Below are 57,671 nucleotides of genomic sequence, written 5' to 3'. Positions count from 1 at the left end.
GCTGGATGGCTCAGTATTTTACACCTATTTCACCAACCGGATTATTCCAGACTATGAGACAAATCCAAATCAGATCATTTATTCCAATCTGGATGGCTCAGCAGTTTCGAAGGGAGTTTCTCTAAATCTTGATATAGCCTGGCCAAATGGTTTGAATATAACCGCTGGTGGAACACTCATGGATGTGAGTATAGAAGAGGAGGGAATCAAAACCCGCCAGTTGCTCACAGAGAAGTTTTCAGGAGTTTGGTCTGTAGGCTATGACTTTTTCCGCTTGGGTTTGACGGTGGATTACACAGGGAATGTCTATAGCCCGATGCGTTTACCGCTACTCGGCACATTGGACGACAGACCTGCTTATTCGCCGTGGTTTAGCATTCAGAATATACAGCTGACAAAGAAGCTGGGGGAGAAATGGGAAGTTTTTGGAGGCGTGAAAAATCTACTGAATTTCACGCCTGCGGCAAATTCTATCGCTAGATCCTTTGACCCATTTGATAAAAATGTAGTGTTTGCCACTGACGGTTCAGTGATTCCTACGCCAGGCAATCCAAATGGGTTGACGTTTGATCCGACTTATGTCTATGCCCCAAATCAGGGTGCTAGGGGATTCCTGGGTGTGAGGTTTACGGTTTCGGATTGAGTATTTTTATATACCCACACAGCACACAAAGAAAGCGTGAAGGGAAGAGTTGGCTCCTTGATCATTGAATTTGAAAATAGCTCATTGACTATTCTTTTATCCATAAAAAAGGGTAGGAGCGAAAGATTTTTCGCCCCTACTTCGTGGTTTTTAATATTAAATCTTCTCAGTCACAGATCCACATTTCAGCATTTTATCTCCGAAATAGGGATTTCTGATTTCTTCCGATAGACTCAACCAATTTGCGCCTTTATTGTCATTCGCCATCGGGCAACGTTGTAGAAACAAGGTCCCTGAAGTCAGCTCACTGTTTTAGGCAAGCTCTGTCATTTGTTCAGAAAGACTGACAAATGATTCTCTCTGAATCGTAGGATCTGTGCTTTCTGAGATCTTCTGCACATCTACTTTTATTGAATTATATTTTTCATTGGCTAGCAGAGATTCCAACTTCTTAGCTTCCTCATTTGCTTTTGTGCCATCAGTTTCCACCAATGCGTCCTTCAAAGCTAAATATGCATTGAAAATCTGTGTGGTTGATTCTTCTTTGAAAACAATTGTTTTAGACGATTCAGTAATTGATTCATTGTCTGTAGCTTCATGCATTTCATGATTATCCGCATTTTCCATTTGGGAGTGATCTTCAGTTGATTTGCTAGAGCAAGCAAGGGAAAGAGCAACTACTAGGGAAAGGGCAAAAGGTGTTCTTAGATTTTTCATTTTTGATAAGTATTTATTTTTTCGTTTTTATATTTTTCTTTCTTGACATAAAGAATAGGGTAAATCCTGAGGCTACTGCTGCTAATCCTGCCAGGGAAAATATGCGTAGTAAAAGGTTATTGAAATTGTCCCTTCCTGCATAATCCATGGTGTGAAACATCCATAGGAAATCAAACCAGCGCCAGGCTCTATGTCTGACTTTGGTGAATTGCCCGCTCTTGGCATCGACATAGGCTACGAGATTTTCAGGATGATCAAAATGAACAGCCCAAGCGGGAAGGGCAGTTCCCCTGTATTCATGGTGAGCCCCGGTTTCAGTCAAGTATTCCATTTTACTGATTTGGAGATCGTCTTTGATATAAATTTGGGCGATATCCTTGGCTTCTACTTCAGAAATCTCAGGATGCAGACTACCAGTTTGAGCATCGAATAATTTACTTTCATTCACCCAGTAGTAGGGTTTGTGGTTGACAAACCTGAGCTCGAGCGTAGCTATCATGAGCGTAGAATCCAGCTTATTGAGATCAATCAATTCACCTGCATTCTCATGCATCATATGATCAGTACGGAAATGATCCCCGTGGATTTCATCGATATCTGTCCAGCTAAAGTACAGGCCACTAATTGTCCAAAATATGAATTGAATCCCTATAAAAACGCCTAGAAATCGATGGATTCTCCGGGCGTAGTATTGATTATTCTTCCTCATTTTTCGGCATTGACTACGTCAAAGGATATCTTCGTTTTATCCCATGAAAAAGCTATAGTGGTTGTTTTGGCATCTTTTTCTTTTACTTCGAAAGTTAAAGCTTCTACCGTTTCTGACAACTGGTTCGGTTTTACCATAAAGCGAAAGAAGTCTTTGCTTTGATCATAATCGTCTGCGAGATGCATGTCCCAAACTTGATTGAGGATTACTGTCCACTCACTTTCACCAGGAATGGTAAAGAAACCATATTTTCCAGCTTTTATGCGTTTACCGCTAATGGTCACAGGTTGGTCGAACTGGATCGAAGTTGCCTTGTGAGCACCAGTTACCCAAACTTCATCGTGAGCAACTAGCCCTCCGAAAATCTGTCTGCCTCTTGCACTTGGGGCACTGTAATCAATATGAATATGGTTGCCACCTGTCATTGCCATGGCCGATGTTCTAGGGCTTTTTGGAGCTTCGGCGGGTTTTTCTTCATGCATTTCATGGGATTCTGATTCCATTTGATCCATGTCATGACCTTCATGGTCACTGGACTTTTCGGATGAGCAGGCTACAGCTGCCAGGATACTGAGTGATAAGAGGCACTTTCTCATAAAGAAATGGAATATTGAATCATGTTTTACAAATTGATTTATCATTTTAATTCTTGATTTGTCTTTTTAACAATTGAGCATTTAGGGCCACAATGACAGTACTTAGGCTCATAAGAACAGCACCAATTGCTGGACTTAGAATAATGCCAACACCTGCTAAAACACCTGCTGCCAAGGGAACAGCCACAATATTGTAGCCTGCTGCCCACCATAGGTTCTGCATCATCTTTTTATAGGTAGCTGTACCAAACAGGATAAGCTTTGCAATATCTTTTGGATTGCTATTGACCAACACGATATCAGCTGTTTCCGCGGCTACATCTGTTCCCGAACCTACGGCAATTCCTACATCGGCCTGAGCAAGAGCAGGTGCATCATTGACGCCATCGCCCGTCATCGCCACGAATTCACCTTTTGCTTGGAGATCTTTGATGATCTTCTGTTTGTCTTCGGGTAATACTTCAGCGAAATAGCCATCCAACTCAAGTGTATCACTTACCGCTTTTCCGACCTGTTCATTGTCTCCGGTAGCCATCAGGACTTTAATCCCCTGCTTTTTCAGAGTTTGTATGGCTTCTGCCGACTCTTTCCTGATTTCGTCGGCAAGAGCTATATATCCGATGAGCTTTCCTTCAGATAGCACAAATACAACTGTTTCGTCATCTGTTTTGAATGCTTCTTTAGGAGACTCTATTTCTTCTTCTTTTAACATACCAGGACTTACAATTTTAATCTCTTTACCTTTTAAGGTGGCCTTTATGCCTTTTCCGGTGATGTTTTGAAAGTTTTGGGGTTCATCTAAGGTTAAATTTTCTGATTTTGCCTTTTTAACGATTCCTGCTGCAATCGGATGTTCGGAACTGTTTTCAATGGAAGCGGCAATTTGCAATAATTCATTATCTGAAAGAGATTCAGAAACGCTTTTGAAACGGGCAACACCAAAATCACCTTTGGTTAATGTGCCTGTCTTGTCAAAAATGATAGCTGTGATTTTTCGTGCATTTTCAAAGGCAGTTCTATTTCGAATCAACAATCCATTTTTTGCTGAAACGGATGTGGAAATTGCGACAACCAGAGGAACTGCTAGTCCCAATGCATGAGGACAAGAAATGATCATGACTGTGACCATTCGCTCCAAAGCATATTCAAAATCTTTACCCAAGCTCAACCAAACCACTAGGGTTGTAATACCTGCTCCCAAGGCAATATAGAATAACCATGCAGCTGCCTTATCTGCCAGATTTTGGGTTTTTGATTTGGTTTCCTGAGCTTCTTTAACCATCGCAATCACTTTGGACAAGTAAGAATCTTCTCCAATGTGCTTTACCTTGATTTTTAAGGTGCCATTGTCATTGATTGAACCACCGATTACTTGGTCATCTTTATGCTTAGATGCAGGTTTTGATTCACCGGTAAGCATGGATTCATTGACATGGCTTTCACCTTCGATCACAGTACCATCGGCAGGGACTTTCTCTCCCGGCCTCACCAGAATGATGTCGTCGCTCTTCAGATCAGTAATAGGTACGTCTTCATGATCCCCATTTTCTTTGATTCTTCGAGCTGTGGAAGGCATCATTTTGGCCAGTTCCTGTAAAGCGTTGGAAGCTCCCATCACAGACTTCATCTCTATCCAATGCCCTAATAGCATAATGACTATTAAGCTGGCCAGTTCCCAAAAGAAGATCTTACCTCCGAGTCCAAAGACCACTGCCGAACTGTAGAAATAGGCGACTGATATCGCTAATGCAATTAAAGTCATCATGGCAGGAGCTTTCTTTTTCAATTCATCTACCAATCCTTTTAGAAATGGCCAACCGCCATAAAAGAAGATGACGGAAGAAAGTGCAAACTGAAAGTACCTATCACCATTAAAGCGAAGTTCATAGCCCAACAGGTCTTGAATCATCGGGGCTAGCACTACAATAGGAAGGGTAATGACTAATGAAACCCAGAACCGTTTCTTAAAATCGGCAATCATGTGTTCATGATGATGCGCATGAGACTCATGATGACTCTTTTGATCGCTGTGGTTATGATGTCCCTTATCTTGATTATGGTCCTTATGATCAATGTTATGATGTTCCATGATTACTTTAAGTTAAGTTCACTAGTTATCTCTTGCTAAAAACCATTTTTCTCCTGCGAAAACAAGAATCATCACGACTCCTGCTACTATGAGTACCAATAGGTCTGATTTTGCCTTTATCCATAAAAAAGCTACAAGCACGACAAAGTCCAATAAAAGGGCTGTGATCACAATGATGCCATTTGCTTTAACTTCTTTTCTCAAATACTTAAAAACTCCCCAATGAATAATCATATCCATTACCAAGTAGAATATAGCCCCCAAAGAAGCTATTCTTGAAAGATCGAAGAAGATGGTCAAGACTATGGCAATACTGACCACGTACACTAACATGTGTTTTTGAATACTGCCTGACATACCTAAATGACTGTGAGGTATAAGGTCCATATCCGTGAGCATGGCTGTCATCCGGGAAACTGCAAAAACACTTGCAATTACACCTGAAACCGTAGCAATTAGCGCAATCCCGACGGTGAAATATAATCCATAATCCCCAAAGGCAGGCTTTGCTGCTTCAGCGAGCGAATAGTCTTTTGCAGCTATAATTTCTGTTACTGAAAGACTTGAATTAACCGCAATGGCTACCAAAAAGTAAACAACCGTGCAGATTAGCAAAGACCAAATTATTGCTTTACCAACATTTTTCTTCGGATTCACGACTTCGCCTCCACTGTTGGTGATGGTAGTAAAGCCTTTATAGGCTAAAATGGAAAGTGCCAGCGCGCCAATGTAACTGCTTGCAGAATATTCTGAATTTTCGGCAGGTGCAGGTATCAAGTCTTCGTAAGAAAAGCCCGCTGCCCACAATCCTGCAACTGCAAAAACCACAATCCCCATAATTTTAAGAAAGGCCATGACTTGAGAAGATTTTCCCAAAAGCTTATTGCCCGATATGTTAACGACAAAGGCAACAATTAATAACAATACCCCGAGTACGGGAACCCAAAAGTCTGGACTATCGGCAGCAAATAGCTGCATCGTATAGGTGCCAAAAGTTCGAGCGACCAAACTTTCACTGATGATCATAGATAAGGCCATCAACAATGATGCAAAAGCTGTTATCGTGGTTTTGCCATATGCTTTCTTCAGTATCATCGCAATACCACCCGCTGATGGATAGGTATTGGAAACTTTTATGTAGGAATACGCACTAAATCCAGAAATAATTGCGCCCAATAAAAAGATATAAGGAAACCATGTACCGGATAGCTCGGCTACTTGTCCCAATAGTGCAAAAATACCTGCACCGATCATAACTCCGGTTCCTAATGAGATCGTATCAGTTAGTGAGAGACTTCCGGCATTATAATCCTTATCATTACTTGTATCCATAATTATTTGGGTTTGACGGGATTTCTAATCTTTTGAAAATCGCCTCCATCTAATCTATTTTTTTTTAGGTGTTTCAATTTCATCTATCGCCAGTTCGATTGGTTCGGAGTCGTTGAAAGGAGCTTTTTGACTGAACTTAATTGTAGAAGATTGGTGCGAGATCATTGCTGTCATCTAATTAAGAATTATATACATGTTGATGGTAAGAGGAGTCATGATCCATACTAAGGTTTATTGATTTGTGAAAAATTATCCATTAAAACCGAACCGTCAATCCTCCACCGGCTCCAAAGCGATTGTCATAGCTACCCATGACGGAGAAATTTCTCGTGAAGATGTAACTGACCCCGGCAGACCAGGTGGTTTCTCCCTTGTAGTCAGCATTTTCACCAATTTCAGGTAATGTATTGGTCAAGCCGAAATCCATTTGATATTCATATACTCCGAAGATTGAGGTGCGTGGGAAAATCATGATTTCCCGATCAATTCTAATTTCCGGTCTGAGTTTGTGATCCAGTCTCACATCAAGGTTGAAGAGGTAAGGAGTCAGAAAGCGAATACCAACGATGGCGGTGGTGCTGATTTCATCCAGACTTTCCGGGATTTCATTTTCCACATTCACTCCGGCAAAAACCCTGAAATAATCATACAAATATCGCTCATAAGTAAACTCTGCCTCCATATTCTGATTGTAGCCATATTCCATATTCAGATTGAATTGATTCCGAATATTCGAGGACATAATGTTGATCTCAGTCATGTGGGAGGCGACCTCGGCAGTTCCCCAATTGTAAAAATGATTTCCTTCTTGGAGCAACTTATTCAATGGGAATGGTTTTAATCTTGGATCTCTCGGTGTATCGTAGGAGAACACCCGAGCCATACCACCCATCATGTGATATAATACATGGCAGTGAAAAAACCAGTCACCGTATTCTGTTCCTTCAAACTCGATGGTGATTTTTTGCATCGGGGGAACATTGACGGTGTGTTTCAGTGGGGAATATTCTCCTTTATCATTGATCACTCGGAAAAAATGGCCGTGCAAGTGCATCGGGTGGTGCATCATGGTGAGATTGTTCAAGGTGATTCGGGTAACTTCTCCACCTTTGATTTTAATCTGATCAGCTTCGGAGAGAGGCACACCGTTCATGCTCCAGATGTATCGCCACATATTTCCAGTGAGATTAAGCAGTACTTCATTGACCGGGATATCTTCATCGAAGTCGGTTTTCTCGACGGCTTTCAAGTAATCGTAATTATATTCTGCAAACATGTCCATTCCTGGCATTTGTCCCATCGAATCATTCATTCCCATCTTCTGATCGTTCGACATGGTCTTTTCCTTGGATTCATTAGGTTTCATTTTGGAGTGGTCCATGCCTGAGTGATCCATCTGCATCATGCTACTGTCCTTATCGGACATTTTCATTGCAGGCTTGGACTCTGGTTCCTTTTTCATTTTGGAGTGGTCCATGCCTGAGTGATCCATCTGCATCATGCTACTGTCCTTATCGGACATTTTCATTGCAGGCTTGGTCTCTGGTTCCTTTTTCATTTTGGAATGGCCCATTCCTGAATGATCCATTTTCATCCCTTTCATCTTGCCGTCCATTTGCATGCCCCAGGTTTCCATCATTTCCTGTGGTTTTTCCTCGGAAGGATTAAATTTCATAGCCGGTGCGCCCATTCGCATATCCATTTCCGCCATTTTCATCATCATCCCGATCTTATCAGGACGTGGTAACACTGGTGCTAAGATGGCATTGCCACTTCCAAGGAACGCTGAGGTTGTTCCTGAACCATCTTGTGCCATGGCTCGGATTTCTATTTTTCCAGCTGGGGGAATGGTCACGATAAAATCGTAGGTCTCAGCTATGGCGATAAAAGTTTTGTTTCGGGAAATCGGGGCTACATTCAAGCCATCTGCAGAAACCAAAAGGGGATCTTTTCCTCCAAATGTCAACCAAAATTGAGAGGAAGCCGAACCGTTGATCATTCGAACCCGAACTTTATCTCCCGGTTTAAATTCGGGATATTCGGTGGTGATCTGGCCATTATTTAAAAATGCATCGTAATAAATATCAGCGATGTCGGCTCCTTCCATCCGCTGCTTCCAGAAGTTGAGCTGGGCTCCAAACCCGCCTCTGCCAATCACCATGCTTAATGGAGTGGCCGTTCCTTTTTTGATATTATACCATTCATTTCCCCGCTTTAGATTTCGCAAGACGTTCATTGGTTTCTGTTCAGTCCAGTCGGAAAGCAGGATCACCAGATCCGAATCGTATTCCAAAGTTTTTTCTTTGGGCTCAATTATTATAGATCCATAGACTCCACTTTGCTCTTGCAGCATCGTGTGCGAATGATACCAATAGGTACCGGATTGAATCAAAGGAAATTCATATTTCTGAGTCTCTCCCGGCATAATAGGAGGAGTGGTGAGGTAGGGAACCCCATCAAAGAAATTTGGAAGCAAGATCCCGTGCCAGTGCACAGAGGTCTCTACGTCCATCTCGTTTTTGACATAGATGACTGCATAGCCGCCTTCCTGAAAAGTGAGCGTAGGACCCGGAATACCATCGTTTACTGTCATTGCAGCAACTGGTTTTCCAGTTTTGGAGACCATTTCCTGCTTAAGAGTAAGTGTGTAAACAGCGGTATCGGTCGGGACCTGTTCGGCTATTGCGATCGCTTGTACAAAGCACAACGATATAAGCAGCGCAACATTTTTAAGGAATTTGTCTGTCTTATTGGTCATGATTTTTAGTCTTGATTCTGTAATCTTTGTATCATCGCTTCCATTTGAGCGATTTCTTTTTTCTGCGCTTCGATTATATCCTGAGCCAACTTTTGTGCTTCCGGATCTTGTAAGTGAGCTTTTTGACTGACCATAATCGCCGAGGAATGATGTGGGATCATCGCTTTCATCCATTGTACATCAGCAATCAAAGTTTGATTTCTAAGCATGGTCAAGGTGGCCAGGAAAATCACCAAAGCCGAAGCGATGATGATGTAATTGGCTTTCTTATTCTCATACATTCCCCACATAAAAAACATCATCGAAATCGCCATAGGAGCGATCATCAAAATGGTCATGTAAGTTCTGGTCGTGCTAAGCATGACATGATCGAAAATGTCAGCATTTAAAAACATCACGCCATACATGATGACAAAAGAAACTGCCATCATCAATGCGAATTTTTGATAGGATTTGTTTTTCATGGTTTGGGTTGGTTTAAGTTAATGTTTTGTGTCAGGTGCTGGATGACCGATGCTAGATGACCGATGTCCGATGCTAAATGACCGATGCTTGATGACCGATGTTAGGTGACCGATGCTAAATGTCCGATGATCGATGCCCGGTGCCCAATGTTAGGTGACCGATGCTAAATGACCGATGATCGATGCCCGGTGCCCAATGTTAGGTGACCGATGCTACATGACCGATGACCGATGATCGATGCCTGAAGTCCGTTTTCTCCCAACTGCCCACTGCTTTCTGCAAACTGATCCCGAAAGCAATCGGGACTGCCGCCTGCCCACTGCTTTCTGCAAACTGAAGACTGCCGACTGCCCACTGAAGACTGCCCACTGCCCACTGATGACTGCCCACTGAAGACTGCCCACTGCCCACTGATGACTGCCCACTGAAGACTGCCCACTGATGACTGAAGACTGCCCACTGCCCACTGCCCACTGCCCACTGCAAACTGCCGACTGCAAACTGCCGACTGCCCACTGCAAACTGCCGACTGCCGACTGCAAACTGCCGACTGCAAACTGCCCACTGCCCACTGAAGACTGCCTACTGCAAACTGCCCACTGCCGACTGCCCCCTGCCCCCTGCCCACTGCCTAATGCCTATGCTCCCCCGAACTAGGTACAGCATTGGTGCCAGTAAAATCCATCACCGGCTGACCTTTCAGATAAGTCGCTTTCACCTCACCACATGTAAGCATTGCTTTCCCATAATAAGGGTTGCGGATCTGTTCTGATTCACTTAGCCAAAAGGCTCCTTTATTGTCAAAAGCCATCGGGCAAAACTCCTTATAAACCTTGTCTTTAGTAAGTCCAAAAGTCTCTGTTAAATCCAGAAAAGCTTGGGAAAGCGGAGCAAAGTGCGTTCGTTGTTTTTCGATATCGGTTTCTTTTGACATCATTCCAGCAGCTTTTTCGACCTCACTTCGGATCGACATCCATAGCTCATGAGCTGGGCCTTTGACCAAATTCATATCCACTTTTGAAAGACTGGTTTGTATTGCAGCAGCGGCTTTCTGAGTCGCCGGTGCGTCGTCATTGACCAAACTGTTCTTTACCTTGAAATACTCCTCGGTCAGTTGAGTCAATTGGGATTGAAAAGCCGAAGAAACTTCCATCGTCTTTGTTTCCGGTCGATTCATCATACTATAGCCTCCAGCCAATTGCGAAGCAGCATCAATTGCAAAAGCACCATTGGTCACGATCTCTTCACCAATCTCCAAACCTGCCTCCACAGCATACATATCGCCTATTTTTGAACCGATGGTAATCTCCCGCATTTCATAAGCAGGATATTCGGAATTAGGGACTTTGACATAAACTATGGAACGCTTGCCCGACCAAAGTAAAGCCGTACGAGGGATCGCAATCCCCGCATTTTGAGACTTCGAATTGGTTTTCACTTTTGCTGAGACAAACATCTCAGGCAGCAGCTTTCCTCCGGGATTATTCAGTTCTGCGCGAAGCGATGCCGCTCGAGTCGCCGGGTTCAAAATCGGATCGATGTAAGTGACTTTCGCTTGATAGGTTTGACCGGGAATCCCCGCAGCAGTGAATGAAATCGGATTACCCACAGCTACCATCGGTAAATCCGATTCATACGCATCCAGCATCACCCAGATTTTATCCAGATCCACAATGTTGAAAAGAACTGTACCTGTGTTTACATAATCACCTACGGCAATATTTCGCTGAGTCACCACACCGCTATGTTCGGCCAAGACTTCAAACTCAGTCTTTGGCGTTCCGGTATTTTCGATAGTTGTAATTTGCGCCTCTGATAATTTCCAAAGCCTTAATTTTTCGCGAGCTGCTTGGTACAATTCGGGGAAAACTGACCTCGTTTTCGCAGCTTCCAAAAGCTCTTTTTGAGCAGTAACCAACTCAGGCGAATAGATCGAGGCAAGACGTTGACCGACTTTCACCTTTTCTCCCGTAAAACTCACAAATAGCTTTTCTATTCGACCGGGAAATTTTGCCGTAACGGAAGCATTCTGTCGTTCATCAGCTTGAATTTTCCCAGTCAGGCTGATTTCGCCATCGCTGTTCATTCCACCTACGATGGAGGTTTGAACATTGGCCATGGCAATTGCCTCCGCTGTCATCTCATGCACCATCGGGTTAGTAGATCCAGAAGATTTCGCGGTAGCGACAGGAATCAAATCCATTCCACAAATGGGACAATCGCCCGGTTCATTCAATTTTATTTGTGGATGCATGGAGCAAGTCCAGATTTGATCGGCCAAGGCTTCTACGCCGTGGTTGTGTTCTGCATCGACAGTTTCAGGTGCAGAAGGACTGATCAGCCAGCCGATCGTGATCCCGAGGATAAGCAATAAACCACCAAATAGGTATAACTTTCTAGTTTTAGTTTCCATGTGATTAATTAGAATAAGGTTGAACCCCAGTAGCTGAAAGCATGTCCAGCATGGCTAGGGAAGTATATTGTCTGGTGATGGCACCGATCTTCGAAAACTCATAGTCCAGTATCAGTTGCTGGGCTCTGAGGACTTCTTCGAAATCTTGCCCATTGGTAGCGTAAGCAGTCAGCAGAAGGCTGAGGTTTTGATTAGCCAAGTCCAGCTGCGACTCATATAGTGCTACTTTTCGATTAGCATCCTCCAAATCACGAATTGCTTTTGACCAACCGATTTCCAGTTGGTTGAGCGTATTTCCTTTCTTGAACCGAACCGCTTCCTGACGGAGTTCAGCTTCTTTGATTTTAGCAGTGGTTTTCTTTCTGTAAATAGGCAAGGTCATCGTCACCATGGGCATAATCATATCATTGCCACCCATGGACATGCCGTCCTCAATTCTGGCCTGAAATGGCATATAATTCACTCCGGCACCAAACATCGGTCTTCCGTCCAGTTTGGCCATGCGCTTTTGAGATTCCAGTGCCAAAAGCTCCGCATCGTACATCGCTAACATGGGGTTATTGGTAGTGATACTATCTAGGATAGCCTGTTTTTCCAGATTCATAGCAAATGAAATCAAAGGTTCCGGAGTAGAAATCTGAGCTTCCCTAGGGGAATTCATCAGTTTATTTAATTCCACCTGAAGCGGAAGCTTATTAGCGTTCAGCAATTCCAGATCATTTTCCAACGTATTGATTTGAAGACGAATTCTCAGCACATCGGTCATGCCCGGGCCAGTGGATCCCATAGCCGCGGGTGAAGCCATTGCGGAAGATTTCGCTTGACTGAACATGCCCTGAGTTTGATTTCCCATGGTATTCACTCCACCTGAACCTGTGGAAAAACTAGCACTTGGCGAAGAAGCCATAGGCGTGGAGCTTGGGCTTGAAGACGAAGTCGCTGCACTTTCGAAGCGGATCAATGCCATTCGCTCGTATTTGCGAAGGATTTCGAGATTTTCTTCGGCGATTCGGATTTCCTGCTCCAATTCTGCCAATGCATACCAAGAGGTTTTGAATTGGTAAAACAGGTTGTTTTTGGCATCCAAGAAAAGCTGGTAGCGCGCTAAAGCCATTTGATCAGCTTCGGACTCTTGCGCTTTCAGCATACCGAACCAAGGAAACATCTGCATTAGGCGAATATCTGCTTGCTGATTTCCCATAAATCGCTCCATGGGTCGAAAGAAGACACCTACCTGAAGTTCAGGATCGGGAAGACTGACTTGATTGCCAATCTCCGACGCGGCCAAGTATTCGTTGTAGTAGGCTTTTAGCTCGGGATTATTTTCCGCCGCCTTGACCAAGTACTCATCCAAGCTTTGTGCTGAAGCAAACTGCACAAGACTACATAAGAGAAGAAGTGAAATTAAATGTCTCATAGTTTCTTATTTTTTAGTTTTCGCTCAGCCCACCAGCTATATAGAACTGGGACTAGGAATAAGGTGATCAAGGCAATCGTCATTCCTCCAAAAGAAGGAATCGCCATCGGTATCATGATGTCAGAACCTCTTCCCGAGGAGGAAAGCACCGGAATCAATGCCAGCAGTGTAGTAGCAGTGGTCATCAGACAAGGCAATATTCTCCTGCTTCCTGCCTCCAAAACTGCGGCTCTAATTTCGGTCACTGTCTGTGGATTATTCGATGCAAAGCTTTGCTTGAGGTAAGAGGCTACTACCACTCCGTCATCTGTTGCTATTCCGAACAAGGCGATAAAACCCACCCAAACTGCCACGGAGAGATTGTAGCTTTTCATTTGAAATAAGTCCCGCATCTCTGTTCCGAAAAAGGAGAAGTTCAGAAACCAATCCTGTCCATAAAACCAAAGCATCAGGAATCCACCGGAAAAGGCCATTGCAATGCCCGAGAATACAAATAGGGTGGTGGATACAGATTTGAATTGGAAGTATAAAATCAAGAAAATCGCAATCAGACAGAGTGGAACCACAATCGCTAAGCGCTGCTCGGCTCGGAGCTGATTTTCGTAGGAACCCGAGAACACATATCGAATTCCAGCCGGAACGACCAATTCGCCTGAGTCGATTTTACTTTTTAGGTAGCGTTGCGCATCTTCGACGACCGTTACCTCTGCAAAACCAGGCATTTTGTCCAAAAGCACATAGCCTACCAAGAAGCTGTTTTCTGCCCGAATCATATCCGGACCAGCTCGATAGGTGATATTTGCCAATTGTCCCAAGGGAATATAATTGCCCATTGGAGTAGGGACTTGGATGTTTTCGATGGCCGCTGGGTCATCACGGAATTCCCGAGCATAGCGAACCCGGATTGGGAATCGCTCTCTACCTTCGACGGTCGTGCTGACTTTCATACCGCCAATCGCCGTCTCAATAAAGTCTTGCACATCGACTACATTCATTCCATAGCGGGAGATTTGTTCTCTGTCGATGTCTAATTCCAAGTAAGGTTTGCCTACGATTCGATCTGCAAAGACCGCTTCTTTCTTTACGGAAGGTACTTCCTTGAGGTATCGCTCCAGCTTCATTCCAAACTCTTCGATGGTTTGAAGATCAGGCCCATATACTTTGATACCCATTGGAGCACGCATCCCAGTTTGAAGCATCACCAGTCGAGTCTCTATAGGTTGAAGCTTTGGAGAGGAGGTCACTCCGGGAATATTGATGACACTTATAATTTCATTCCAGATGTCATCAGGAGACTTGATTTTAGTTCGCCATTGACGGAAGTATTCACCATCCTCGTCGGGAATCATAGTTGAAGGATTGACTTTACTTGGAGTATCTAGGCTAGGATCGTAAAACTCTCCCGACTGCAATTCATAAAATCCATCATCATTTGTCTTAAAACGAAGGCGATTTCCATCCGCATCCGTTGCATATTCCGATTTGTAGTTGATCGTATTCTCAAACATTGAAATAGGCGCAGGGTCGATGGCTGTTTCTGCCCGGCCTGCCTTTCCCACTACCATATCCACTTCAGGAATCGCCGTCACCAGCATATCCAATTGGGCAAGCACTTCTTTATTCTCAGTGAGACCAGAATGTGGCATAGTGGTAGGCATTAGTAGAAAAGAACCTTCATTCAAGGATGGCATAAATTCTTTTCCCAAGCCTGGAAAGCTGTGGGTCATGCTCGACCAGAATCCCGTTGCCCGAAGATTCCATCCGACTCGGTCGGCAGTATTGGAGAAAACCCCAAAAACCCGGTCGAAACCCAACCAGACATTCATACCCAAGAGAAAAATAACGATAGGCAAGATTAGAAATTTGCCTTTATTATTCAGACACCAAAGGAGAATCCTCGGATAGTAGTGAAGAAAAATCGAGAAGGTACCCAATACCAAACCGATAATCAAAGCGATGAATATGAAATTTGTCAACAGGCTATTGGCGACACCAAGCGGAAGCCATTTGATCGTCAGCAACCAAGAAATGGCAACTACAGTGATGCCAACACGGATGTAATCTTGGTATTTTCCAACTCGCTCTGGATAATAGTGGATTAGTAAGTTTGCAATTCCAAAAGCAAATAAGACCCAACCAGCCCAAGACCAAATGGTGAAAGCTACGATTGGTCCTAAAACAATCAGTGCGATATTTAGGTAAAGCCCCCTTTGTTTGCTAGCGCTTTTCAAGGAAAAAATCCAATGGGAAAAGGCCGGCATAATCAAAAGCGTAAAAATCAATGCTGAAATCAGTGCAAAGGATTTGGTGTAAGCCAAAGGTCCAAAGAGCTTACCTTCCGCTGCCTGTAGCGTAAATACTGGGAGAAAGCTGACGATCGTCGTACTCACTGCGGTGAGAATGGCAGAGGCTACTTCAGTAGTAGCCAAGTACACCGTCTTCATTTTGGACTGACCTTCGGGCGCATCTTCAAGATGGCGCAGCACATTCTCATTGAGAATAATCCCCAAATCCACCATGGTCCCAATCGCTATGGCAATTCCTGATAGCGCTACGATATTGGCATCTACTCCGAAATATTTCATAAAAATGAAGCACATCAGTACCGCCAAAGGCAGTAGTGCAGAAATCAGGAATGAGGCTCGCAGATTAGAGACCATCACCACGATCACGATAATCGTGATCAAAATCTGAAGCGAAATAGCCTCGTAGAGTGTTCCAAGTGTCTCGAAAATCAACCCAGATCGATCGTAAAAAGGAACTATGGTGACTTTTGAGATCCTTCCATCAGCCAGCGTTTTGGATGGTAAGCCTTCGGAAAGCTTCTCGATTTCAGCTTTTACACCTTGAATGACTGCCAATGGATTGTCTCCATATCGGGCGATGACTACGCCACCGACAGCTTCGGACCCAGACTTATCCAAGATCCCACCCATATTTCGGACTTGGGGGCCAATATTAACTTTGGCGACATCCTTGATCCGAATCGGAACATTATCAGTGACTTTTACTACAGCCTGATCCAAATCGGAAAGTTCTTCTACATAGCCCAAACCTCGGACGAAATAGTCCACTTTATTGACTTCAATAGTATTGGCGCTGACATCGAGATTGCTTTTTCGGACGGCCTGCATCACATCCATCAGCGTGACACCGTAGGCTTTTAGCGCCGTTGGATCTACATCCACCTGATATTCCTTCACATAGCCACCCACCGAAGCGACTTCAGAAACTCCCTCGACAGCGGTCAGGGAATATCGGACGTAATAATCCTGAATAGTTCTGAGTTCGTGAAGATCCCAGCCACCGGCTGGATTACCATCCGCATCTCGCCCTTCAAGAGTGTACCAGTATACCTGACCCAAAGCTGTGGCATCCGGTCCCAACTTGGGCTGAACGTCATCAGGTAATAGTCCAGCAGGTAGGGAGTTGAGTTTCTCTAAAACTCTGGAGCGACTCCAGTAGAATTCTGTATCCTCATCGAAAATGATGTAGATACTGGAAAAGCCAAAAGCAGAGCTACTTCGGACGCTTTTCACGCCAGGTAATCCCAACAATGAAGTAGTAAGCGGATAAGTGATTTGGTCTTCCACATCCTGAGGCGATCGCCCCATCCATTCCGTGAATACGATTTGTTGATTTTCCCCAATATCAGGAATGGCATCCACCGGTACAGGATCTCTTGGAAGAAATCCAGTGTCCCAGTTGAACGGGGCGGTCACAACTCCCCAAGCAATGATCAGCAGGAGCAGGAGTACGGTGACTAGTTTGTTTTCAAGAAAAAACTTGATAATTGTATTTAGCATAATCGAATCCGGTAAAAGAAATAGAAAGAATCAATTGCCTAAACAGGCAACAGCTTATTCTCCCAATTCAGAGGAATTGGGCTACCGGAATGATTAAATTAAGAAGGACTGATGAAGGACTTGAAAGTCTTGCCTTAGAACTGGAGGAGGGTAATCGGTGTAATTTTCGTTGGTCTCGGTTGGAAAAATGGATACCCCAAAGAAGGTATAAACCAAGGAAACAACGAATTCTGTGGAAATATCAAGGCTGAGCGCTGACTTCTGAAGCTCTTGGTCTAAAACGAGCAATTCAAACTCCTCATCGCAACAATCTTTCTCGTCATGGGAAGTCGAATCCGCTTTAGAATGACAATCAGACTTCTTTTTGGCCATTTCGCATTCTATATTGGAAGTGGAAAAACCAATTGCACTCTCCATAGCTGTACCCATACAGAGATGTATAGTCTTAGCCAATCCCACATTGCTGAGGAGGATTAGGAGAGAAAACGCTATGGAAAATGTCTTTTTCAACAGTGTAAACTTACGAATTAAATTGTAAAGGGTTCAGATTTTAAAAATTCTAAGGACTAAACAGCTATAAATCAAGTTTTTTTATCAAATCAGTTTTTGAATACATTTCTTTCTTTGAAAGAAAAAAAATAAAAGCCCGCCGCCATTTCCACTTCCTTTTCTGCTCAAAGGCCGACCAGCATCAGATTTATATGGTTTCTTTGTGGGCATTTCGCATTTTCCTTAGAATCAGGTTGGCGAATGAGCCTCAAATTCAGGTGATTTATTCTCATAAGATTTTTAAAATTACTCAGATCAGGAAAGAAATCAGGTGGAATAGTAATTGAAGAATTGATAATTGCCGACCCTGAAAAGATGGTAGAGTGAGCAGTCTTATGCAGGCTTAATAACAAGTATTATTGTAATCACCGATCTGAAACCTGGCATTGCTTGCCTATTATGAAGAATTGTTTGGCCTAGTTACAGCCTTTATAGGGGTAAATTAGAATGAATGTCTGTGTTTCGTTTTTTATAAAAAAATAAATAACTATGAAAATTAACAACCTGTTTTATGCTGCTGCAGGGCTGCTGCTTTGCATTTCCTTTATTTCAAAGACACGCGCTGAGGATTCTACTCAAACTACGGTTACAGCACAAACTATGGCTGATACTTTGGGACTTCAACTAATCGCATCAGACCTTGTCTCCCCCGTTTTCCTAGCGCAACCACCCAATGACGAGAGGCTAGAATAAATCTAGTTTGTTTTTTACTTAACTTAAACCTTAAAATCATTCAAATGGAACACACTGAAAATAATAACCAAATGAAAGAACAGTATACCACATTTGTTTCTATGTTGGCCTCGTCTTTTGTTGCGATGTACATTACCATGTACTTGAATACCTACCAAATAGACCATGTATATTTCAGCCTGACGCGTTTTTACATGTCCTGTTTAGGCATTTCGGCAATGGCTGTAATTATGTTTCTTTTCATGAAAAAGATGTATAAAAACAGACAAAAAAACATAGCAATCATTGTTGGAAGTTTTCTCTTATTTGTTAGTGCATTATTTCTTGTCCGTGTGCAAGAACCCATCGGAGATGTGCTCTGGATGAAAGCTATGATCCCACATCATTCTATTGCCATATTGACAAGTGAACGTGCAGACATACAAGACCCTGAAGTAAAAAAGCTGGCTAATGACATAATTGAAGCTCAAAGAAGAGAAATCAGCGAGATGAAAGCAATGATAAAAAGATTGAGCAAAGATTAGTATATGTCCAACGTTCAGGCCAAGCGTTAGTATGCTTGACTTTTTAAAATGCGATTTTCTTATTCTGAAACGTTTTAGCTTAGTGCTAAAAAACTATTAATTCAAGTTTCGATTAACTGCTATAAATAAACAGCCTTACCCCTTCGGAGGAGTAGGGTTGTTAGTTCGTAAACACATGGAATTACGATCAAGTTAAGCAAGGTAGCTGTCAGCAAACCACCCAGGGTAACCACAACCATTGGGCTCTGGATCTCATTTCCCCGTTCTCCACTTTTCCTCCGTTTAGAATTTGGAGTTGAAAGTTTCCTATCTACGGATTCACTTTTTCTGGCTTTCCGTCAAGTTTATAAGGTTGAATCAGGACTTCAAGAGGCAAGCCTAACAAAACAGAAAGGTTTCTGATCATATCGATTGTCAACGCTCTTTTTCTGTTTAGCACGAGGCTGACAGTTGTTTTACTGCCAATGGCTGGAATCAAGTCTTTAGCCTTAAATCCTTTTCTTTCCATTGTTTCCCTCATTGCATCAATAGGATCGGGTAAGGAGATAGGGTAATGTTCCTTTTCATATTTATCAACTAAGGTTACCAACAACTCTGCTTCCATCCCTTCTGCACTGTCAGCATCTGCCTGAAAAATCTCAGAAAGTCTCGCAAGTGTTTTCTCGTATTCTTGCTCTGTAGTTATCGTCTTTTCCCACTTCATGATTACAATTTGGTTTACGGTTTAAAATTGGTCAATGGTGTTCACATCAACTTTGTCGTATTCTGAATGTGTTCCGATGAATTTAATAAAGACCCATTGTCTTGGGAAACTTATCTGAACTATCAATCTGTATTTGTTTCTAGCGATGTTAAACACCACCCGACTATTTTTTACTGGATCAGCATCTGGAAAATCTTCTACCACGTCCGAAGGTTTTAGCCAATTCGCATGTTTGGTGATGGACATCCATGTTTCTAAGCTTGATTTGGAATTCGGAGGCTTTTGATAAAACTGAATCAAGTTTTTGATAGATATGATGTTTTTCAAAGCAAGTCGTTTTAATAAACGTTTAAAGATATCAAAAAGTTTTCAAACTGAAAACAAACTGAAGTATTTCACCACCCAAAAAATGCATATATTTAATTCACCTAAGAATTTTCTTTTCCTGATCAAAAAAGAAATCAGTATCAATTTTCATCCTGTATCTTCCCAATCTTGCGGTATGGAGAATAGGTTTAGCAAGTTCTTGAATTGGTAGAATGTACAACTCGTCAGGATTGGAAGGTTTGCCGCCTGCTCCCAAGACAATAAATACAGGGTAATCTTCTTGCGCTGCAAACATCCTGAAATAAAAATGCCCCGCAGCTTCACCGCAGGGCATTTGCTCTAATTGTCTAATTGACGGTCTTCTCTTTTCAGAACCAGTTCGTAAAACACATGGAATTACGATCAGATTAAGTAAAGTTGCTGTCAGCAAACCGCCTAGGATAACCACAGCCATTGGGCCCTGGATTTCATTTCTTGGTTCTCCGCTTTTCCTCCATTTAGAATTTGGAGTTGAAGCAGGATATTGTTTTTGTCAGCATCCAACTGATCTATTTTTAATAGTTTCTGGACCAGGCTATTTTTGAATAATTTGAAATTTATTAGGTTACTTCTGGCACCATACACTTTTTGAAATTAAAATGAATGAATAATCTGAAATTCCGAATAGTCCACAGTGGCCTGGTCTTTAAAAAGGAGATAGAAATCAACTGACTGGGGATCGGGAAGATTATCTCCAGATTTCAGTAAAATCAAAATGTCCTTCCTAAGAAACTGCTGGGATAATGTTCTTTTAATTGAACGTTAGTAAAATTTTTGGAGTAATTCATAAGTAGTAGCTGTTTGAAAAATACTTTCCCCTCAACCAAAAAGCTACACGCACGAGCAAGATTAAAGCAGGTACTTCTACTAAAGGCCCAATAACTCCTGTAAATGTCTGACCTGAATTGAGACCGAAAACTGCAATCGCTACAGCAATTGCCAGTTCAAAATTGTTTGCAGATGCCATAAATGCCACTGAAGCTGTTTTTTCATAATCTGCTCCCAATGCCTTTGTTAAGAAAAATCCTATCAAAAACATTAACACGAAATAGATCAAGAGCGGTATTGCTATTCTGACAACATCCATTGAAATCTGAACTATCAGTTCACCTTTCAAGGAAAACATCACCAAAATCGTGAAGAGTAAAGAGCCGAGTGTGATTGGAGAAATTGTAGAGATGAATTTAGTTTGATGCCAAGCCTCACCCTTCGCTTTCACCAAAACATACCTGCTCAAAATCCCCATCAAAAATGGGATTCCCAAGTAGATAGCCACACTTTCGGCTATTGTCCCTATAGAAATATCTACGACAGCGCCGTCAAATCCGAAATAAGGTGGAAGGATAGTGATGAATATCCATGCATAAAAACTATAGGCGAAAACTTGAAATATGCTATTCAACGCAACCAGACCTGCTCCATATTCACTACTTCCCTCTGCGAGATCATTCCACACCAACACCATCGCAATGCACCTTGCTAAGCCTATCAAAATCAAACCACCATGTATTCCGGATAATCATGAAGAAATATCAATGCCAATGCAAACATCAAAATTGGCCCGATGACCCAATTCAAAACCAATGAAACCGTTAGAATTTTTACATTCTTAAAAACCTTCGGCAACTGCTTGTAATCCACTTTGGCCAGCGGCGGGTACATCATCAAAATTAAACCAATAGCAATCGGGATATTGGTTGAGCCCACCCCAAAAGAATTATAAACTCAGAACTTGAAGGCAAAAAATAACCAATGCCCACTCCAATGGCCATTGCAAGAAATATCCAAAGCGTAAGATACTGATCCAAAAAACTCAATTTTTTGTGAGCCATACTTATTTGTCTAGGGATATTTGAGAGAAAACATAAAACATTTCAGAAGCTATTTGTAAGGATCGCTCGTCATACTTGTTTTTCTCTTCTGGTGTATCGTCGTAGACTTTGGGATCTTCATAACGCACGGGAATTCGATGTTCTGTTCCCGGTATAAAAGGACAGTTTTCATCCGCGTGTGAGCAGGTCATTACTGCACCAAATCGAGTTGCTTTATTGATAGCGTCATCATACAGGTTAGAAAATGTGCTGATGGGGCCCTGATCATCAGAATGAAAAATAAAGTACACTGCATTTTCAATTCCCTTCTTAGTAACTCTGAAGCCATTTCTTTTGATCGAAGCTACTGCTCTTTCATTGAAAGCAGTTACTTCTACACCGCCTGAATAGCAATTCGCGGGAATTCCAAAATAGTCAGCGGCAGTCTGTGCCCAGATTTGTGCAAATTGGCTTCTTCTGGAATTATGGGTACAGATGAAGTTTAAATTAAGCTCTTCACCATTATTGACTTTATCCTGAGTGTAATCAATAAGTACTTGAAGGACTTCTTTCCTTTGTTCTGAAACAGGAAGTGATCGTGCCAGTTCCACTGTCGCCAAAAGATTGGGCAACAATTTTATCGTGTCTGCGCTCATATCTAATAAAATATTTTGGTTTTAGCAGCAGCCCGTACCAGGAGTGCAAGACTCTTCATTCCCTCTTAATTCTGAAAGTTGGACTTTTGACTTTTTTTGAGGGATCCTACATTTCTCCTTTGCGAGACAATCTGTTTGCTTATTAGTAAGTAGAAAATTGACTCCGTCGAATTCCAATCCGAACTTCTCTATTGTCTGACCCTGATATTCGACTTCTACCTCCAAATCTTCCAATTTCAGCACTTTTTCAGAAAGCTCATTAATGCTTAATAACCGCTCCGGATGAAGTCTGTGATTGTAATCGACCGCATCCCAAAGCTGGAAATTGGCTACGTTTTCATTTCTAACAGTTACGCCGCAATCAATGAAATGCTTTGAGATTTTCCCCACTTCAGTGAAGTGGAAAATCAATGTTTGATTAACCACAAATGTGTCTTTGGAGCACTGAACCGCCAATTTATTGTAGGTGCTGTGTGTGCCTTGAATGGTGAATATAGATCAAAAAGATGGTCGTTCCAACGGGTGAAATGTGAAGCATTCATGAACACGAATGAATTAGAACTTTTAGTGAATAAAGTCCCTCAAGCGCGGGGGTATTCCCGATTCTCGGGACAGGCTGTCCCGAAGCCAAGCAAGTCGTGCCGTTAGCTATCGGCATGGTTTGCCGTGAGGCATGCAGTAAAGTAAGCCCGACTGCGGTGTCTGTACTGACAGCCTGTCCCGCAAGGCGGGAAACAGGAACTCTATACTGAGGCTATGAGGCTGGATGAGGTATCACTACCTGTCCCGAGTATCGGGATCATGCCGAAGTCCTAAACTCTGAATTTCAGAGATAAGCCAAAATAGTAGATAGAGCAGCGATAGACATAAGGATATTCGTCTTACCGAGAGCGCAGTGCGTAAGAAAAATATCCAGTGGATATTTTTAGCACTGGGCCAGCTTGTAGGGTGGGAGATAGATGTCGTGAACATCTGAGAGAAGTCAGCCGAGGTCATAGTAGCTATGAGGAACGAGCCATAACAATATCGGGAGAAGAAGCCTAAGCGGAAACGTAAAAACCTAATCAGACTGGGAGTGGATCAAGACCATGCCTACGCATGGAAGGACTGAGCTTTAAGAAAATGTCCAGTGGACATTTTTAGCGAAGGGCCAGGCTGCGGGAAGGCAGGAAAGGGGGATGGGCCGTAGCCCAGAGTCCGATTTTGATAACCACTATTACTTTGTCACGCCTGAGACGTAAGGGGTATGAATCTATGCTATCTTATTACCTCAAAACCGGTCCGACTAGTCATTCAGGCGGGCACAACCTACAATCCAGTGAACCTCCGTATACAGCCTGTCCCGATTTTTATCGGGAAGACCCGTATGCTGATAGCTATTGGCAGTGGTGTGAGAGGCGCACCTCGCTTGAGAAAACTGGCGAGGCCGTCTACTCGACTACCTGCTGGCTTTTCCACCTGTCACTTTAAATTCAAGTAATATTCTCTCGTTTCCTTGTCGAATTTCTCAATTGCGTATCGAAGTGAAATTCTTGGCATTTCAGTTGCGTGTTTATCAAGAAATTTTTTTAATTTTTCTTCATCCTTTTTTCCTGCTTCTCTAATCCAACTCCCAACAGCCTTTTGTACATATTCGTCTTTGTCGTTTACAAGAATTTCTGCAATTTTAAATGTGTCTTCTATTTCATTTTTTTTGATAAAATAATAAGTGCTTACAATTGCAGTTCTTCGCTCCATTGGATTTTTGGACTTTGCTAAATCATATAATGCTTTTTTGTCCTTGTCGTGTAAGTATCCTCCAACTACATATGGTGCACTTCTATCTACCAAACCCCAATTATCAATCCATTTATGATTATCAATATACGCTCTGTATATGTTTTGTCGTTCCGCTTTAGAAGTTTTCTTATTTCGGGCTTTCCAATCTAATATAGATACTGCTCCAAGTCGATGATTATCATCTTTATCTTTAAGCAATTTTACAACCTCAAATACTGGAATTTGCTGATATTCTTTTGCTAAAGAAAATATCTCCCTTTTCGGAATTTCTCCCGAATAATCTTGACCGATTATCTTTAAAGTTTCAATAAATTCTTTAGCAGTCATTAGTTTGTTTCAGCTTGCAGGTAACTTTTTACTTTCCGCCTCATGCATATTGGAAATTCCTTTTATCAACGCATCCGGGTTGAAGGAAATACTATCAATTCCACAATCAACAAGAAACTGGGAATACTCCGGGTAATCACTTGGTGCCTGTCCACATAAACCAATTTTGACACCCTCAGCTTTTGCTTTGGTGACCGCCATGCTGATCAATTGCATCACCGCTGGATCAAAGGGAGAAAAGATGTCGCTGAGCAATTCCGAATCCCGGTCAGCACCAAGTGTTAATTGAGTCAGGTCATTTGACCCGATGGAGAAGCCATCAAAATGTTTGGCAAATTCTTCCGCCAGCAAGGCATTGCTTGGAATTTCCAGCATCATATACAATTCCAGATTTTTTTCACCTCTTACCAATCCATTTTCCTTCATGATCGCAATTACATTGGTGGCTTCTTTGATGGTTCGTACAAATGGCAGCATCAGTTTGATATTGGTAAAACCCATTTCATCCCGCACCATTTTCATCGCTTCGCATTCCATCACAAACGCATCCTTATACAATGGATGATAATATCGCGACGCCCCTCTGAAACCGATCATTGGGTTTTGCTCCACAGGTTCAAATGTGTCACCGCCAAGCAGTCCGGCGTACTCATTTGATTTAAAGTCACTCATTCTTACTATGACATCTTTAGGATAAAAAGCCGCAGCAATCGTTGCAGTGGCCTCTGCCAGTTTGTGAATGAAATAGTCTTTTTTGTCGGGATAATGGTGGCTCAGGTTTTCAATTTCTTTTATTACTGCTTTATCTTTTAGCTGATCAAAATGATGCAAAGCCATCGGGTGAATCTTAATTGTATTGTTGATAATAAATTCCATTCGCATCAGCCCTACGCCATTATTTGGGAACAGCGAATATCGGAATGCCTTATCGGGATCTGCAAGAATGAGCATAATCTTCGTTTTTGGCATTTCAATTTTAGAGGTGTCAATCTCTTGCTCGTCCCAAGTGCCTTTACCTTCATAGACAAAACCCGTGTCCCCTTCAGCAGTGGAGATGGTCACGAGTTGACCATCCTTAATAGTTTTGGTAGCATCACCGGTTCCCACAATAGCGACTGCACCTACTTCACGAGCTACAATAGCCGCATGTGAAGTTCTTCCCCCTTGATCAGTCACGATGCCCGCAGCTTTTTTGAGTATGGGATCCCAGTCAGGATCAGTTCGTCCAGTCACCAAAATTTCGCCCACATTAAGCTTATCAATATCTTTTGGTGAGTCCAATAGTCTTGCAATACCAGAGGTAATCCGGTTTCCTAATCCAATTCCCTGACAGATTAATTCCCCCTTTTCCTTGATTTGATATTCTTTGAATTGACTCTTGTTTTCATTCTGGCTGTGAACTGTTTCTGGTCTAGCCTGAACGATAAATATTTCATTCGTGTCACCATCTTTTGCCCACTCAATGTCCATATGACGCTCGTAATGCGCTTGAAGAAGGATCGCCCATTCAGTCAGTTGAACTACTTCATCATCGGTGAGTATGTACTTTTGTCTGTTTTCATCTGATGTATCCAAATTGATGATGGCATCTTCTGGCTTTGAAATCTCTTCTAATTTTTTATCAGCATAGACCATTGTTTTCACTTTGCTACCCAATATTCTTGAGATGATGGGTTGCTTTACTTTTCCGATAAACGATTTATATACCAGAAACTCATCGGTGTTCACACTTCCCTGGACCACATTTTCACCAAGTCCCCAAGCACCTGAAACAAGAGCTACCTTATCAAATCCCGTATCCGGATCAAGTGTAAACATGACACCGGCACAGGCTTTATCGGACCGGACCATAATCTGAATCCCAATAGATAAGGCCACTTTCATGTGATCAAAACCATTGTCAACTCGATACTTTATGGCTCTGTCTGTAAAAAGTGAAGCATAGCAACGGTGGCATGCAAAAATTAGATTTTCGGCTCCCTGCACATTGAGGTAGGATTCCTGCTGTCCGGCAAAACTTGCATTGGGTAAATCCTCGGCTGTAGCACTGCTGCGCACGGCTAAAGAAACGGTACTTCCAGCACGCTTTTCCAAGTGCTTGTATGAAGCTAAAATCTCATCACTTAAATCTTTTGGAAATGAAGCATCCAGCAGAAGTTGTCTGGCTCTTGAGCCAATCTCTGAAAGGTTATTAAATGTTTTGAGGTCCAATTCTGAAAGAATAGCCGTGAGTTTAGGTACGAGTTCGTTTTCATTTAGAAAACTCCAATATCCATCACTTGTCACTGCGAACCCGTCGGGCACTTTAATGCCTTTGGAAGAAAGTTCTGAAAACATTTCTCCCAGGGAAGAATTTTTACCTCCTACGAGTGCAATGTCTTTTAGACGTATTTCTGAAAAATTCTTAATCTGTTTCATAGTGGTGCTTTTAAAGTCTATTGATCCATCCATTATAGTCCTAGTATAAGTAAGCCCTTAAGCGATTTACCAGAAATACACGGGAGAAGCTATAACCATTTTCTTCCTACCCATTTTATTTCGCATGCCACAAACGATTGACTAATGCTATCAACAGATAATCCTACTTGATCTTGCAAAAAAGGATGAACTGCATGTCCATTGAGTATTGAGTTGGTGAAAATAGTTTCTCGTGCCTGTATCAAACATAGCGACTTACGCCTGAATAATTCGATGCCTTCATGTTTTAAAAAGGGCTAGAAGTTAAAATAGAGGTGAATTGCAAGGTTGACATTTGGTAGCACGCGCTTTGGAATATTCGGCACGAAGCTGAGCAAGGAATTGCAGTCAATGATGGCAATATCTGTTAAATTTCACTATAGCATGAGTGTATCTGGCTGTGTTTAACCGGGCAAAATTGCCACCGATGTTAAGGATATGTGACTTGGTTATTTGGTTTCGATTAACATGGGTGTCACCTCAATATTTATTTCCATAGTGATTTTTGACTTCACGGAATTACTTATCAAACAGGCATCTTCAGCTTTTTTCAAAATACGAATCGCCTTGTCTCTATACATTTCATTATGGATAACAACAGTAGGTTTAAGCAGTATTTCGCTCATCATTAATTTGCCTTCCACCATTTCCATCTTTCCTTTTGTCTTACAGCTAAAACTTGTAAAGTCCAATGTCGAATTTTCTGCAATGGCTAAAAAAGTAGTCATTAAGCAGCCACTAATAGCAGCAACAAACAAATGCTCAGGAGACCAAACCCCCTCAATTCCTTTGGGGAATTCCGGAGGCGTCGCTACTTCAATGCAAACGCTGTTTTTCTTGTTTAATTCAGGAGAACATAAGATGCCTTTTCGACTGTTTTCCCAATTTATACCTACATTATAATAGTGTGATTCCATTGATTTTTCTAGGTAAAAGGTTCCTTTTGTCTTTCAATCATTTAATTGGCAGTAGGTTTTCTTTGAGGAAGAAAGACTGCTTTCGTTTTTTTCTTGGTTGCTATTCCAAAAAGAGAATAAAACGGGCAGAAACTAAAAAAGCTTGTGATGAATAATACACCAACAACAAGTATTAAACCCGAACCTAAACTGCCTGAAATGACATGGGTAAAGTATAAAGCTGAGATAATGATTGCTAATGCTATCCTGATCATTCGGTCTATTGACCCCAAGTTATTTTTCATGTGATTGTTATTTATTGGTAGATTATCTATAGGTTTTTTGGGCAGGCTCGTTATTTTAAGCACTTAAGCGGGTTCTTGTTAAATTATTTGTTTTTTGACGCTAAATGCCTTTTAATCAACCCTCCGCATTAGGTTGGAATATAAAGTTCTATAAAACTGAAGCCGAACTTGTTACACAATCCTGCCTGTTTATTGTATCTATCCCACTTTTTGGGGATTGCTCTGCAAAATCACTACTTGAGGATCAGGCTACATTTGTGTGGCTTGGTTGTCCCTTCTTCTCCCTGGATGATATGTGCCAAATAGACCGGAAAAGCGATCTCTACTCTTGTCAATATCCTGTCAGAATGAGGCTTCTAATAACCTGCCTCATTTATTAAAAATACTTTGTACTGCGAATAGGGAGAGGTGGATTGGAAAGAGATATGGGATAGATGAGAATAAGAAGTCCTCTTGGTGTAGAGATGCAATTTGTAATTGGAGATTTAGTATCAGAATTTACACCTATAGTTCAACCCCCGCCACAGCGGGCAGGCATTTCAAGGTTGCCATATAGAACCCTCATTCTTAACCGTAGTTGCACCGGGATTTATGCCTCGGCACGCAGGTATTCATGCTTTGACTACTTCGTGGTCATAAAAGGGGAAGAATAGAGATATGATGGTATAAAATCATGATCCCAACGGGATCAAACCATAAGTAGCCATGGGTGCAACCCATGGGAAACGAATCAATGGTTTTTGTCATCCCATCCCCATCGGGGTTGAAACATTAAGTTCGACAACTTCTTCGTCGTGTTTCGATTCTACATTTCATTTTACCTAGCCTAGAATACATTTCGCAGAGTAGTCGGATGTAATTACACCTTTTTAGCTCCCTTGATTCGCTTGCCCCATTTTACCCCTTCATACCAAATAACTGATACAAAACCAGTCGTTATAGCAATTGATATTTGCAAAGAATTCAGCGGTTCAAAGTCAAAAAAGCTCGATAAGGGTTTTACATAAAGTAGAAGACCAGTAATTAAAACTGTGATGCCGATAATCAACGGTACTAGGTTATTCTTGTATCGCACTGTTGTTAGAATAGAATAGTAGAAGGAACGATTAACGAGAGTTAAAACGATATTGGCAGCAATAAGAACTGTAAAAACCATCGTTCGTGTGAGTTCCTCATTTAAACCTTGATGCACTGCATATTGGTAAATAAATAAGGTGCCGGCAGTGATGACTAAACCTTGTATGATACTGGTAGTTAGTTCTTTCAGGTTGAAAAAAGTGCTGGTCAAAGCACGGGGTTTTTGAGACATGCTGTTTTTTTCCATCGGCTCATTTTCATAAATAATAGAACAGGTAGGTCCCATCACCAACTCCAGAAATATGATATGAACCGGCGAAAATATATTGGGATACAGCCAGCCTAAAGCCAAAGGAAGAAACACCGTCAATATAATCGGGATGTGAATGGAGATGATGTATTGAATTGCTTTTTTGAGGTTGGTGTAAATCTTCCGTCCCATGGCTACGGCATCCACCAACTTAGACAAGTCATCTTCCTTTAGAATCAGAGAAGAAGCCTGTTTGGCAATCTCCGTTCCTTTGCCTCCCATGGCAACACCAATGTGGGCCGCTTTAATTGCAGGGCCGTCATTCACCCCATCACCAATCATCGCTACTATTTCTTTATTGGCCTTTAGGGCATTGATTATTTTCAATTTAGCCTCGGGGAACATTCTGGTAAATACCTGAATATCTCCGACTGTTTTTTGAACGGATTCATCTGATAAAGCCATCAGTTCATCTCCGGAAATACTTTTCTCAAAACCCTTAAATCCTACTTGCTTGGCAATTGCGGTAGTAGTTGTTGAGTTATCCCCGGTAATTATCTTTACGTTAATTCCTGCAGTATAAAAGTCTTCCAGAACTTTGGTGATATTTTTCTTTGGAGGATCGTAAAACGCAACAACGCCTTTAAAAGTAAAAGGGAACTCCTGCTGCTCTTTAGGATAATCAGTGCCCCCAAAATTTGCTTCTCCCACGCCGAGCACTCGATAACCCTCACTCGTGAGTTCGGCCAAAGCATCATTTACCTGCTTTTTTTGGGCAGCACTTAAATCAGACACCTTGATCATCGCTTCCGGAGCTCCTTTGGCAGAGATGATTCGCTTACCAGTGGAGTCTTCAAAGACATGGGTCATCATGGGAGGCTTTCCTCCTAATGGATATTCATGAACCAGTTTGAAATTGGGTCTTTCGTCCGATTCAAACGTATTTCCATAAACTTCGTGAAGGGCTATTTCCATTGGGTCAAAAGGAATAGGCTCACTGGCCCACATGGCTAATCTGATCAGCTCTTTTTCTTCGTCATTTGAAATAGTTTCAGGCTTGGAAACTTCACCGGAGTTCAATGTGAAGATTTTTGCCAGACTCATTCTATTTTCGGTGAGGGTGCCTGTCTTATCCGTGCAGATAACGGTTGCGCTACCCAAGGTTTCTACAGTTTTCATCTGCTTGACGATGATTCCCATTTTCATCAAACGCCAAGCACCAAGAGCCATAAACGTAGTAAAAGCGACTGGAATCTCCTCAGGTAAAATACTCATCGCAAGGGTAAGCGCTTTGATCAAACTATCGGAAAAACTGTAGGACTGAAAATAGTTTATGCCCCAGACAATGAAGAAGACGACAACTCCTACAATCACCATTTTCTTTACAAAATTGTTGATCTGCAGTTCTAAGGGCGTCTTTTCCTCTTGGATCGTCTCGAGGCTTTTGCCTATTTTCCCGAGTTTTGTTTCATTTCCAATCGCTGTGATGGTAATGATAGCCAATCCGCTGGCAACGGTAGTTCCTCTGAATACTTGATTTTTATCGTCTGCGACATCTTTATAAACCGATAAGGATTCACCTGTCAGAATGGATTCGTCCACCGAAAAATCATTGGATTGAATAATTTTTCCATCTGCTGCAATGGCAGTTCCCTCTTCGATCATGAGGCTATCACCGAATACTAGCTCCTCACTTTTGACCTCCTTTATTTCGCCATTGCGGATTACTTTGGAGATGGGTTTAGTTAAGTCTTTTAATTTCTCCAGAGCATTTCGACTTCTGGAATCCTGATATAGCGAAATACCCGCTACCAAGACAATCGCGAAAGCCATAAAAATACCATCGTCAGTATTTCCGCTTATGAAATAAATGGACGCAGCGACCAAGAGTAAAATGACCATGGGCTCTTTTGCGATGCTTTTTATCGCACCAAAAAATCCACTTTCCTTCTTATATGCTAACTGATTATATCCATGCTTTTTTCTCGCGTCAAGAACCTGGTCATCGGTTAACCCTTTTATATCGAAGTTATTTGCAGACATAATAAAAATTGCTTGTTATGAATAGGTGTGCTGTTCTACAAATTGATTTGATTATCTGCATTTATACCAATGGGTAGCCATAAGTTCTAAAAAGCGGGGGATAGTAGCTAAATTTGGATTTACTTCAATTATTCTGTTTTGTAAATGGAATGATGCCACTGGCATCATTCCATAGGATCTTGTTTCACAGCAATACTGCTCAGTGATTTCTCAACTTACCGATGATTGTATCAAGAGATGCCTTAAGCTTACCAGTTGCGCTGTTTACGGCTTGGTCGTAAGTATTGCCTGTGGCTGAAACCGCAATTGGTTGTCTTCCTTCCATCCTTGCTTCAATCAGACACTTTTTATCATCCTCCGATTCTTTGTTTCCATTCTCATCTGAAAGATGCACTTCGAGTCTTGTAATGTGCTCACTAAATCTACTTAAATTTTCTGACAAAGAAGCTTCCAACTCATTTCCATATTCTTCATGGACACTTAAATTTTTACCAGTATTAATTTGAATTTTCATGATTTCTGTTGTTGTTTTTGAAGTTAATAACTACCTGTAAAGACTGTTTTGAAAATCTCGTATTTTGCTTTCAAAGCTTTTAATGCTTAAATGAAATGAGTCTGCTATAGTTCCGTAATGATTTTCTGTAGCCTATTCTCATCTCAGTGGCTAATTCTATAAGTTTCTTATTCTCAACATCCTGCATGGATCCTATCGGGTCAACAGCTGAAACCTCGAGCTCGCCGGCAATTATTCTTGAACAGTCACACTACAGGGCCAGATGGTGTCGATTTTATCTTCAGCGAGTAGGGCTTCATAGGCAAATGGAGGGTTACAGGCGCCAAGGATTTTATAATTGTAAAAATATACATCGAGCTTTTTCTTTAATGTAGCTTTTAAGCCAATTTCAGTAAGTGAATCAAAGCCTTCTGCCTTGAGTACATCAGAAACTTTTTGTATTGCGCTGTCTAAACTCCCGGGAATTGTTTTGCTGATATAGTATTCCATAGATAAAATGTCTGTTCGAATAATCAAATAATATATTGAAGCATGTCTTAAGAAAATTTTTTTAAAACGGACTTTTTCATCTTCTTTTCCGAGTCAGGTAAACGGCACCTACTAATACTATAACAATGACAAGTGTAAAAATCCACCACCCCGCATGCATTCCCCAATAATAATAATTTCCGCTATCGTGCATCATGATTTTGTATAGTTGAATTTTTAGAAATTGTGGTCAATAATGTGATTAATTACTCTTTCTTGTCATTCATTTCATGCCATTCATGCTGCCATTACAAATCCTATTTTGCATCATTTGCATCATTTGCGGATCAGCCATCATGGTTCTAATCATTCCTGACATCATACTGGAGTCACTTTTAGCTGTTTCCACCATAGTTGACATCATATTATGGGTCAGGTCTGGATTATTTTTGACCATATTCATCATGGAACTGTGATTCCCCATCGTCATCTTTTGATGATTCTGCATGGTCATCATACCGTTTTCATTATTCAATAAGGTACCTATCATTTCATTCGACATGGTACTATCGGCGGCGATTGCCTCCATGATCTCATTTCTTGATTGAGTATCGGAAAGGAGACTCGTGTGAGTTGAACCTGATTGACAAGATCCAATAAGAATTAGCAGCACTATTGAATATGCCGCTGTTTGTATTTTTTTCATTTTTAGGGGTTTTTAAACCAGTTAGATTAGTAAGAAGGTGGACACTAAATCTCATATTTCTATTATACAATTGGTGCTAATAGTTATATGATTCACGCATTTGATAATCCAAATCGATTCATGCTCATTCCACCATTTTACGTTTGGTAATTCAAAGTAATGTAGACCAATTTTACAATCATCAATTCCTCGTTGGTTGGAATGACATATACTTTGACCTTACTTCCATCCTCATTGCCTTGGTTCTTTTTTTCATTTAATTTAATGCCGATGAAGCCAAAATCTGTACCTATTAGGGAACGAATGGTTGCTTCACGCTCACCAATACCCCCGGAAAAAAGAGCGTATCCAATCCACCTAATGAAGCAGTTTAAACACCATTTTTATTTTTGATTTAGCAGCAAAAATATTAATTGCTAGCAAAAGCATCCTCATTTATGCACCTATCCGTCGGAAAGCAGCACGCCTCCAAGGTCAAGAAAGAAGGGGGTTATTTTAGGATTTATTATTAATCCTTAGTTGAGTCTTTTTTCAAGGCCTCAAAGCCTGAGACCACATCAAATAATTCTTCATCGATCGAACTTTGACGCAGCCGATGGTATTTAGTGTTAAGATCGTCCAGCAGATCACTGATGTTTTTGTCGGCTCGCTGCATCGCTTCCAATCGACTTGCATTTTCGCTTGCCAATGATTCTACACAGGCTTTGAAGAGCGAAGTGAAAAGGTATCCGTTGATCAAAGCGATCAACGTGGGTTTTGGAGTTCCTGCAATCTGCGGAAGCAACTTGCTTGGCCACTCAGTTTTCTCTACGTTTTCCTTCCATTTTTCATCCAATGGAAGGAATCGCTGCATCACAGGAGTATAACCTGAAACTGCGTTGGGTTTGTTATGAAAAATATAAAACCGCGTGCCTTCGTGCTGCTGTTGCTTGATTTGACTTTGACTCAAAATCTCTGTGACCAAAGGAGTGACCGCATTAATATCATTTGGTACAGGATATAATTTTGCGCTGGCAAATCCTTCATCCGATAAAAGCAATGCAACTCGTTCGCCCACTACCCATAGTTCCTTTTTTCCCGGCAAAGCCTTCAGCGAAGTAGTAACAAAATTCGCCATCGCATCATTGAACTGAGCCACAAGTCCCTGATCAGAACCGAAGACTATGGCACAGATTGCATCTTCCGAATTCTTTTCCGAAACTGCTTTTTCGCTAATTCCCTCGATTCCCTCTGCTTTGAAATACGCCACGATTCCCAACGCGATGGTGTAGTAATAGTCCGCAAGTGAACTGACGGCGGTTTCATATTGGACAATATTTGATCCTGCCATGGCTTTCATGGCACTCACGACCGACTTTAGGTCTTTTGCACCTTCTGTTTTGCTGCGCAAATTTTCCAGCGTATCCATTATGTTTTGATTTGGTCTGGATCTGTCTCTTCCTGAAACGGGGCAAGTAGGGTTTGTGCCTTATTCAGAATAGCCTTGGTATCAGCTTCGCTTAGCTTCTCGTTTTCTACTATTCGCTTGATGATGTCCTCGGGAAAATCTTTGCTATTCCTAAGCAGAACTTCTTCGGCCTCCCGAATTTTTTCGACGGGAACAGTATCTAAAAGACCTTCCTTCAAGGCGAGCAAAACGATGATTTGTTCTGAAGCTGTCAATGGTTGTAGTTCCTGCTGCTTTAGGCTTTCTCGGATCCGCTTGCCATGGCCAATGGTCTTTCGGGTGGTGTCATCGAGCCGTGTTCCAAATCGAGCAAATGTCTCCAGTTCTTCAAATTGCGCATACTCCAATTTTAGCTTTGCGATAGAACGGTAAGCAGCCAACTGTGCTTTGCCACCAACGCGCGAGACCGATCTACCGACGTCCACTGCGGGCAAAATACCCAACTCAAAAAGTTTGGGAGAGAGATAAATCTGCCCATCGGTAATGGAAATAAGATTGGTAGGAATGTAGGCAGAGATATTCTGCGCCTCTGTTTCTATGATGGGCAATGCGGTGAGGGAACCGCCTTTCAGTTCATCACTGAGGTGCGTGGATCGCTCCAACAATCTGGAATGGATGTAAAAAATATCTCCGGGAAATGCTTCGCGTCCTGGAGGCCTTCTCAGCAATAAAGAGAGCTCGCGATAGGCACGGGCATGGTGCGTAAGATCATCGTAAACGATAAGTACATCTCGCCCCTTTTCCATAAAATACTCTGCAATACTCGTCGCGGCGTAGGGAGCAATGTATGCAATCCCAGGAGAATTATTTCCTTCGGCCACCACCACAACTGTGTAATCCATGGCACCTTTTTCTTCCAGATTGGCAATCACTTTCGCTACTGAAGAAGCGCGCTGCCCAATGGCGCAATACACGCACAAGACATTTTTATCATGCTGATTGAGAATGGCATCAATAGCGATGGCCGTTTTGCCGGTCTGCCGATCGCCGACTATCAATTCACGCTGGCCTCGCCCAATAGGAATCATCGCATCAATCACTTTTATGCCTGTTTGCAAAGGAACGGCAACCGCACTTCGATCCATGATGGCATGGGCAGGCCGCTCAATAGGCAAACGCTCGCTATACACAATCGGGCCTTTTTCATCCTTAGGTTTGCCCAAGGGATCAATCACTCTTCCGATCAATCCATCTCCTACAGGTACATCCATCACCCGACCGGTGCGGACTACCTCATCGCCGGCTTTCAGGGCAGAATCTTTGCCTAAAAGAATGACACCGATTTCAGCCTCATCCAGATTATAAGCAATGCCAAAAAGGCCATCTTTGAACTTCAGCAATTCCTCAAAGCCTACTCCGGGCAGTCCTGAGACTTTAGCAATTCCTGTTGAAACGCTTGTGACATGTCCAATCTCACGGGCTTTTATAGAAAAAGAAAAGCTTTCAATCCCCACGGCAATTTGATCGAAAACGCCTCTTACCACAGGATTTTTTTCAATTGCTGACATCTGAATCTTCCTTCACGTTTGGTTTGGCTTTCTCCCTAGTTTCCCCAGAAATATTCTCCTCCAACGCACTGAGGTATTCTGAAAAACTCCAGGCTACTTTATAACCATTAGTGGAAAGCTCAATTCCACTTATTATTCCTGGAGCTGTTTTAAACTGAAGCTTGGTTTCCGTATGGAGCAGGGCATTCACAGCTTCAGTTATTTCATCCTGTTGCTTTGTAGGGAGTTCAAAGGCACTTTTCACCAAAATGGAATCCGGATGAGACTTAAATGCATCGATGAATTGTTGCTTTTCCTCTTCTTTGGAAGCCTTTAAGTGTTTGATGAATGTGTCAGCGGATTGCTCTTCTAAGCTCAGTGAAGCAATCGCTGAAAGTGCTTTTCGGGTGATCTCGAAAACCTGCTTTTGAGTATTTTGAGCAAGCTCTTTATTCTCATTGGCCTGCGCTGCTTTTGCCGCTTCTTCCATTTTGAAGATCAATCCTTTTGCTTCCGCTTTTGCCGTTTCAATCAATTGATTTTTTTCTGTGGCTGCTTCAGCCACAACGGTATCCATCAACCCTTTTTTCTGCTGGTCAAACTCTTCATTCTTCTTTTTGAACTCTTCTTTTTCTTGTTCAGCAATCGTTTTTTTATCAGCTGCGTCTTTCAATTGATCCATGATTTTTTTCTCTCGCTTATTGACTGCATCAAGGATTGGTTTATACAAAAATCGCTTGAGTAACCAGACGAGAATCAGGAAATTAATCAGCTGTGCGACTACGGTAAACCAATTGATATCCATGATGAATTAATTGGCTAGGACGTAGTTCCAGAAAGGATTGGCGAAAATCAGAATCATCGAAACCACGAAGCAGTAGATCGCTGTGGATTCGATCATGGCCAATCCTACAAAGAGGGTTCTGGTAATGGTTGGAGCTGCATCGGGCTGCTGCGCAATGGATGTCAAGGCGGCAGATACTGCCCGGCCTTCGCCAATAGCAGGCATCATGGTGCCAAAAGTGGTGGTCACACCTGCGGTGATTATTGAAGCGATGGCAATTGTGGTTATACTATCCATAGTGATTTAATTAGGTCGTTATTACTTTTGATTTAGTTTTTTCTTTCGAATTGCGAACTGCTGCGGCTATATAAACCGTGGCCAAAATGCTGAAAATATAGGCCTGCACCGTTCCTGTCAGCAAGCCGAGCATATTCATGATGATCGGGAAAATAAAAGGGGAGATGCTCAGGAGGATCGCTACGATCATTCCCCCGCTCATAATATTGCCAAATAGTCTCACCGCTAATGCCAAGGTTCGGGAAACCTCGCCGATAATATTAAAAGGAAGCATGATCCAGGTGGGTTGCAAATAGGATTTGAGATATCCCCCAAAGCCGCTTTCACTGATACCAAAAAATGGAACAGCTAGAAATACAGATAATGCCAAAGCTGCTGTGGTGGAAAGTGATCCAGTTGGAGGACTGTAGCCAGGCAGAATGATACCAATATTGGAGACAAAGATGAATAGGAACAGCGTACCGATAAATCCGATGTATCGCTCGGGCTTGCTTAGGCCCACTTCTTCGATTTGGGTGTTGATACCGGTGACGATCATTTCCAGGAAGCATTGCCAGCGGGAAATCTGAATATCCGTTCTCAGCTTGCGGGTCACCAACCATGACGATACGATCAGCACCAGCATTACTCCCCAAGTAGTGACTAGGGTAAGATTGATGGTAATAAAACCGTACTCCCAGAAGATGGTCTGATCAGGGCTAAGATCCATGGATTTCCTCCTTTTTGAGTTGCGCTTGTTTGGCGTCCAGTGATTTGGTGAAATGAATCACGGTGAATCTTGCTATTATAAAACCCAGGAGACAAAGCATCAGATTCTGCCATTGATCCAATCCTACTACATAAAATCCCAGCAGCGTGATACTCATGCGAAGGATAAAACTGCCGAAAATCCAAAGTGCCGGTATTTTGGCGGACACTGCTTTCTTTACGGTAAACCAAAGTCCACCGAAGAAAATTACTCCCAAGGCTATTCCTGCCACAAAAGCTACACCCATTGATATCGTTTCATTCATCGTTTTCTTCGTTATTTTTATGTACTTCCTTGTCTTCTTTATTGACCCAAGACCAAGCTATGATGACTCCTCCAATGATCCCGACCATCAAAAAAGTCAATGTCCAGGAAAATGTCTGCGGGTAGCTTTTGTCCAGCCATATTCCCAATGCAGCGCCCAGCAAAGCGGGAACAGCCACAGACCAACCTACCATTCCCATCATTCCCAATCCAAACCAAACACCGTTCTTTTCTTTCAGCGCTTTCAGCTTTCGTTTCTCTTTTTTAGCGACTTCTTCACTAAAAAAATTCTCTTGGTCACTATTTCTTGATGGCTCCATGTTAATGGTCTCGAAACTTGTCAAAGCTGTAGATAAATCCTCTTTCAAGCTTTGCTACTACCGTTTTTGCTTGCGTTTCTAGTTGATCCTGCTTGGTAAATTCACTTTTCACCAACTCTCCAAGCTTGCCCAGATCTGCTCCGCCAACGGCATTTCGCACAGATACCAAAACCTCCGAACCAGCTTTAATCATCACGCCTTCATCCACCGCCACGTAATGGATGTTTTCAGTTTCATAAGTGAGAATACCGGGAACCAAAGCCGCCACGCAATCCAATCTTTGCGGCAACAGACCATAAGACCCTTCACTGGTTTCCATCACCACTTGCTTCACATCTTTGATGTCAGCAAACACTTTGTATGGAAGAAGAATCTTGAGGTTCATGGTTGGGTTAGGTTTGTTTTTTTAATCAATCAGTAATTTTTTTATATCTACACTTCTTCCAGTAGAAGATAAAAGCATCATAGTATTTGATGATCCCGAGAACGATCGTGAACTAGCGAAGACGCAGCTTCGGTCATCGGTCTTCGGTCTTCCGTCCAGATAAGTACAGAAAATAGGGCTATTGGCTTTATTTCGGATGATCATAATACTTTTTCTTTAGCTGCTGCTTTCACGGCAGGTTTCTCATTTTGAGTAGTTTCTTTTGTCACAGCAGGATTCTTACTCGGCGCCTCTTTTTCTATTTTCTTGACTTCATCTATGGTCCCGATCATGTAAAATGCACTTTCAGGATAGTCTTTAAATTCGTCAGCTAATATGCGTTCGCAGCCTTCCAGCGCATCTTTCAGGCTGACTTGGGTTCCTTTGATGCCACTGAATTGCTCGGTTGCGAAAAAGGGTTGCGTGAGAAAGCGTTCCAGCTTCCTGGCGCGATTCACTACATTCCGATCTTTGACCGATAGCTGCTCCATGCCCAGCATAGAAATAATGTCTTTTAATTCCTCGTATTGCGCCAGTGTTTCCCGTACCTGCTGAGCGAGTTTATAATGTTTTTCTCCGATAATTCCCGGCGTGCACATTTTAGAGTTGGACTGTAAAAAGTCAACGGAAGGGTATAATCCTTCGCTTGCTTTTTTTCTGGAGAGGGCAATAGAGGCAGATAGATGGGAAAAGGTATGTACAGCAGCAGGATCAGTCAGATCATCGGCAGGCACATAGACCGCTTGGATGGAAGTAATCGCTCCTGAATCTGTGTAGGCAATGCGTTCTTCCAGTTCCGCCAGTTCCGTCCCCATCGTAGGCTGATATCCCAGCCGTGATGGCATTTGCCCCATTAATCCGGATACTTCCATTCCGGCTTGGATAAAGCGGAAAATATTATCGATCAATAAAAGCACATCCCGATGTTCATCGTCACGGAAGTATTCCGCCATCGTAAGTGCTGCATGTCCCACGCGAAAGCGAGCTCCCGGCGGTTCATTCATTTGCCCAAACAGCATGACCATGTCTTTCAGCAGACCGGCATCTTTCATGGTGTTATACAGCTCGTTTCCCTCACGACAGCGCTCGCCAATACCACAGAACATACTTACACCATGGGTGTGACCTACCATGTTATGGATGATCTCGGTCAGCAAAATCGTTTTGCCAACACCTGCCCCGCCAAACAATCCTGCTTTCCCACCCTTTTCCAAGGGGATCAATACATCAATTGCTTTAATGCCTGTTTCGAAGATTTCTGATTTCACCTTCCGTTTGGATAGGGGTGGAGGCGATTGGTGAATATTACGCCTTTCGCCCTTTGGAAGTGGCTCGAGATGATCGATGGTATTCCCAAACACATCGAACATTCGGCCTAGAATAGCATTCCCTACAGGCACGGTCAGTTCTTTCCCATCGGTTTCTACCGCCATCCCTCTGGCCAATCCCTGAGTTGGGTTTAAAGAAATAGCACGTACATGGTGATTATCCAGCTGCGTATAGACCTCTAGTTGTATTTGCTTATTTTTTCCGGTAAATAATACAGCATTGATAGCCGGTAAATGGTCTTGAAACCATACATCCACCACACTGCCACGGATGCTAGTCACTTTACCTATGTTTAATTCGCTATTCAATTCAAAAGGATTAATCTAATTAGAATCTAATTTTTTCAGATTTTCAGCACGTACCCTACTCAGATTCACAGTTTTGACGGCTTAATCTCTCTATACTTTTAATTTAACCCTTAAATCCCATTATCTCGATCTGATCTCTAGGCCATTTCTTGATTTTTTTTCTAACTTTTGCTAAAAGCATAGAGAAATGCCCTCCGGATTAAAGCAGAAATGCTACATCAAACTAATAAAGTAAAGATCTTAGTTAGCAAGCAAATTGAGTTACATCTGAGGAAGAGAGTGTTACATAAATTACGGATTTGATTGATTATTCTGATCATTCAGTTATTCTTTGATGTCAGTAGAGTGAATAAAAGGGATTTGTTGAATTTATAGCTGGATAATTAGTTTATCGATAAAGACTACCTTACTATTCAGTTAAAAGTGTAAACCTTGTAACCCTCTAGGTCTATATTTTGTAGTTTTGCCACGTTCTTGCAAACAAGTTCTTTAAGACCCAAAGCGTAGTGGAGTGCCTTTGAGAATGCTTGTACACAATTTTTTTTCTATTAATGTGAATATTCAAGCCGAATCAACCGTTAATTTATATTTTGAATATTCTATAAATCGTTGATTTTAACAAACACATAACCAGGGTTCAAAAGACTACTTTCATGAACCTAAAATGATGACCTATGTCGACTGAGTATATTTTAATACTGATTGTATTTTTACAAGTGATTTTCCTTGTGTTGTTTTTTTTGAAAAAAGGAAATGATCAGGAGAAAGTTTTTTTGCAAACTGAGCTTGCCAGAATGAGCAAGGAGCTTGAATTAGCTTTGGCACAATCCCGAAAAGAAGCCAACGAAAACCTGACCAATCAATTTCAATTGGTATTCAATAGCATTCGTGCTAATTCAAAAGATCAAAATGAAGCGCTGAAAACCTTTGGCGAAGTCTTTCGGCAGAATGTGCAGGACTTCAATGCGCTTCAGCGGGAAAAATTCTCTGAACTGAATCGCCGTCAGGAAGATCTGATGAAAACGACTGAGTTGCGGCTGGAAAAGATTCGAGAAACTGTAGATGAAAAGCTTCAAAAAACGCTGGAAACCCGACTTGGGCAATCTTTTGAGATGGTAAGTAATCAGCTACAGGCCGTGCAAAAAGGTCTCGGTGAGATGCAGAATCTAGCAACTGGAGTAGGAGATCTGAAGCGGGTTTTGTCCAATGTGAAAAGTCGTGGTGTACTGGGAGAATATCAGTTGCAGGCGATTTTGGAGAATTTACTTTCTCCGGATCAATATGTGTTGAATGCGGAGGTGGGAAAAGGAAATCGAGAGCGGGTGGAATTTGCTGTGAAAATGCCCGGGCAAAGTGAGCCTATTTTACTTCCTATTGATTCTAAATTTCCGCAGGAATCCTACCTGAGATTGGTCGATGCATACGAGGTGGCTTTGAAGCCAGAGATAGAAATGAATCGTAATGAGCTTTTCAAAGCCGTAAAAAAAGCCGCTCAGGACATACAGAATAGATATATCAACGCACCATACACCACGGATTTTGCCATACTTTTTCTCCCGGTAGAAAGTCTCTATGCTGAAATCCTCCGCGAACCTGGACTTTCTCAGCAAATCCAACAAGACTACAAAGTGATAGTAACTGGACCAACTACGCTTTCAGCCATTTTAAACAGTCTCCAGATGGGATTCAGAACGCTGGCTATTCAAAAGCGAAGTTCTGAGGTTTGGCAGATTTTGGGAGCGATCAAGACTGAGTTTGGCAAGTTTGGGGAGCTGATCGAAAAGACTCAGAAGAAACTCTCAGAGGCAAATTCCGAATTGGATAAGTTGGTTGGAGCGAGAACAAGGGTGATTCAGCGGAAGCTAAAAGACATTCAGGAATTGCCGGAAGCGGAGAGTGACAAGCTGCTGGAGGAGTAAGTTTTTGGGGATTAGGTAGAAAGTGATAAGTAAAAGAGGTGACTTTCCCTCCGCAGTTTCGAGTTTCTATGATCGTTTTCGCTTGTGTGAGAGTCTCCACACAAATATTCTCTTCTAAATCATCACTCATAAGACTGAGCGCCTATGTGAGTGTCTCCACTCAAATGGACACCTGCAAACCAGGTTCGTGAAGACTCTATCTGAGGCAAAAGTAGTCCTGGTAATAATACTTGAACTAAGCGGGTTGAGTATTCAAAGCATAATGACAGCCTAAAAAACTTTCTTAAAATGAATTATTCAATTTTAGCTTTGTTACTTTGGTCTGTAAGACAGAAAAGAAATAGCTTTATAACTGATTACCATTTAGAAAGCCCTTATTTTTGCCAATTCAAAAATCACCTGAATAACCTCTATGGGGATGAATATTGTGATTGCTGGTGCTGGAGACATGGGTTACCACCTCGCCGAGCAATTAAGTTTCGATAACAAGGATATCACGCTGATCGATACAGACAGAGAAGTCCTCGACTATGTCGCTTCCAAACTTGACGTGTTGACTGTGCAGGGGGATGCTACTGCCTTTGAGATTCTCAAGCGAGCCAATGTCAACAAAGCGAGTATGGTGCTGGCGGTGACTACCTCTGAGAAAACCAATATTGTGACGGCCGTTCTGGCAAAGCAACTGGGTGCAAAGCGTGTGATGGCTAGGGTGAGAAATCACTCCTACATGGATGATGAAAACTTGTCCTATTTTAAAAATTTAGGCATTGACAATTTGATCTCGCCTACGATGCTTTGTAGCAAACATATTTTTAAAATGATCGAGAACTCGAGTTTTACCGAGGTATTCGACTTTGAAGGAGGAAAGCTAAATATTGTGGGTATCACGCTCGATCAAAGTAACCCATTGGTCAATCAGCGTATCATGGATACTAAGTCCAACCCGATTTTTGAGGATATCAGAATCATTGCGATTCTTCGGGATCAAAAAACTATTATACCTCGAGGAAGCACGATTATCCGAAATAATGATCACGTGTTTTTCATCTCAAGCAAGAAAAATACACAGTCGATCATGGAAGTTCTGGGTCAGGTAAAACACACGATCAAGAATGTGATGATTATCGGTGGGGATGATATGGCATTGACCACGGCACTCCGACTGGAAGATCACTTCCGAGTGACACTGATCAATAAAGATAAAGAGCGTTGCAAATGGCTTGCGGAAAACCTCAAAAACTCACTTGTGATCAATGGTGATTACAAAAATGTAGAACTATTGATTGAAGAAGGTTTAGAGCAGATGGATGCATTTCTGGCTTTAACGGAATCTTCCGAAACCAATATTATCGCTAGTTTGACTGCCAAAAATCACGGTGTATATAAGACAATAGCCCACGTGGATACTCGGGAATATATTCATATTTCGCACAGTATAGGAGTGGATTCGTTGATCAATAAAAAGCTGGTTGCAGCAAACGAGATTTCCAGATTCTTAAAAAAAGGATCTGTCGATGCTGTTTCGGGTATTTATGGAGTTGATGCAGAGTTTATTCAGTATTCGGTTTGCAAAAATAATAGATTGATTAAAAAATCTTTGCAAGAGCTATATTTCCCCGATACTGCTATTGTGGCAGGAGTGATACGAGGAGACAAAGTTTTTATTCCAGACGGAGATTTTCAGTTGGAGTTGAATGATAAAGCAATTGTTTTGGCTTTACCTGAGGCTAAGATCGCGCTGGAAAAATTGTTTCATTAAGGCATGATTCATTTCAAAGAAATAGGGAAGATCATGGGAGCACTCTTGGTGCTGATAGCCCTTCTGATGCTTCCCGGTGTTATTTTTTCAACATATTTTGATGAAGATCCTTGGCCGATCTTGAGCTCTGCCTTGATCACCATGGTGATAGGAATGACGCTGTTTTTCTCATTTTCTAAGCAGGATCAAAACATTCGAAAGCGAGAAGGCTATTTGATTGTAGCGCTGAGCTGGATTTTTATGGCTGGTTTTGGGATGCTTCCTTATGTGCTAAGTCGGGAGATTTCAGGTTTTTCTGATGCGCTTTTTGAGACTATGTCTGGCCTGACTACCACTGGTGCATCTATTTTGACTGATATTGAGGCTATGCCAAAAGGCTTGCTTTTTTGGAGAAGTATGACTCAGTGGATTGGTGGTTTGGGGATTATTGTGCTGACGGTTGCTATTTTCCCTTTACTGGGAATTGGTGGAATTGAGCTTTTTGTAGCTGAATCTCCAGGGCCTACTTCTGACAAAGTCCATCCAAGAATCTCCGAAACAGCCAAGCGACTTTGGTATGTCTATGTAGGGCTTACCGTATCGGCAACTTTGCTTTACTGGGTTGGCGGAATGACATTTTTTGATGCTATAAATCACGCGCTTACAACTTTAGCCACAGGTGGATTCTCCACAAAAAATGCCAGTATGGCGTATTACGATTCAGCCTTTATCCAATATGTGGCCATCATATTTATGTTTTTGGCTGGTACCAACTTTACTGTTATCTACTTTGGCTTGATTGGTAAAATCAAGAGAGTACTGAAGAGTGATGAATTCAAAACATATGGTCTAACTCTCCTAGGGGTTGCCGTTATTCTTTATTTCCCTATTGCTGCTACAGGGATTGACCCTGAGTTGGCATTTAGAAAATCGCTTTTTCAGGTAGTATCCATTGTTACTACCACGGGATATGTTACGGATGACTATACACAGTATAGTGAAGGATTTACCTTTATCTGCTTTATGCTACTCTTTGTAGGAGGTTGTGCAGGGTCTACTGCGGGCGGAATCAAGTTCGTGAGACACCTTACTTTTATCAAAAACTCATGGTTGGAGTTCAAGCGCTTAGTTCACCCTAGAGCAATTGTTCCGTTGATGATCAATGGTGATCGGGTTACTGGTCGAATCATCACACATATCATGAATTTCTTGCTGATTTACCTGTTGACTTTCGTGTTAGGATCTTTGGCTCTATCCCTGATGGGGTATGATTTGGCTACCTCTTTAGGAGCTGTTGCTACTTCATTGGCGAATGTTGGGCCGGGGATTGGTAAAGTTGGGCCAGTTGATAATTTTGCGTTTTTCTCTCCTGCTGCAAAAATTTTCCTATCTGTGATCATGCTTCTCGGTCGATTGGAGCTTTTTACACTCTTAATTTTATTTACTCCATTCTTCTGGAGAGCCAATTAACAGAGTATTAAAAAGCAAGTTTCTTGATCTTTGACGCTTTTTAATTGGAATAGAAAATTTCAGAGATTTAAGAACTCTCAGCACCTTTATTCGTAATTTCAAATGGAATTAACTCGATAAGAATATGAGAGCATTAATGTTTGGTATTATGATATTATCAGTTGGGCTGTCTTCCTGCTCAGAAGAAATAGTCGAGCCAAAGGATTATACAGGTAGGGAACTCAGGTATACCTTATACCAATCGAGTGATTTTGACTATACAGGTACAGTCACCGTACGGGAATACCCAGATGAGGGAATAGAATTGAATATTCAACTAGACTGGGATGGTTCTCGAAACTCTGATATAAACTTCCCTGCACACCTACATTTTGGAAGTTATGATACCCCAGATGCCCCTATGGCATTTATGCTGGCCCCGGTTAATTCGATGACTTTGTTATCTCAAACAAGAATAGAACAACTGACTGATGGCAGTAACCTGAATTTTGAATCTTTCCAAAATTTCGAGGGACATGTAAAAGTTCATCTGGACAGCGAAGGCCCAGACTATAATGTGATTTTGGTAGCCGGGAATGTTGGCTCAACACTGAATAATGCTGAACAATTTGATGCATCGCAAATGACTATTTGTTCTCCGGATTTTTAAGACTTAATAGCATTTTGAAACAGAAAAAGCAGCTCTAAAGCTGCTTTTTCTGTTTGCAAGGATTAATGCTAATTACTCGACCACAACTGGAAAAGTAATGTCTAGGTCGGATTCTCCTCCAGCCATAGCATATTCTTGGAAATTAGGATTAGATGCACCAGGATAGTTTTTATCCAAGTCATGACGAAGAATGATTTGCATATTCGCATTGTTGAATCCTGGATTCTGCTGAACTGTCAATATACCTTGTACACCAATTAATTCACCAGAAAGATCATCATATTGATAAGTCAAAATAGGTGATCCGACGAATGCCGTACCTAAGAAGTAAAACTGATGCTCATCGGCTTCTTCCAAGATTTCCTCAGTAATATCCTCATTCTCGATAGAATTTCTTACTTCAATATTGAGCTGATAAGTTTTACCTTTGGTCAATTCGACAGTTTCTATCGTAGGGGTTGCACCTACTTCGATTCCTTGTGGATCAGATGCGCTGAAAGAAGATACAGCTCCCACTGGGTTTCCCGAGGCATCTAATTCTTGGAAGTTCAGAATCACATCGGTGATTACTTCACCATCATTTTCAGGTTCAGGATCATCACTTTCACAGGCAGTAAATGTAAAAGCTGCAAATAGGATTGCGTACAGGAATATTTTTCTTGAATTGAACATAGTTGGATTGTTTAGAATTGGTAATTGCTTTTTAAATTGGTCAGAATTCATAATTGATTTTTAAAAGGACATTTCTTCCCATATCATAAGAGAAGTATCGGAAGCGATTCATATAGTCTTTATAGCTGGTATTGAAGAGGTTTTGCACCTGAAGGCCTAGATTTAGCTTATCATCTCCTATGATCAGTTGCTTATTGTAGGAGATGTTGAAAAGCGCATAAGCTGGAGGGGCAGGAGCAATATCAAAATCAGGTTCTCTGTTTTGTTTGGCAACCAATACATTACTCAAGGTTATTTTATTCGTCCGGGAATCAGTTCCCTTCGCAAAGTCATAAGAAACGCCCCAATCCATTCTATTGGCAGGAATAAAAGGAAAATAGTTGTCCTCGTCCCTGTTTTTAGCTTGCACGATGGACCCTTTGAGGTATGCGCTGATTTTGTCAGTAAACTCATAGCTTCCTGCAAAGTCGAAGCCATAGAAAAGGGCATTTGCCTGCAAGTATTCATATACATTGAATGTGCCTCTCAGGCTTACAAAAACTTCCCCAGTAGGATTTAGAAAGATATAGTCGCTAATGGGATTGAGGTAGGCAGTTAGCTCCAAATGGGTTCTTTTACCGTCATATTGCAGCTCATTGATCCATTTGAGGGATTTCTCTGATTTCAAATCAGAATTACCGATTTCCACTGCGGCAGCACCATGGTGAAGTCCTTCACTGAATAACTCATTGACATTCGGAGGTCTCCACGCAGAGCCAATGTTTGAATTGAATGTAAGATCTGGGCTGATATGATAGAGTCCGCCTAGGAATGCTGAGAAATTCTGATAATCCAGGTCAGCCGTTCTCAGCTCCTGATTGATGTATCTGGCTGTGCTTACATTTCTAAAATCATATCTCACACCAGCTTCCACTTCCAGCGGGCCTTTGGAGTATTTTTCCATCGCATACAGACCTGTGTTGACCATGTCATAGTTAGGGATCAATGGAGTTACTCCAGTGCCTGGAACATTGCTATTAGCTTGTTGAATTAAATTTATTCCCCAAGTTCCGCTCAGTTCATTCTTATGCGTATGGTTCACATAGAGATCGATCGTATTGGTGAAAAGCTCCAGATCTAAGCTTGCTTTTTCATTCAAGTCACCACGCCTTTTATCAAATTCTTGTCTGTGATTGAGTTGAAAGCCATATTGGAAGTTCAATTTCCAGCTTTCAGAAATATGATAGTGGGATTTTAATTTAGCCAAATGATGGGTTACCCGTTGCTTTGGATTTGCTATTTCGTAGCTAAATTCTCCATCTGCGAATGGTCGTCCATTCTCAATTATATTTTCCAGATCAGAAAGATTTCCGGTATGTGAATCGTTCAATATTCCCAATTCAGTATGGAAAAGACTGTAATAAGCTTCCACACCAAGTTTGGAACTACTATAACCCAGCGAGCTACTTAAATTTAGCTCACTTACCCCTGTGTTGTCTTGAAAATAGCCCGGAGACTTTACATTTCCAGATCTTTTGGCAGAGCTTTGAATACGGTATCCCAAACCTTTAATTTTGTGTGAGCCACCTACATATACCAAGTTGATGTTGCCCATTTGCCCATTTGTCCCGCCGACTAGGTTCAGGCTAGTTTTGCTTGTTTTTTTCGTTGGAAGAGGAGCTGGATTTACCAGAATCACTCCACCCATAGCTTCTGGGCCATATCTCACTGTTTCTGCACCTTTCACTACAGTGATTTCATCAGCAAGAAAAGGATCAATTTCCGGAGCGTGCTCAGCTCCCCATTGCTGACCTTCCAGACGAATGCCGTTATTCATAATCATAATCCGATTACTGTGCATTCCGTGGATTACGGGTTTTGAGATGCTATTTCCAGTGGAAAAAGTAGATACACCTGAGATTCGCTTTAGACTTTCTCCGAGATTTTCACCTCGGGATTCCAGAAGTTTTTCTCCATAAAGCGCAGAAACAGCGGTGGTAGTTTGCACTGCATCACGATGACCATGCACTTCCACGCTTTTTAGACCCAATGCTACTTCTTCCAGTCTGTAGGTTTTGGTAAAAGTGCCGGATTCTAAAGTTACAGTATCTCTAATCTCTTTATGACCAAGATATTGTATCGTAAGAGTGTAAGTGCCACTACAAAGATTTTTGATCGTGAAATTTCCGTTTTTATCACTAACCGCACCTTCTTCAGCCTCGATTACCCACACATAAGCAGCTTCAATAGGCTCATTATTTTCCAAGTGGATGATTTTGCCACGAATAGAAAGATTGCAATTTTGAGCCTGGATCTTGTGTCCAAGTAGTAGAATAAGTGTTAATAATATTGGTGTTTTCAAATTCACAATGCAAAAATAGTAGACGTTCGAATTATTAACTAACATATTTGAAACAAAGTTGCATTTATAGGATGGGTGGTAGTAAATTGAATGGAGAGTGTGTATCTGATGGTGAGATGACCGATGACCCCTGCCCGATGACATACGGGAATGACTGAAGTTCGAATTTCAAAGTGTTAGATTAATCCTATACTGGTTTTAGCTTATTGTGGCCGAAGAGGAGGTCTAGATTTGTTTGGAAGGCTAATCGTCTTCAACCGTGGTCAGTGTCTCGACGCACCGAAATACAGTGTGGACTGTGGAGACACAGACCGAGGCGGTGGAATCCTAGGAACAGCTTTCGAGAAGGCAGAAAATCAAAAACTCAATCAAACCACGTCATTCTGTGACACTTAATTCCAAACTGAAAATTCTAATTCCTACTTTTGGCCAATGGAATTTGCCATAGTAGATATTGAGACCACCGGTGGAGCGCCGAAATATGGTGGTATTACAGAAGTTGCCGTTTTGATTCACGATGGGGAAGCTATTATCAGAGAGTATCAGACGCTGCTTAATCCAGAGCAAGCGATCCCTACTTACATCACTGGATTAACTGGAATCGACAATTTCATGGTGCGACATCAGCCCACCTTTTCAGCAATTCAAGAGGAACTTTGGGAATTGCTCAATGACAGAGTATTCGTGGCTCATAATGTTAGTTTTGATTACGGATTTCTTCGCGAGGCATTTTTGAAAGTAGGCAAGGAGCTCAAAACTCCAAAACTGTGTACCGTCCGGCTAAGTAGAAAAGTGTATCCAGGATTAGGTTCTTATAGTTTGGGAAGGCTTTGTGAAAGTCAAAGAATACAAATCGAAGCCAGGCACCGAGCCATGGGTGACGCAAAGGCTACGGCAATTTTATTTGATAGAATGATCAAATCTGACTATCAAATCATCAATCAATCGCTCAAAAAGAATACTGGGGAAGCCTTTTTACCGCCTAATTTTCCCCATTCAAAATTCAAAGAAATTCCGACTTCCTGTGGTGTTTATTACATGCTGGATGAGCGTGGCAAAGTAATCTACGTAGGCAAAGCTATAAATATAAGAGAGCGGTTTAAGAATCACTTTTCGGGGCAGCTGCTTCCAAATCTGAAGCAAAAACTCAAAACTGAAGTTCATGATTTGAAATGGGAACTCACAGGAAGTGAGTTTATGGCACTTCTGTTTGAGACTTTGGAAATCAAGAGATTATGGCCGAAGTATAATTTTGCTTCGAAGCTTCCTAAACGGATGTTTGGCTTATTCCATTACGAGGATAATTCGGGTTATGGCAGATTTCAAGTTTCGAAAATCACTAAGTTTTTTAAACCGATTGAATCGTTTTTCTCCATGGAAGAGGCTAATTCATTTCTGAAAACAGGTATCAATATATACGGCCTTTGCCCCAAACTATGCGGACTCAGAAAAGTCAATTGTGAACCAGAAGAGGAAGTGAGATGTGAAGGAGCTTGTGATTTCACAGAGAAGCCAAAGGAATACAATCAGCGAGTGGCGGAGTTTATGAAAAAGATCAAGGAAAGCCAAAAGGAAATCCTGATTAAGCTTGCTGGACGAAATTCAAATGAAACGGCTTATTGTATGTTTGAAAGTGGGATGTTGAGCAGATTTGCCTACTTGGAAAATGACCAAATTACTGATGATATTCCATCACAACTTGATCTGGTGACGCAGGTTCCTGAGACTTATTACATCCTCCGCCAATTTATACATCAGATCAATACTGAACAGATTTTGGTGTTGGAGACAAGTTGAGTTGGCTTACAGATTAGAGGCATTGAATGTGTCTCCCTGATTGATATCTCCAGTTTCAAAACCTTTTTTAAACCATTTCATTCGCTGTGCTGATGTGCCGTGAGTGAAGGAGTCAGGGATCACGCGACCACTGGATTGCTTCTGGAGACGATCATCGCCGATAGCATTTGCGGCATTTAGTGCTTCATCCAAATCTCCCTTTTCCATCCAACCGACTGATTTTTGGCTGTGATTGGCCCAGATTCCCGCTAAGAAGTCTGCCTGAAGTTCCAATCTCACAGAATACTGATTGTATTCTTTCTCGCTCACCTGTGAACGAAGTTTGGCCATTTCATCAGTGATTCCCATGATTTTTTGAATATGGTGTCCCACTTCATGTGCGATTACATAGGCTTGAGCAAAGTCTCCCGGGGCTTGCAGTTTCACTTCCATTTCTTCAAAAAAGCTCAGGTCTATGTAAAGTTTTTCATCACTTGGACAATAGAAAGGTCCTGTAGCGCTGGATGCTAGTCCACATGCAGAAGAAACTTGTCCACTGAATAGTACAAGCGTTGGTTCTCTGTAATTCTCCAAAAGATTGTTCCAGACATCTTCCGTGTCCGCCAAAATGGTCTCACTGAAAGCAGCGAGGCGATCTTCCTCAGCAGTAGGAGTATAGTTAGTCTCAGTAGTAAATCCCTGTCCACCGCCACCCATGAAATTCCCTAAGAAGGTAAGGGGGTTGGTACCCGTGATCACCGAGATGGCAATGACGATACCCACGATAATTAAGCCTGTTTTAGAAAAAAGAATTCTAATCAACGGCCCAATTAGCATAGGGCTAAATCCACCACCCCGCGATCCACCACTACTTTGACCCCGTCTATCCTCTACATTTGAGCTTCGTCTTCTTCCTTCCCATTTCATGGTACAAAATGTTTGATTTTGCCTAAAATTAACCAAATTCAACAATTGGATATTGTCTTATATTTAATTTCAAAAAAATAATTTAACTCAAAAACCTATGAACAGTAAAGTTTTTCAAAGACTAGCTTTCTCCTTTGCCTTAGCGTGTGCATTTACAGTCGTACAAGCTCAAACAGGCGTAGGGGCTAAGCCCGAAAAAGGAGCCAAGGTCTATCTGGACGGCTCAAAGAAATCACTGGAGAAAAATTGGGAATACTGGGAAGGACCACGTTTTTCTGCTGAAAATCCTATCAAATGGCCTGAAGTGGCTGATCCTGTAGATAGCGGCAAAGCAATTAGCAGCAATGATCCTGCAGGAGCTGGAGGTTTATATGGTGCCGCTGATATCGTGACCAAAGACAAATTCGAGGATTTTCGTGCGCACGTAGAGTTTTTTGTCAAAAATGAAGGCGGGAATTCAGGGGTGTATCTTCAAAATCGCTATGAAATTCAAATTTTGGATGGAGACTACGGTGATCATGGCTTAGCTGCATTGATCAATGAACATGTTCCAACCTCGGAAGAATATTATGGCATTGGAAAGTGGAATGCTTATGATATTGAGTTTAAAGCAGCACGTTTTGAAAATGGGAAATTAGTAGAGAAGCCTAGGGCTACAGTCTATTTGAATGGAGTGAAAATCCATGAGGACAAGGAGATTCAGCAAGTTTGGGGTGGACCATACTCGGGTCTTGATGGCGGCAATGACGGTGGAAAAGGGATTACCGATACGCCGGGCGGTTTAAAGTTGCAAGCGGAAGGACATGATGTGTTCTATCGAAATATCTGGATCAAAAAGCTTGATCTTGATGGTAAATCGACAGATTTCTAAGAAAAGTAAAAGAGCATTAAAAAGCCCTGAATATAAAAATTCAGGGCTTTTTGCATTTAATATCAATTGTGCTTCTGGTAATTGACAAGGCTGTTTTCCTTCTGACATTCATTTGACGCTACATTTAATCTAGATGCTTTATGAATAAGGCATCTTAGACTTCTCAGAAATCGCTAAGTTTTAATGCTAGCAATTAAATAGGGTAATCACAATTTGGGTATGTATTCTTTAAAGGGTACTGAATGATTTAGCCATTTGATTTGAAATCAAATTTTGGTCCCATGGCAATGGATTCATTCGAATATTTTGGGCTAGGCTTCGGGGTAAGTTTCCGGATTTTGAAAGTATGTGCTAGAATTTATAACTGCAGAAATAGCTAAGATTGACTTTGGTGATTGATAATCTCTGCTTCTATCTGAATTATTATGCCAATATAAAGGAAGTTGGGTTTATAATTCGATGAGTCTAAAGATATTTTTGATAAAAGTTAGAAAAGTGGTTTATAATTCTGTTGCATACTCTCTATGTGATTTACTTTATTGGATAATCTCTTTTAAGATGCCTGTTCCAAAGCCAATCATTTTCCATTCCGAAATTTCCAAGTCAATCACAGCCATCATACCAGGTTGCAATCCTAGGTAATTCTCATCCGAAAGATGTGCCAAAAGCAGACTAATGGTAGGATTGTGCCCGACCAAAAGACAAGAATCCACCGAGGAGGAAGTTTTTTCCAGTAGCGCTATCATGTCTCCCATATCGCCGTGATAGATAACTTTTGTGAACATACTCTCCTTAATTGTAATGTACTTTCCTATCAAATCAGCAGTTTCCATCGTACGTTGCGCTGTGGAACAATACATCAAATCAACAGATTTTAGCTTTTTATCTAGGCTTTTTCCCATACGAACCAAGTTTTCTCTACCTTTTTCGGTGAGTTGTCTTTGAAAATCTGAACCTTGAGAAAAACCTGCTTCTCCGTGTCTGAGTAAAAACAATTGCTTCATGATAAGTGGTTTATACCCTGTATAGTATTTCTTACATTGATCAATAATCCCTCCAAATCAGGTTTAGTTGATTTTAATTATTTGGACGAGAAAACAATGCCGTCTATTTTTAGCTTTTCTAAACGGGAATGAAAACCCAGAAATATTGCCATTTATGTCTAAAAACCTTGTTATCGTCGAGTCACCTGCCAAAGCCAAAACCATTGAGGGATACTTGGGCAAGGACTATAAGGTAGCATCCAGCTACGGTCACGTACGGGATCTGCCTAAAGGCGATAAAGCGATCGATATTAAAAACAGATTCAATCCTACCTACGAGGTCACGGCCGATAAAAAGGATGTGATCAAGAATCTCAAGGCTTTGGTGAAGGATGCTGAGATGGTCTATCTAGCAAGCGATGATGACCGCGAGGGAGAGGCAATTTCTTGGCATTTAAAAGAAGTATTGAAGCTTAAGGATGAAAATACCAAACGGATTGTATTTCGGGAGATCACCAAAAATGCGATTACGAAAGCGATTGAGAACCCTAGAGGCATAGATATAGATCTGGTAAATGCCCAGCAAGCAAGACGAATTTTAGATCGTCTGGTAGGGTTTGAACTTTCTCCTATACTTTGGAAGAAAATCAAAACTGGTCTTTCTGCAGGAAGAGTTCAGTCTGTTGCCGTTCGCCTGATCGTAGATCGTGAGCGGGAAATAGAAAAGCACAATGCTAAGTCTAGTTTTAGAATCACAGCGATTTTCGAAGTAGAAGGAAAAACATTCCAAGCCGAACTTCCAAAGAAATTTGACACCAAAGCTGAAGCTGAGGAATTCTTGAAGAAGTGTCTTGATGCTGATTTTTCGGTAGCCAACTTAGAGAAAAAGCCAGGGAAGAAAACTCCAGCTGCACCTTTTACCACTTCTACTCTTCAGCAGGAAGCAAGTAGAAAGCTTTACTTCTCCGTAGCTCAGACGATGTCTGTAGCGCAGAAACTGTATGAAGCTGGTAAGATTACCTACATGAGAACAGATAGTGTGAATCTTTCGGATGACGCTATGGCTTCTGCCAAAAATGCTATTCACGATTCATACGGTGATAAATATCATAAATCGAGAAAATTTACAACCAAATCTGAAGGTGCTCAGGAGGCTCACGAAGCCATTCGACCTACTGAATTTGCCAATCCGCAAGTTATTGGAGAACGCAATGAGCAGCGCCTTTATGAGCTAATCTGGAAGCGCGCTATTGCTTCGCAGATGGCTGATGCAGAATTGGAGAAGACTATTATTACGGTAGATATTTCCAACCAGACTCAAAATTTAGTCGCCACTGGAGAGATCATCAAGTTTGATGGTTTCCTAAAAGTATATTTGGAAGACACAGATGATGAGCCTGAAGAAGATGAAAGCAATGAGGGTAAGGCACTCCTGCCACCATTGACTATCGGTCAGAGTCTAGCTCTTCAAGAAATGAAAGGCCGTGAGACTTTCTCCAGAGCTTCCCCGAGATATACTGAAGCATCGTTGGTGAAGAAGTTAGAGGAACTGGGAATCGGTCGTCCATCAACTTATGCACCTACTATTTCGACGATTCAAAGACGTGAATACGTGATCAAAGAATCCAGAGATGGCACTCCGAGAGATTATGTGGAAATGATCATTGCCAAGGGAGCATTTAAAGATGCTACCAAAACAGAAACCACTGGAGCTGAGAAGCAAAAGCTTTTCCCTACCAATATTGCAATGGTAGTCAATGACTTCTTGGTGGAGCATTTTCCAAATGTGATTGACTTTAGCTTTACCGCTAGGGTAGAGAAGGAGTTTGATGATATCGCTTCAGGAGGACAAGTTTGGCAGGATATGCTGGATTCATTCTACGGTGATTTTCACAAAAATGTAGAAGATACAGACCAGATCTCCAGACAGGATATCAATTCAAACCGTGAACTTGGCAACCACCCAGTGAGTGGCAAGCCGATGATCGCCAGACTTGGAAAATTTGGGCCATTGGTTCAGATCGGTGATTCTGAAGATGAGGAGAAGCAGTTTGCAAGTTTGAAAAAAGGCCAGTTCATCGAAAATATCACCATGGAAGATGCACTTGAGCTATTCAAATTGCCTCGTGATATCGGGATGTTTGAGGATAAAAAGATGGTGGCAGCGATTGGTAGATTTGGGCCTTATGTTCGTCATGATAGCGCTTTTTTCTCTCTTCCTAAGGAAATGGATCCGCTGAGCATCAATGAAGAAGAAGCGATCCAGTTGATCAAGGAAAAGCGGGAGGCCGATGCCAAGAAGCATATCAAATCCTTTGAAGAGAATCCTGAGATCCAAGTATTGAATGGGCGATGGGGGCCTTACATCAAGATGGGTAAGAATAATTATAAAATCCCTAAGGATAAGGAAGCTGAAACTTTAACGTACAAACAGACTATTGAAATCATTGAAAATCAGCCGGAACCTAAGAAAAAGGGCGGAAAGTTTGCCAAGAAAAAGTAAGTCGAGCTTTATTTAAGACTATATGAACAAGCCTAATTCAATGCTATTAAAGATTGTTTTAGGCTTGTTTTAATGAGGTTTTCTTCTTTTTTCCAATCCCCATATTTTTTGATCATATTTTTTTATACTACATCTTGATAGGTAGAGTGCATTTGAAATTTTCTTAAATAAATTTATATCGAGAATTTGTGATCAATTAGTAAAAATAAATGCTTTTAGTATTTTTTACTAAAAATAAATATTTGTATTAATGGCAAGGAGGCAAACGGCCATTTTGGAGTAAATCTATATGACTACGGGGCAAGATTGTACAGCCTGTCCCGATAGCGAAGCGTATCGGGAATCCGGCGATCGGTAGGTGGTTTGTGTTAGATCCGATGGCAGAGAAGATGCGCCGACATTCTCCATATAACTATGCATTCAATAATCCGCTGAGATATATCGATCCTGATGGCATGGAGCCGTATGAGGTGATGGGTGGGGTGACTCAAGGACCACCTGATGCTGAGGATCCAACGCAGAAGAGTGTGTTGAATGGGGAGGAGAGTGCACCAGGAGGTGCTTGTGAAGGATGTCCTACAGTTGATTTAGAAGGAGTGACTGTTACTGCGACCCGCTTACCTAATTTTTCAGGAATTTATTCGGATAACCAGAGGTCACAATCAGGGTGGCACGACTTCAGGCAAGGACAGAATAATGGGGAAAGTTATATCATAAACGAACCCCGAGTGATTGGAGGAACTCCTCCATTTCTTCCAGGAGGAATTGGAGGATGGAGTAATATTAAAAACTTTTGGAGTGTTTTAAAAAATGCTAGGAGCATATTTAATGCTGCGAAGAATGGAATAAGTATTTGGCCATCTGCCAGTGGTGGTAGGACCGTTATCAATGGAATAGAATATACAACTCACGCATTAGAAAGAATGCAACCTGTTGGAACAATTATGAAAGGTGCAAATTCATTTAGTCGTGGAATTCCACCATCTGTGGTTGAAAATGCTATTAAGTATGGTAATGTTACACCTGGAAATACTGCCGCAGAAGTAGTAAGAACTTTTGAAAATGTCAGAGTTATCACAAACCCTGCAGCTACAAGGGTAATTTCTGTTATAAAAATTGGAAATTAAATATGGAATTTAATAAACTTCAAAAAAAGCTTTGGATTAAAATGCTTAAATCCATAGAGAGCTACAGAAGTGGTGGCACCTTACTCTTTTCTGATTTTATATATGGATTAGAAGGTTACTTAGATGCAGGAGAATTTCAAGATGAAAGCCTCATTTTGCAATGGTATAACTATTGGACTCCATTAGAAATTTTTTATTCGACAAATGGCGATGATAAA

At 41.7% G+C, this 57,671-nt stretch carries 51 protein-coding genes and 1 pseudogene (2 of these 52 running past the window's edge); 12 read left to right on the top strand and 40 right to left on the bottom strand.

Translation table 11 applies throughout. The features are described 5' to 3' along the window. A protein-coding gene (locus BVH04_RS06005; RefSeq protein WP_086540458.1) for a TonB-dependent receptor crosses the window boundary here: on the top strand, positions 1-643 show its final stretch. It extends 1,640 nt beyond the left edge of the window; the window shows 643 of its 2,283 coding nt (coding positions 1,641-2,283); the start codon falls outside the window, past its left edge; it ends in the stop codon at positions 641-643. Between the two features lie 312 nt (positions 644-955). Here the strand turns inward: BVH04_RS06005 and BVH04_RS05995 are convergent, their stop codons facing one another. The 12 genes from BVH04_RS05995 to BVH04_RS05940 all read right to left on the bottom strand — a co-directional run bounded on the left by BVH04_RS05995 (position 956) and on the right by BVH04_RS05940 (position 17,455). After that, positions 956-1,360, bottom strand: coding sequence for a DUF3347 domain-containing protein (locus tag BVH04_RS05995; RefSeq protein ID WP_086540456.1), 405 nt, complete (start codon positions 1,358-1,360; stop codon positions 956-958). A gap of 13 nt (positions 1,361-1,373) precedes the next feature. Next, a complete protein-coding gene (locus BVH04_RS05990) occupies positions 1,374-2,069 on the bottom strand; it encodes a PepSY domain-containing protein (RefSeq protein ID WP_086540455.1) in 696 nt (231 codons plus the stop codon). Beyond that, positions 2,066-2,665 (bottom strand): DUF2911 domain-containing protein, encoded by a 600-nt coding sequence (locus BVH04_RS05985; protein ID WP_169714366.1) that lies wholly within the window; start codon positions 2,663-2,665, stop codon positions 2,066-2,068. Before BVH04_RS05985 ends, BVH04_RS05990 begins: the two co-directional genes overlap by 4 nt. Positions 2,666-2,711: 46 nt before the next feature. Next, the gene (locus tag BVH04_RS05980; protein WP_086540454.1) at positions 2,712-4,754 is read right to left on the bottom strand and encodes a copper-translocating P-type ATPase; all 2,043 of its coding nucleotides are present in this window, start codon (positions 4,752-4,754) and stop codon (positions 2,712-2,714) included. A 21-nt stretch (positions 4,755-4,775) separates the two neighbouring features. Further along, positions 4,776-6,086 (bottom strand): APC family permease, encoded by a 1,311-nt coding sequence (locus BVH04_RS05975; RefSeq protein ID WP_086540453.1) that lies wholly within the window; start codon positions 6,084-6,086, stop codon positions 4,776-4,778. Between the two features lie 256 nt (positions 6,087-6,342). Then, on the bottom strand, positions 6,343-8,844 hold the full coding sequence (locus BVH04_RS05970; protein ID WP_086540452.1) for a multicopper oxidase domain-containing protein: 2,502 nt from the start codon (positions 8,842-8,844) through the stop codon (positions 6,343-6,345). A gap of 5 nt (positions 8,845-8,849) precedes the next feature. After that, positions 8,850-9,308, bottom strand: a complete 459-nt coding sequence (locus BVH04_RS05965; RefSeq protein ID WP_086540451.1) for a DUF305 domain-containing protein — start codon at positions 9,306-9,308, stop codon at positions 8,850-8,852. A 164-nt stretch (positions 9,309-9,472) separates the two neighbouring features. Further along, on the bottom strand, positions 9,473-9,937 hold the full coding sequence (locus BVH04_RS25060; RefSeq protein ID WP_140160533.1) for a hypothetical protein: 465 nt from the start codon (positions 9,935-9,937) through the stop codon (positions 9,473-9,475). Between the two features lie 3 nt (positions 9,938-9,940). Further along, complete coding sequence (locus BVH04_RS05955; RefSeq protein WP_086540450.1) at positions 9,941-11,722, bottom strand: efflux RND transporter periplasmic adaptor subunit; 1,782 nt, start codon at positions 11,720-11,722, stop codon at positions 9,941-9,943. A 4-nt stretch (positions 11,723-11,726) separates the two neighbouring features. Continuing rightward, complete coding sequence (locus BVH04_RS05950; RefSeq protein ID WP_086540448.1) at positions 11,727-13,139, bottom strand: TolC family protein; 1,413 nt, start codon at positions 13,137-13,139, stop codon at positions 11,727-11,729. After that, on the bottom strand, positions 13,136-16,945 hold the full coding sequence (locus BVH04_RS05945; RefSeq protein ID WP_086540447.1) for an efflux RND transporter permease subunit: 3,810 nt from the start codon (positions 16,943-16,945) through the stop codon (positions 13,136-13,138). Before BVH04_RS05945 ends, BVH04_RS05950 begins: the two co-directional genes overlap by 4 nt. A gap of 93 nt (positions 16,946-17,038) precedes the next feature. Continuing rightward, positions 17,039-17,455, bottom strand: coding sequence for an HYC_CC_PP family protein (locus BVH04_RS05940; protein ID WP_140160532.1), 417 nt, complete (start codon positions 17,453-17,455; stop codon positions 17,039-17,041). Between the two features lie 528 nt (positions 17,456-17,983). Between BVH04_RS05940 and BVH04_RS05935 the strand changes: the two genes are divergently transcribed. Next, positions 17,984-18,187 carry a hypothetical protein gene (locus tag BVH04_RS05935; protein WP_086540443.1) on the top strand — a complete coding sequence of 68 codons (204 nt, stop codon included), beginning with the start codon at positions 17,984-17,986 and terminating at the stop codon, positions 18,185-18,187. Positions 18,188-18,231: 44 nt separating this feature from the next. Continuing rightward, a complete protein-coding gene (locus BVH04_RS05930) occupies positions 18,232-18,711 on the top strand; it encodes a DUF305 domain-containing protein (RefSeq protein WP_086540441.1) in 480 nt (159 codons plus the stop codon). A gap of 310 nt (positions 18,712-19,021) precedes the next feature. Here BVH04_RS05930 and BVH04_RS05925 read toward each other — a convergent pair whose 3' ends face one another. From BVH04_RS05925 to atpD, 24 genes and pseudogenes are all read right to left on the bottom strand, one after another. Beyond that, positions 19,022-19,414, bottom strand: a complete 393-nt coding sequence (locus BVH04_RS05925; RefSeq protein ID WP_086540439.1) for a helix-turn-helix domain-containing protein — start codon at positions 19,412-19,414, stop codon at positions 19,022-19,024. 21 nt (positions 19,415-19,435) lie between these two features. Next, positions 19,436-19,741 (bottom strand): type II toxin-antitoxin system HigB family toxin, encoded by a 306-nt coding sequence (locus BVH04_RS05920; RefSeq protein WP_086540438.1) that lies wholly within the window; start codon positions 19,739-19,741, stop codon positions 19,436-19,438. 97 nt (positions 19,742-19,838) lie between these two features. Beyond that, positions 19,839-20,195 carry a hypothetical protein gene (locus BVH04_RS25055; protein WP_140160531.1) on the bottom strand — a complete coding sequence of 119 codons (357 nt, stop codon included), beginning with the start codon at positions 20,193-20,195 and terminating at the stop codon, positions 19,839-19,841. Between the two features lie 369 nt (positions 20,196-20,564). Next, positions 20,565-21,612 (bottom strand): annotated as a pseudogene (gene arsB, locus BVH04_RS05905) (ACR3 family arsenite efflux transporter). A gap of 2 nt (positions 21,613-21,614) precedes the next feature. After that, positions 21,615-22,247, bottom strand: a complete 633-nt coding sequence (locus BVH04_RS05900; protein ID WP_086540432.1) for a low molecular weight phosphatase family protein — start codon at positions 22,245-22,247, stop codon at positions 21,615-21,617. Between the two features lie 21 nt (positions 22,248-22,268). Beyond that, positions 22,269-22,703, bottom strand: a complete 435-nt coding sequence (locus BVH04_RS05895) for a DUF6428 family protein (protein WP_086540430.1) — start codon at positions 22,701-22,703, stop codon at positions 22,269-22,271. Between the two features lie 1,005 nt (positions 22,704-23,708). Beyond that, positions 23,709-24,353, bottom strand: a complete 645-nt coding sequence (locus tag BVH04_RS05885) for a DNA alkylation repair protein (protein ID WP_086540428.1) — start codon at positions 24,351-24,353, stop codon at positions 23,709-23,711. A gap of 9 nt (positions 24,354-24,362) precedes the next feature. Beyond that, positions 24,363-26,771 (bottom strand): phosphoenolpyruvate synthase, encoded by a 2,409-nt coding sequence (ppsA, locus tag BVH04_RS05880; protein WP_086540479.1) that lies wholly within the window; start codon positions 26,769-26,771, stop codon positions 24,363-24,365. Between the two features lie 488 nt (positions 26,772-27,259). Then, positions 27,260-27,727, bottom strand: a complete 468-nt coding sequence (locus tag BVH04_RS05875; RefSeq protein WP_086540426.1) for an OsmC family protein — start codon at positions 27,725-27,727, stop codon at positions 27,260-27,262. A gap of 41 nt (positions 27,728-27,768) precedes the next feature. Next, complete coding sequence (locus BVH04_RS05870) at positions 27,769-28,011, bottom strand: YgaP family membrane protein (RefSeq protein ID WP_086540478.1); 243 nt, start codon at positions 28,009-28,011, stop codon at positions 27,769-27,771. Between the two features lie 859 nt (positions 28,012-28,870). Beyond that, a complete protein-coding gene (locus tag BVH04_RS05865; protein ID WP_086540424.1) occupies positions 28,871-31,381 on the bottom strand; it encodes a cation-translocating P-type ATPase in 2,511 nt (836 codons plus the stop codon). 199 nt (positions 31,382-31,580) lie between these two features. Beyond that, positions 31,581-31,895 carry an HPF/RaiA family ribosome-associated protein gene (locus BVH04_RS05860; RefSeq protein ID WP_086540422.1) on the bottom strand — a complete coding sequence of 105 codons (315 nt, stop codon included), beginning with the start codon at positions 31,893-31,895 and terminating at the stop codon, positions 31,581-31,583. Between the two features lie 231 nt (positions 31,896-32,126). Then, a complete protein-coding gene (locus BVH04_RS26045; RefSeq protein WP_240510842.1) occupies positions 32,127-32,384 on the bottom strand; it encodes a DUF302 domain-containing protein in 258 nt (85 codons plus the stop codon). A 262-nt stretch (positions 32,385-32,646) separates the two neighbouring features. Then, positions 32,647-33,069 carry a hypothetical protein gene (locus BVH04_RS05850; protein ID WP_116116609.1) on the bottom strand — a complete coding sequence of 141 codons (423 nt, stop codon included), beginning with the start codon at positions 33,067-33,069 and terminating at the stop codon, positions 32,647-32,649. A gap of 137 nt (positions 33,070-33,206) precedes the next feature. Further along, positions 33,207-33,422 (bottom strand): hypothetical protein, encoded by a 216-nt coding sequence (locus BVH04_RS26590; RefSeq protein ID WP_262481356.1) that lies wholly within the window; start codon positions 33,420-33,422, stop codon positions 33,207-33,209. Positions 33,423-33,577: 155 nt separating this feature from the next. After that, positions 33,578-34,477, bottom strand: a complete 900-nt coding sequence (locus BVH04_RS05840; protein ID WP_205635798.1) for a F0F1 ATP synthase subunit gamma — start codon at positions 34,475-34,477, stop codon at positions 33,578-33,580. Next, positions 34,477-36,024 carry an alternate F1F0 ATPase, F1 subunit alpha gene (locus BVH04_RS05835; protein WP_086540417.1) on the bottom strand — a complete coding sequence of 516 codons (1,548 nt, stop codon included), beginning with the start codon at positions 36,022-36,024 and terminating at the stop codon, positions 34,477-34,479. The genes BVH04_RS05840 and BVH04_RS05835 overlap by 1 nt, the downstream gene beginning before the upstream one ends. Beyond that, complete coding sequence (locus BVH04_RS05830) at positions 36,011-36,808, bottom strand: F0F1 ATP synthase subunit B family protein (RefSeq protein WP_086540415.1); 798 nt, start codon at positions 36,806-36,808, stop codon at positions 36,011-36,013. The genes BVH04_RS05835 and BVH04_RS05830 overlap by 14 nt, the downstream gene beginning before the upstream one ends. A gap of 6 nt (positions 36,809-36,814) precedes the next feature. After that, the gene (locus BVH04_RS05825) at positions 36,815-37,084 is read right to left on the bottom strand and encodes a F0F1 ATP synthase subunit C (RefSeq protein ID WP_086540413.1); all 270 of its coding nucleotides are present in this window, start codon (positions 37,082-37,084) and stop codon (positions 36,815-36,817) included. 10 nt (positions 37,085-37,094) lie between these two features. Continuing rightward, on the bottom strand, positions 37,095-37,793 hold the full coding sequence (locus BVH04_RS05820; protein WP_086540412.1) for a F0F1 ATP synthase subunit A: 699 nt from the start codon (positions 37,791-37,793) through the stop codon (positions 37,095-37,097). Continuing rightward, positions 37,783-38,097 (bottom strand): ATP synthase subunit I, encoded by a 315-nt coding sequence (locus tag BVH04_RS05815; RefSeq protein ID WP_086540410.1) that lies wholly within the window; start codon positions 38,095-38,097, stop codon positions 37,783-37,785. Before BVH04_RS05815 ends, BVH04_RS05820 begins: the two co-directional genes overlap by 11 nt. Beyond that, positions 38,090-38,416, bottom strand: coding sequence for an AtpZ/AtpI family protein (locus tag BVH04_RS05810; RefSeq protein WP_086540408.1), 327 nt, complete (start codon positions 38,414-38,416; stop codon positions 38,090-38,092). Before BVH04_RS05810 ends, BVH04_RS05815 begins: the two co-directional genes overlap by 8 nt. 1 nt (position 38,417) lies before the next feature. Further along, positions 38,418-38,801, bottom strand: coding sequence for a F0F1 ATP synthase subunit epsilon (locus BVH04_RS05805; RefSeq protein WP_086540406.1), 384 nt, complete (start codon positions 38,799-38,801; stop codon positions 38,418-38,420). A 200-nt stretch (positions 38,802-39,001) separates the two neighbouring features. After that, on the bottom strand, positions 39,002-40,477 hold the full coding sequence (atpD, locus tag BVH04_RS05800) for a F0F1 ATP synthase subunit beta (RefSeq protein ID WP_205635797.1): 1,476 nt from the start codon (positions 40,475-40,477) through the stop codon (positions 39,002-39,004). 674 nt (positions 40,478-41,151) lie between these two features. Between atpD and rmuC the strand changes: the two genes are divergently transcribed. The 4 genes from rmuC to BVH04_RS05780 all read left to right on the top strand — a co-directional run bounded on the left by rmuC (position 41,152) and on the right by BVH04_RS05780 (position 46,253). After that, positions 41,152-42,396: a DNA recombination protein RmuC gene (gene rmuC, locus BVH04_RS05795; protein ID WP_086540402.1), complete on the top strand. Its 1,245-nt coding sequence runs from the start codon at positions 41,152-41,154 to the stop codon at positions 42,394-42,396. Between the two features lie 412 nt (positions 42,397-42,808). Next, complete coding sequence (trkA, locus tag BVH04_RS05790) at positions 42,809-44,155, top strand: Trk system potassium transporter TrkA (protein WP_086540400.1); 1,347 nt, start codon at positions 42,809-42,811, stop codon at positions 44,153-44,155. A 3-nt stretch (positions 44,156-44,158) separates the two neighbouring features. Further along, the gene (locus BVH04_RS05785) at positions 44,159-45,604 is read left to right on the top strand and encodes a TrkH family potassium uptake protein (RefSeq protein WP_086540398.1); all 1,446 of its coding nucleotides are present in this window, start codon (positions 44,159-44,161) and stop codon (positions 45,602-45,604) included. Positions 45,605-45,728: 124 nt separating this feature from the next. Then, entirely contained in the window at positions 45,729-46,253 is a 525-nt protein-coding gene (locus tag BVH04_RS05780) for a hypothetical protein (RefSeq protein ID WP_240510841.1), read from the top strand. Between the two features lie 72 nt (positions 46,254-46,325). Here BVH04_RS05780 and BVH04_RS05775 read toward each other — a convergent pair whose 3' ends face one another. Next, on the bottom strand, positions 46,326-46,925 hold the full coding sequence (locus tag BVH04_RS05775) for a hypothetical protein (protein ID WP_086540473.1): 600 nt from the start codon (positions 46,923-46,925) through the stop codon (positions 46,326-46,328). Positions 46,926-46,965: 40 nt separating this feature from the next. After that, the gene (locus tag BVH04_RS05770; RefSeq protein ID WP_086540396.1) at positions 46,966-49,311 is read right to left on the bottom strand and encodes a TonB-dependent receptor; all 2,346 of its coding nucleotides are present in this window, start codon (positions 49,309-49,311) and stop codon (positions 46,966-46,968) included. Positions 49,312-49,698: 387 nt separating this feature from the next. Between BVH04_RS05770 and BVH04_RS05765 the strand changes: the two genes are divergently transcribed. After that, entirely contained in the window at positions 49,699-51,063 is a 1,365-nt protein-coding gene (locus BVH04_RS05765) for an exonuclease domain-containing protein (protein WP_086540395.1), read from the top strand. Between the two features lie 6 nt (positions 51,064-51,069). Here the strand turns inward: BVH04_RS05765 and ypfJ are convergent, their stop codons facing one another. Further along, complete coding sequence (gene ypfJ / locus BVH04_RS05760; RefSeq protein ID WP_086540393.1) at positions 51,070-51,969, bottom strand: KPN_02809 family neutral zinc metallopeptidase; 900 nt, start codon at positions 51,967-51,969, stop codon at positions 51,070-51,072. Between the two features lie 97 nt (positions 51,970-52,066). Between ypfJ and BVH04_RS05755 the strand changes: the two genes are divergently transcribed. Further along, positions 52,067-52,840, top strand: a complete 774-nt coding sequence (locus tag BVH04_RS05755) for a 3-keto-disaccharide hydrolase (protein ID WP_086540391.1) — start codon at positions 52,067-52,069, stop codon at positions 52,838-52,840. 536 nt (positions 52,841-53,376) lie between these two features. On the opposite strand, the gene sixA is transcribed toward BVH04_RS05755, so the two are convergent. Continuing rightward, a complete protein-coding gene (gene sixA, locus BVH04_RS05750; RefSeq protein WP_086540390.1) occupies positions 53,377-53,844 on the bottom strand; it encodes a phosphohistidine phosphatase SixA in 468 nt (155 codons plus the stop codon). Between the two features lie 154 nt (positions 53,845-53,998). On the opposite strand from sixA, the gene topA reads away from it, so the two are divergent. The 3 genes from topA to BVH04_RS05735 all read left to right on the top strand — a co-directional run. Further along, on the top strand, positions 53,999-56,326 hold the full coding sequence (topA, locus tag BVH04_RS05745) for a type I DNA topoisomerase (RefSeq protein ID WP_086540389.1): 2,328 nt from the start codon (positions 53,999-54,001) through the stop codon (positions 56,324-56,326). A 377-nt stretch (positions 56,327-56,703) separates the two neighbouring features. Further along, entirely contained in the window at positions 56,704-57,453 is a 750-nt protein-coding gene (locus BVH04_RS05740) for a hypothetical protein (RefSeq protein ID WP_140160530.1), read from the top strand. A 2-nt stretch (positions 57,454-57,455) separates the two neighbouring features. After that, positions 57,456-57,671, top strand: the 5' portion of a protein-coding gene (locus tag BVH04_RS05735; RefSeq protein WP_086540385.1) for a hypothetical protein. 63 nt of this gene lie beyond the right edge of the window; only the first 216 of its 279 coding nucleotides appear in the window; its start codon is at positions 57,456-57,458; its stop codon lies off the right edge, out of view.

It is taken from the genome of Algoriphagus antarcticus (assembly GCF_002150685.1).
Classification (GTDB): domain Bacteria; phylum Bacteroidota; class Bacteroidia; order Cytophagales; family Cyclobacteriaceae; genus Algoriphagus; species Algoriphagus antarcticus.
Note: the sequence above shows the minus strand (reverse complement) of the source record. Positions and strands in the feature narration are given on the sequence as shown.

Excerpts from the sequence above, each read along its gene's own strand:
- BVH04_RS05995 (WP_086540456.1), bottom strand. The coding sequence starts at position 1,360 with ATGAAAAATCTAAGAACACCTTTTGCCCTTTCCCTAGTAGTTGCTCTT.
- BVH04_RS05990 (WP_086540455.1), bottom strand. The coding sequence starts at position 2,069 with ATGAGGAAGAATAATCAATACTACGCCCGGAGAATCCATCGATTTCTA.
- BVH04_RS05985 (WP_169714366.1), bottom strand. The coding sequence starts at position 2,665 with ATGAGAAAGTGCCTCTTATCACTCAGTATCCTGGCAGCTGTAGCCTGC.
- BVH04_RS05980 (WP_086540454.1), bottom strand. The coding sequence starts at position 4,754 with ATGGAACATCATAACATTGATCATAAGGACCATAATCAAGATAAGGGA.
- BVH04_RS05975 (WP_086540453.1), bottom strand. The coding sequence starts at position 6,086 with ATGGATACAAGTAATGATAAGGATTATAATGCCGGAAGTCTCTCACTA.
- BVH04_RS05970 (WP_086540452.1), bottom strand. The coding sequence starts at position 8,844 with ATGACCAATAAGACAGACAAATTCCTTAAAAATGTTGCGCTGCTTATA.
- BVH04_RS05965 (WP_086540451.1), bottom strand. The coding sequence starts at position 9,308 with ATGAAAAACAAATCCTATCAAAAATTCGCATTGATGATGGCAGTTTCT.
- BVH04_RS05955 (WP_086540450.1), bottom strand. The coding sequence starts at position 11,722 with ATGGAAACTAAAACTAGAAAGTTATACCTATTTGGTGGTTTATTGCTT.
- BVH04_RS05950 (WP_086540448.1), bottom strand. The coding sequence starts at position 13,139 with ATGAGACATTTAATTTCACTTCTTCTCTTATGTAGTCTTGTGCAGTTT.
- BVH04_RS05945 (WP_086540447.1), bottom strand. The coding sequence starts at position 16,945 with ATGCTAAATACAATTATCAAGTTTTTTCTTGAAAACAAACTAGTCACC.
- BVH04_RS05935 (WP_086540443.1), top strand. The coding sequence starts at position 17,984 with ATGAAAATTAACAACCTGTTTTATGCTGCTGCAGGGCTGCTGCTTTGC.
- BVH04_RS05930 (WP_086540441.1), top strand. The coding sequence starts at position 18,232 with ATGGAACACACTGAAAATAATAACCAAATGAAAGAACAGTATACCACA.
- BVH04_RS05925 (WP_086540439.1), bottom strand. The coding sequence starts at position 19,414 with ATGAAGTGGGAAAAGACGATAACTACAGAGCAAGAATACGAGAAAACA.
- BVH04_RS25055 (WP_140160531.1), bottom strand. The coding sequence starts at position 20,195 with ATGGCTGTGGTTATCCTAGGCGGTTTGCTGACAGCAACTTTACTTAAT.
- BVH04_RS05900 (WP_086540432.1), bottom strand. The coding sequence starts at position 22,247 with ATGAGCGCAGACACGATAAAATTGTTGCCCAATCTTTTGGCGACAGTG.
- BVH04_RS05885 (WP_086540428.1), bottom strand. The coding sequence starts at position 24,353 with ATGACTGCTAAAGAATTTATTGAAACTTTAAAGATAATCGGTCAAGAT.
- ppsA (WP_086540479.1), bottom strand. The coding sequence starts at position 26,771 with ATGAAACAGATTAAGAATTTTTCAGAAATACGTCTAAAAGACATTGCA.
- BVH04_RS05875 (WP_086540426.1), bottom strand. The coding sequence starts at position 27,727 with ATGGAATCACACTATTATAATGTAGGTATAAATTGGGAAAACAGTCGA.
- BVH04_RS05870 (WP_086540478.1), bottom strand. The coding sequence starts at position 28,011 with ATGAAAAATAACTTGGGGTCAATAGACCGAATGATCAGGATAGCATTA.
- BVH04_RS05865 (WP_086540424.1), bottom strand. The coding sequence starts at position 31,381 with ATGTCTGCAAATAACTTCGATATAAAAGGGTTAACCGATGACCAGGTT.
- BVH04_RS05860 (WP_086540422.1), bottom strand. The coding sequence starts at position 31,895 with ATGAAAATTCAAATTAATACTGGTAAAAATTTAAGTGTCCATGAAGAA.
- BVH04_RS26045 (WP_240510842.1), bottom strand. The coding sequence starts at position 32,384 with ATGGAATACTATATCAGCAAAACAATTCCCGGGAGTTTAGACAGCGCA.
- BVH04_RS05850 (WP_116116609.1), bottom strand. The coding sequence starts at position 33,069 with ATGAAAAAAATACAAACAGCGGCATATTCAATAGTGCTGCTAATTCTT.
- BVH04_RS05840 (WP_205635798.1), bottom strand. The coding sequence starts at position 34,477 with ATGGATACGCTGGAAAATTTGCGCAGCAAAACAGAAGGTGCAAAAGAC.
- BVH04_RS05835 (WP_086540417.1), bottom strand. The coding sequence starts at position 36,024 with ATGTCAGCAATTGAAAAAAATCCTGTGGTAAGAGGCGTTTTCGATCAA.
- BVH04_RS05830 (WP_086540415.1), bottom strand. The coding sequence starts at position 36,808 with ATGGATATCAATTGGTTTACCGTAGTCGCACAGCTGATTAATTTCCTG.
- BVH04_RS05825 (WP_086540413.1), bottom strand. The coding sequence starts at position 37,084 with ATGGATAGTATAACCACAATTGCCATCGCTTCAATAATCACCGCAGGT.
- BVH04_RS05820 (WP_086540412.1), bottom strand. The coding sequence starts at position 37,793 with ATGGATCTTAGCCCTGATCAGACCATCTTCTGGGAGTACGGTTTTATT.
- BVH04_RS05815 (WP_086540410.1), bottom strand. The coding sequence starts at position 38,097 with ATGAATGAAACGATATCAATGGGTGTAGCTTTTGTGGCAGGAATAGCC.
- BVH04_RS05810 (WP_086540408.1), bottom strand. The coding sequence starts at position 38,416 with ATGGAGCCATCAAGAAATAGTGACCAAGAGAATTTTTTTAGTGAAGAA.
- BVH04_RS05805 (WP_086540406.1), bottom strand. The coding sequence starts at position 38,801 with ATGAACCTCAAGATTCTTCTTCCATACAAAGTGTTTGCTGACATCAAA.
- rmuC (WP_086540402.1), top strand. The coding sequence starts at position 41,152 with ATGTCGACTGAGTATATTTTAATACTGATTGTATTTTTACAAGTGATT.
- trkA (WP_086540400.1), top strand. The coding sequence starts at position 42,809 with ATGGGGATGAATATTGTGATTGCTGGTGCTGGAGACATGGGTTACCAC.
- BVH04_RS05785 (WP_086540398.1), top strand. The coding sequence starts at position 44,159 with ATGATTCATTTCAAAGAAATAGGGAAGATCATGGGAGCACTCTTGGTG.
- BVH04_RS05780 (WP_240510841.1), top strand. The coding sequence starts at position 45,729 with ATGAGAGCATTAATGTTTGGTATTATGATATTATCAGTTGGGCTGTCT.
- BVH04_RS05775 (WP_086540473.1), bottom strand. The coding sequence starts at position 46,925 with ATGTTCAATTCAAGAAAAATATTCCTGTACGCAATCCTATTTGCAGCT.
- BVH04_RS05770 (WP_086540396.1), bottom strand. The coding sequence starts at position 49,311 with ATGTTAGTTAATAATTCGAACGTCTACTATTTTTGCATTGTGAATTTG.
- BVH04_RS05765 (WP_086540395.1), top strand. The coding sequence starts at position 49,699 with ATGGAATTTGCCATAGTAGATATTGAGACCACCGGTGGAGCGCCGAAA.
- ypfJ (WP_086540393.1), bottom strand. The coding sequence starts at position 51,969 with ATGAAATGGGAAGGAAGAAGACGAAGCTCAAATGTAGAGGATAGACGG.
- BVH04_RS05755 (WP_086540391.1), top strand. The coding sequence starts at position 52,067 with ATGAACAGTAAAGTTTTTCAAAGACTAGCTTTCTCCTTTGCCTTAGCG.
- sixA (WP_086540390.1), bottom strand. The coding sequence starts at position 53,844 with ATGAAGCAATTGTTTTTACTCAGACACGGAGAAGCAGGTTTTTCTCAA.
- topA (WP_086540389.1), top strand. The coding sequence starts at position 53,999 with ATGTCTAAAAACCTTGTTATCGTCGAGTCACCTGCCAAAGCCAAAACC.
- BVH04_RS05740 (WP_140160530.1), top strand. The coding sequence starts at position 56,704 with ATGGCAGAGAAGATGCGCCGACATTCTCCATATAACTATGCATTCAAT.